49 protein-coding genes, 1 other RNA gene and 2 pseudogenes are annotated in these 44,921 nt (G+C 71.7%); 30 read left to right on the forward strand and 22 right to left on the reverse strand.

All coding sequences use genetic code 11. The annotated features are described in order from the left end of the window. Together SD626R_RS13990 and hpt are read left to right on the forward strand one after the other, a co-directional pair. Positions 1–270, forward strand: a pseudogene (locus SD626R_RS13990) (7,8-didemethyl-8-hydroxy-5-deazariboflavin synthase subunit CofH); the annotation flags it as partial. 362 nt (positions 271–632) lie between these two features. Then, positions 633–1,202 carry a hypoxanthine/guanine phosphoribosyltransferase gene (hpt, locus tag SD626R_RS13995; RefSeq protein WP_092566946.1) on the forward strand — a complete coding sequence of 190 codons (570 nt, stop codon included), beginning with the start codon at positions 633–635 and terminating at the stop codon, positions 1,200–1,202. 458 nt (positions 1,203–1,660) lie between these two features. On the opposite strand, the gene SD626R_RS14000 is transcribed toward hpt, so the two are convergent. The 5 genes from SD626R_RS14000 to SD626R_RS14015 are packed head-to-tail and all read right to left on the reverse strand — an operon-like array spanning position 1,661 to position 5,667. Continuing rightward, positions 1,661–2,215 (reverse strand): hypothetical protein, encoded by a 555-nt coding sequence (locus SD626R_RS14000; RefSeq protein ID WP_092566947.1) that lies wholly within the window; start codon positions 2,213–2,215, stop codon positions 1,661–1,663. Continuing rightward, complete coding sequence (locus SD626R_RS14005; protein WP_092566948.1) at positions 2,212–3,537, reverse strand: NRAMP family divalent metal transporter; 1,326 nt, start codon at positions 3,535–3,537, stop codon at positions 2,212–2,214. Before SD626R_RS14005 ends, SD626R_RS14000 begins: the two co-directional genes overlap by 4 nt. Beyond that, positions 3,534–3,698, reverse strand: coding sequence for a hypothetical protein (locus SD626R_RS16940; RefSeq protein ID WP_158298334.1), 165 nt, complete (start codon positions 3,696–3,698; stop codon positions 3,534–3,536). Before SD626R_RS16940 ends, SD626R_RS14005 begins: the two co-directional genes overlap by 4 nt. After that, positions 3,695–5,233 (reverse strand): sodium:solute symporter family transporter, encoded by a 1,539-nt coding sequence (locus SD626R_RS14010; RefSeq protein ID WP_092566949.1) that lies wholly within the window; start codon positions 5,231–5,233, stop codon positions 3,695–3,697. The genes SD626R_RS16940 and SD626R_RS14010 overlap by 4 nt, the downstream gene beginning before the upstream one ends. Continuing rightward, positions 5,227–5,667, reverse strand: a complete 441-nt coding sequence (locus SD626R_RS14015) for a thiaminase II/PqqC family protein (protein WP_092566950.1) — start codon at positions 5,665–5,667, stop codon at positions 5,227–5,229. Before SD626R_RS14015 ends, SD626R_RS14010 begins: the two co-directional genes overlap by 7 nt. Before the next feature lie 180 nt (positions 5,668–5,847). On the opposite strand from SD626R_RS14015, the gene SD626R_RS14020 reads away from it, so the two are divergent. Beyond that, positions 5,848–6,525: a type 1 glutamine amidotransferase domain-containing protein gene (locus SD626R_RS14020; protein ID WP_092566951.1), complete on the forward strand. Its 678-nt coding sequence runs from the start codon at positions 5,848–5,850 to the stop codon at positions 6,523–6,525. 27 nt (positions 6,526–6,552) lie between these two features. Here SD626R_RS14020 and SD626R_RS14025 read toward each other — a convergent pair whose 3' ends face one another. The 5 genes from SD626R_RS14025 to SD626R_RS14045 all read right to left on the reverse strand — a co-directional run bounded on the left by SD626R_RS14025 (position 6,553) and on the right by SD626R_RS14045 (position 9,508). Further along, positions 6,553–6,837 (reverse strand): transcriptional regulator, encoded by a 285-nt coding sequence (locus SD626R_RS14025; protein WP_092566952.1) that lies wholly within the window; start codon positions 6,835–6,837, stop codon positions 6,553–6,555. 57 nt (positions 6,838–6,894) lie between these two features. Continuing rightward, the gene (locus tag SD626R_RS14030; RefSeq protein ID WP_241996629.1) at positions 6,895–7,221 is read right to left on the reverse strand and encodes a cupin domain-containing protein; all 327 of its coding nucleotides are present in this window, start codon (positions 7,219–7,221) and stop codon (positions 6,895–6,897) included. Between the two features lie 90 nt (positions 7,222–7,311). Continuing rightward, the gene (locus SD626R_RS14035) at positions 7,312–8,025 is read right to left on the reverse strand and encodes an alpha/beta hydrolase (protein ID WP_092566954.1); all 714 of its coding nucleotides are present in this window, start codon (positions 8,023–8,025) and stop codon (positions 7,312–7,314) included. Continuing rightward, positions 8,022–9,062 (reverse strand): VOC family protein, encoded by a 1,041-nt coding sequence (locus tag SD626R_RS14040; RefSeq protein ID WP_092566955.1) that lies wholly within the window; start codon positions 9,060–9,062, stop codon positions 8,022–8,024. Before SD626R_RS14040 ends, SD626R_RS14035 begins: the two co-directional genes overlap by 4 nt. Before the next feature lie 83 nt (positions 9,063–9,145). Continuing rightward, positions 9,146–9,508, reverse strand: a complete 363-nt coding sequence (locus tag SD626R_RS14045) for a DUF5658 family protein (protein ID WP_092566956.1) — start codon at positions 9,506–9,508, stop codon at positions 9,146–9,148. A 100-nt stretch (positions 9,509–9,608) separates the two neighbouring features. Here SD626R_RS14045 and nth point away from each other — a divergent pair, with 100 nt between their 5' ends. The 6 genes from nth to SD626R_RS14075 all read left to right on the forward strand — a co-directional run bounded on the left by nth (position 9,609) and on the right by SD626R_RS14075 (position 14,426). Beyond that, a complete protein-coding gene (nth, locus tag SD626R_RS14050) occupies positions 9,609–10,292 on the forward strand; it encodes an endonuclease III (protein WP_092566957.1) in 684 nt (227 codons plus the stop codon). 155 nt (positions 10,293–10,447) lie between these two features. Then, positions 10,448–10,999 carry a DoxX family protein gene (locus SD626R_RS14055; protein WP_092566958.1) on the forward strand — a complete coding sequence of 184 codons (552 nt, stop codon included), beginning with the start codon at positions 10,448–10,450 and terminating at the stop codon, positions 10,997–10,999. Between the two features lie 516 nt (positions 11,000–11,515). Next, the gene (locus SD626R_RS14060; protein ID WP_092566959.1) at positions 11,516–12,595 is read left to right on the forward strand and encodes a glutamate--cysteine ligase; all 1,080 of its coding nucleotides are present in this window, start codon (positions 11,516–11,518) and stop codon (positions 12,593–12,595) included. A 103-nt stretch (positions 12,596–12,698) separates the two neighbouring features. Continuing rightward, positions 12,699–13,310, forward strand: a complete 612-nt coding sequence (locus SD626R_RS14065) for a winged helix-turn-helix domain-containing protein (RefSeq protein ID WP_092566960.1) — start codon at positions 12,699–12,701, stop codon at positions 13,308–13,310. A gap of 97 nt (positions 13,311–13,407) precedes the next feature. Next, complete coding sequence (locus SD626R_RS14070) at positions 13,408–13,902, forward strand: phosphopantetheine adenylyltransferase (RefSeq protein WP_092566961.1); 495 nt, start codon at positions 13,408–13,410, stop codon at positions 13,900–13,902. After that, positions 13,899–14,426, forward strand: coding sequence for a hypothetical protein (locus SD626R_RS14075; RefSeq protein WP_092566962.1), 528 nt, complete (start codon positions 13,899–13,901; stop codon positions 14,424–14,426). The genes SD626R_RS14070 and SD626R_RS14075 overlap by 4 nt, the downstream gene beginning before the upstream one ends. 30 nt (positions 14,427–14,456) lie before the next feature. On the opposite strand, the gene SD626R_RS14080 is transcribed toward SD626R_RS14075, so the two are convergent. From SD626R_RS14080 to SD626R_RS14100, 5 genes are all read right to left on the reverse strand, one after another. Further along, complete coding sequence (locus tag SD626R_RS14080) at positions 14,457–15,911, reverse strand: FAD-dependent oxidoreductase (protein WP_092566963.1); 1,455 nt, start codon at positions 15,909–15,911, stop codon at positions 14,457–14,459. Positions 15,912–15,986: 75 nt separating this feature from the next. Next, positions 15,987–16,433 carry an RNA-binding protein gene (locus tag SD626R_RS14085; protein WP_092566964.1) on the reverse strand — a complete coding sequence of 149 codons (447 nt, stop codon included), beginning with the start codon at positions 16,431–16,433 and terminating at the stop codon, positions 15,987–15,989. Between the two features lie 21 nt (positions 16,434–16,454). Next, positions 16,455–16,643 carry a DUF1918 domain-containing protein gene (locus tag SD626R_RS14090; protein ID WP_092566965.1) on the reverse strand — a complete coding sequence of 63 codons (189 nt, stop codon included), beginning with the start codon at positions 16,641–16,643 and terminating at the stop codon, positions 16,455–16,457. An 81-nt stretch (positions 16,644–16,724) separates the two neighbouring features. Further along, positions 16,725–17,306 (reverse strand): DUF7524 family protein, encoded by a 582-nt coding sequence (locus tag SD626R_RS14095; protein ID WP_092566966.1) that lies wholly within the window; start codon positions 17,304–17,306, stop codon positions 16,725–16,727. A gap of 70 nt (positions 17,307–17,376) precedes the next feature. Next, positions 17,377–17,571 (reverse strand): methytransferase partner Trm112, encoded by a 195-nt coding sequence (locus SD626R_RS14100; RefSeq protein WP_176697332.1) that lies wholly within the window; start codon positions 17,569–17,571, stop codon positions 17,377–17,379. A gap of 181 nt (positions 17,572–17,752) precedes the next feature. Between SD626R_RS14100 and SD626R_RS14105 the strand changes: the two genes are divergently transcribed. Together SD626R_RS14105 and SD626R_RS14110 are read left to right on the forward strand one after the other, a co-directional pair. Beyond that, entirely contained in the window at positions 17,753–18,031 is a 279-nt protein-coding gene (locus SD626R_RS14105) for a ribonuclease P protein component 4 (RefSeq protein ID WP_092566967.1), read from the forward strand. Between the two features lie 72 nt (positions 18,032–18,103). Beyond that, entirely contained in the window at positions 18,104–19,129 is a 1,026-nt protein-coding gene (locus SD626R_RS14110) for an aldo/keto reductase (RefSeq protein ID WP_092566968.1), read from the forward strand. A 24-nt stretch (positions 19,130–19,153) separates the two neighbouring features. Here SD626R_RS14110 and SD626R_RS14115 read toward each other — a convergent pair whose 3' ends face one another. Further along, positions 19,154–19,612: a DUF7992 family protein gene (locus SD626R_RS14115; RefSeq protein WP_092566969.1), complete on the reverse strand. Its 459-nt coding sequence runs from the start codon at positions 19,610–19,612 to the stop codon at positions 19,154–19,156. A 138-nt stretch (positions 19,613–19,750) separates the two neighbouring features. Here SD626R_RS14115 and SD626R_RS14120 point away from each other — a divergent pair, with 138 nt between their 5' ends. Further along, complete coding sequence (locus SD626R_RS14120) at positions 19,751–20,164, forward strand: DUF7548 family protein (protein WP_092566970.1); 414 nt, start codon at positions 19,751–19,753, stop codon at positions 20,162–20,164. A gap of 49 nt (positions 20,165–20,213) precedes the next feature. Further along, positions 20,214–20,525: signal recognition particle sRNA (gene ffs / locus SD626R_RS14125), an RNA gene on the forward strand. Positions 20,526–20,907: 382 nt separating this feature from the next. Here the strand turns inward: ffs and SD626R_RS14130 are convergent. Beyond that, positions 20,908–22,476: a glutamate-cysteine ligase family protein gene (locus tag SD626R_RS14130; RefSeq protein WP_092566971.1), complete on the reverse strand. Its 1,569-nt coding sequence runs from the start codon at positions 22,474–22,476 to the stop codon at positions 20,908–20,910. A gap of 148 nt (positions 22,477–22,624) precedes the next feature. Here SD626R_RS14130 and ligA point away from each other — a divergent pair, with 148 nt between their 5' ends. From ligA to SD626R_RS14145, 3 genes are all read left to right on the forward strand, one after another. Beyond that, positions 22,625–24,460 carry an ATP-dependent DNA ligase LigA gene (gene ligA, locus SD626R_RS14135; RefSeq protein WP_092566972.1) on the forward strand — a complete coding sequence of 612 codons (1,836 nt, stop codon included), beginning with the start codon at positions 22,625–22,627 and terminating at the stop codon, positions 24,458–24,460. An 81-nt stretch (positions 24,461–24,541) separates the two neighbouring features. Continuing rightward, the gene (locus tag SD626R_RS14140; RefSeq protein ID WP_092566973.1) at positions 24,542–25,447 is read left to right on the forward strand and encodes a hypothetical protein; all 906 of its coding nucleotides are present in this window, start codon (positions 24,542–24,544) and stop codon (positions 25,445–25,447) included. Positions 25,448–25,482: 35 nt separating this feature from the next. Next, positions 25,483–26,217, forward strand: coding sequence for an MBL fold metallo-hydrolase (locus SD626R_RS14145; protein WP_092566974.1), 735 nt, complete (start codon positions 25,483–25,485; stop codon positions 26,215–26,217). A gap of 21 nt (positions 26,218–26,238) precedes the next feature. Here the strand turns inward: SD626R_RS14145 and SD626R_RS14150 are convergent, their stop codons facing one another. Further along, positions 26,239–27,375 carry a PGF-CTERM-anchored ABC transporter substrate-binding protein gene (locus SD626R_RS14150; RefSeq protein WP_092566975.1) on the reverse strand — a complete coding sequence of 379 codons (1,137 nt, stop codon included), beginning with the start codon at positions 27,373–27,375 and terminating at the stop codon, positions 26,239–26,241. A gap of 63 nt (positions 27,376–27,438) precedes the next feature. Between SD626R_RS14150 and btuC the strand changes: the two genes are divergently transcribed. The 14 genes from btuC (at position 27,439) to SD626R_RS14220 (ending at position 42,475) form a co-directional block, all read left to right on the forward strand. After that, positions 27,439–28,581 (forward strand): vitamin B12 ABC transporter permease BtuC, encoded by a 1,143-nt coding sequence (gene btuC, locus SD626R_RS14155; protein ID WP_092566976.1) that lies wholly within the window; start codon positions 27,439–27,441, stop codon positions 28,579–28,581. After that, a complete protein-coding gene (locus SD626R_RS14160) occupies positions 28,578–29,912 on the forward strand; it encodes an ATP-binding cassette domain-containing protein (RefSeq protein WP_092566977.1) in 1,335 nt (444 codons plus the stop codon). The genes btuC and SD626R_RS14160 overlap by 4 nt, the downstream gene beginning before the upstream one ends. Positions 29,913–30,134: 222 nt before the next feature. Further along, complete coding sequence (locus tag SD626R_RS14165) at positions 30,135–31,130, forward strand: substrate-binding domain-containing protein (RefSeq protein WP_092566978.1); 996 nt, start codon at positions 30,135–30,137, stop codon at positions 31,128–31,130. A 1-nt stretch (position 31,131) separates the two neighbouring features. Further along, positions 31,132–31,938, forward strand: a complete 807-nt coding sequence (locus tag SD626R_RS14170) for an ABC transporter permease (protein WP_092566992.1) — start codon at positions 31,132–31,134, stop codon at positions 31,936–31,938. Positions 31,939–32,122: 184 nt separating this feature from the next. After that, positions 32,123–32,830, forward strand: coding sequence for an ABC transporter ATP-binding protein (locus tag SD626R_RS14175; RefSeq protein ID WP_092566993.1), 708 nt, complete (start codon positions 32,123–32,125; stop codon positions 32,828–32,830). A 340-nt stretch (positions 32,831–33,170) separates the two neighbouring features. After that, positions 33,171–34,331: a LeuA family protein gene (locus SD626R_RS14180; RefSeq protein ID WP_199242118.1), complete on the forward strand. Its 1,161-nt coding sequence runs from the start codon at positions 33,171–33,173 to the stop codon at positions 34,329–34,331. Positions 34,332–34,704: 373 nt separating this feature from the next. Beyond that, on the forward strand, positions 34,705–36,513 hold the full coding sequence (ilvB, locus tag SD626R_RS14185; protein WP_092566980.1) for a biosynthetic-type acetolactate synthase large subunit: 1,809 nt from the start codon (positions 34,705–34,707) through the stop codon (positions 36,511–36,513). Continuing rightward, a complete protein-coding gene (gene ilvN, locus SD626R_RS14190) occupies positions 36,510–37,229 on the forward strand; it encodes an acetolactate synthase small subunit (RefSeq protein ID WP_092566981.1) in 720 nt (239 codons plus the stop codon). Before ilvB ends, ilvN begins: the two co-directional genes overlap by 4 nt. A gap of 22 nt (positions 37,230–37,251) precedes the next feature. After that, a complete protein-coding gene (gene ilvC / locus SD626R_RS14195; RefSeq protein WP_092566982.1) occupies positions 37,252–38,301 on the forward strand; it encodes a ketol-acid reductoisomerase in 1,050 nt (349 codons plus the stop codon). Further along, positions 38,301–39,761, forward strand: coding sequence for a 3-isopropylmalate dehydratase large subunit (leuC, locus tag SD626R_RS14200; RefSeq protein ID WP_092566983.1), 1,461 nt, complete (start codon positions 38,301–38,303; stop codon positions 39,759–39,761). The genes ilvC and leuC overlap by 1 nt, the downstream gene beginning before the upstream one ends. Further along, a complete protein-coding gene (leuD, locus tag SD626R_RS14205; protein ID WP_092566984.1) occupies positions 39,761–40,384 on the forward strand; it encodes a 3-isopropylmalate dehydratase small subunit in 624 nt (207 codons plus the stop codon). The genes leuC and leuD overlap by 1 nt, the downstream gene beginning before the upstream one ends. Further along, positions 40,385–41,383, forward strand: coding sequence for an isocitrate/isopropylmalate dehydrogenase family protein (locus tag SD626R_RS14210; RefSeq protein ID WP_092566985.1), 999 nt, complete (start codon positions 40,385–40,387; stop codon positions 41,381–41,383). It begins immediately after the preceding gene. Positions 41,384–41,477: 94 nt separating this feature from the next. Then, on the forward strand, positions 41,478–41,849 hold the full coding sequence (locus SD626R_RS14215; RefSeq protein ID WP_092566986.1) for a DUF555 domain-containing protein: 372 nt from the start codon (positions 41,478–41,480) through the stop codon (positions 41,847–41,849). A gap of 86 nt (positions 41,850–41,935) precedes the next feature. Further along, complete coding sequence (locus SD626R_RS14220) at positions 41,936–42,475, forward strand: CBS domain-containing protein (RefSeq protein WP_092566987.1); 540 nt, start codon at positions 41,936–41,938, stop codon at positions 42,473–42,475. A gap of 4 nt (positions 42,476–42,479) precedes the next feature. On the opposite strand, the gene SD626R_RS14225 is transcribed toward SD626R_RS14220, so the two are convergent. The 4 genes and pseudogenes from SD626R_RS14225 to SD626R_RS14240 all read right to left on the reverse strand — a co-directional run. After that, entirely contained in the window at positions 42,480–42,695 is a 216-nt protein-coding gene (locus SD626R_RS14225) for a hypothetical protein (RefSeq protein ID WP_092566988.1), read from the reverse strand. Between the two features lie 103 nt (positions 42,696–42,798). Beyond that, positions 42,799–43,845 (reverse strand): phosphoribosylformylglycinamidine cyclo-ligase, encoded by a 1,047-nt coding sequence (purM, locus tag SD626R_RS14230; protein WP_092566989.1) that lies wholly within the window; start codon positions 43,843–43,845, stop codon positions 42,799–42,801. A 137-nt stretch (positions 43,846–43,982) separates the two neighbouring features. Further along, positions 43,983–44,651: a metalloprotease gene (locus SD626R_RS14235; protein WP_092566990.1), complete on the reverse strand. Its 669-nt coding sequence runs from the start codon at positions 44,649–44,651 to the stop codon at positions 43,983–43,985. Then, positions 44,648–44,921 (reverse strand): annotated as a pseudogene (locus tag SD626R_RS14240) (conjugal transfer protein TraB); the annotation flags it as partial. The pseudogene SD626R_RS14240 and the gene SD626R_RS14235, both read right to left, overlap by 4 nt.

Consider the following 44,921-nt stretch of genomic DNA (forward strand, 5'->3'; position numbering starts at 1 on the left):
GGGACGATCCTCTCCGAGGAGATCACGAAGCGGGCCGGCGGTGAATACGGCGAGTACCGCTCGTTCGACGACTACGTCGAGATGATCACGGCGATCGGTCGGCAGCCGGTCGAACGCTCGACCGACTACCGGACGCGTCGACGTCTCGACCCCGAGGACGGCCCGCACGGCCCGAAGCTCGGTCCGCGGGCCGACGGCACGCCGCTCCTGTCTGACCGCTCGTCTGCGGGCGGCGAACCGGGTGCGGAATCGGCCGGGGCCGACGACTGAGCGCGGGAGTGTTACGGAGCTACGCTCCGCGAAGCGAGCCTCGCCGACGACATCTTCGAACTCCGGGTAGCGACCGTACGCACGTCGGATTCGGCGGGAGGCGTCTGTCCCACGTCGGGACAGACGCATCCGTATTCGGTCGCGGTCGCGTTCCGCGACGCGGCCGTTCCCGAGCGGGCGGTCGTCCGCCACGGCGACGAGACAGTGCTCGACGAGCCGGTCGCGGCCGGCTGACCGGCGCGGACGGCCTCACCGAGGCGGGGCCGACCGGTCGAGGGCACCGTCGGGTCGAGCCCTGCCACCGCCTCCCACGAGGGCGACGCAACCGCCACGCTTTATTAATCCGCCCGAGTACCGGCGACATGGACCAGTTGCGGCAGTCGCTCCTCGACGCGCCGATCATCGAGAAAGGCGAGTACCAGTACTTCGTCCACCCGATCAGCGACGGCGTCCCCATGCTCGAACCGGAACTGCTCCGGGAGATCGTCATCCGGATCATCCGGAAGGCGGAGCTGGAGAACGTCGACAAGATCGTCACCCCCGCGGCGATGGGGATCCACATCTCCACCGCGCTCTCGCTGATGACCGACATCCCCCTCGTGGTCATCCGCAAGCGCCAGTACGGGCTCGACGGCGAGGTCCCGCTGTTCCAGGAGACGGGCTACTCCGAGTCGGAGATGTATATCAACGACGTCGAAGAGGGCGACCGCGTGCTCGTGCTCGATGACGTGCTCTCGACGGGCGGCACGATGAAGGCGATCCTCGACGCGCTGACGAACGAGGTCGGCGCGGAGGTCGTCGACGTCGTCGCCGTGATCAAGAAGGCCGGCCCCAACGAGCTCGACGACACCGACTACAACGTGAAGACGCTGATCAACGTCACCGTCGAGGACGGCGAGGTCGTGATCGTGGACGCGCAAGGCGACGAGTAGGGCGGCCCGGGAGCGTTCGTCCGCGCGGGGGCAACCCCAACTCCTCGGCTCGGCGATACGTTATCGTGCATAAATCGTCGACCGACGCGACCATCACCGACGTCCCAGGGGCTCGGCCGTGCGAAGACGGTTCGTATAAGTTCTCGAGCGGCACTGACACTCCCGGCTGCCGCTTCAATTCCCACCCCGTACCGCACGGCTACGCGCCTCACGCCTCCCCGGCCTCGTCGGAGCGGCGCTTGCGAGCGCCGCTCAGTCTCCTTCCACTCGGCTCGCGGGCGCTGTCGCGCCCGCCCACCGGAGCACGCCGACCGCACCCGCCCCGTCAAGTCGAGCCTGTAAACTGGGCGTCCGTCCGCGTAGTGTCGGATTCTTCCCACGGCTGAAGCCGTGGGCTTCCTCCTCGTTCCTCTGTGATCGGATCTGCCCGACTGCAGCCCGGCGGCAGCGCGCTGCGATCAGTCGAGTTCGACGATCCGATCGGCCCACTCCCGGAGCCGGCGGAGGACCGCGCGCTCGCGACGCGACACGGGGTCGTCGGTGCCGAACTCCTCGCCCTCGAACGCGTTCACCACGGCGAGCTCCGCGCCGTCGCAGTACGCGAGGAATTCCGCGAGGGCGCCCGACTCGTGCTGGAAGGCGATGGTGGCATCGTTGACGAAGACGGCACCGGGCTCCGGCGGCGCGGCGTCGAGGCGGCGGTTCGCCCGCTCGGCGTTTCCGCGGGCGAGCGCGAGGACGGCCGCCGCCGTGTCGCCCTGCGAGCGGGGCGCGTCGGCGTCGACGCTTCCGACCCAGACGCCCTCGGGTATCGACGCGAAGCGGTCCAGCCGCCCGCCGACGACGCGGCCGTCGCGCTCAAGCTCCGGACCGAACTCGAAGACGACCGCCTCTGACGGGTCGCGGTCGGCGAGCCAGTCCGTGAGCGCCCGCGCGGTCAGCCCCGTCTTGCCGGCTCCCGACGGCCCCACGATCAGCGTCGACCCGTTTCGGGGGAGCTCGGAGTCGGTCACGCGATCGACGCCTCCTCGCGGACGTACTTGACGAGCAGGACGAGCGTCGCGGCTCCGAGCACCAGCGCGAACGCGAGCACGGCGCCGGAGAGCGCGTCGACGCCGGCGCCGACGCGCTCGCGGATGAAATTCGCCGCGAGCGACCCGGAGACGGCGAACAGGACGACCCCGCCGACGTTCGCGAGCGCGGAGGCCGGCTCGGGGACCGCGTCGCTGTTGAGCAGGTACAACACGAGCGCGACGGCGAACGGCGTCCCGACGGTCCCCAGCGCGAGGACGAGCACGAGCTGGCCGATGACGTCGCCGCCGATGAACGCGCCGACGCCGGAGACGAGCGCGAACCCGGCGAGCAGGGCGCGGTAGCGCGCGTCGTCGACCGACGTCCCCCAGCCGAGCTTGTCGGCGACGAGGAACGGCGGCACGACCGTGTTCCCCCCGAGGGTGGAGACGGCGGCCCCACCCAACCCTAGGAGGAACAGCAGTCGGGCGTTCGCGCCGACCAGCGGGCCGAGCGCCTCCGCGGCCCCGACCGTTGTCAGCCCCGGATCCGAGAGGACGCTCGCCGCGACGAGGAAGATCGCGACGCTGTAGACGCCGAACGCCACGAGCATCGAGATGCCGACGTCGACGCTGGCGACCCCGTAGTCCCGGGCGGTCCACCCTCGGGCCCGCATCGTGTACGAGTGCATCGTGATGAGCGTGACGTGGACCGCGCCGCCGAGGATCCCCGCCGCGAGCAGCGCGCCGCCCGCCGGGAACGACGGAACGAGGCCGCTGGCGGCCGCGCCGTAGTCGACGGGAACGACGGAGAGGGAGGCGACGAACGCGAGCACGACGGCCGTCACGAGGACCTTGGCGAGGAGCTCGACGAACCGGTAGCCGCGCCCGGCGAGCCCGGCCGCGAGGACGAGGGCCCAGATCGCTCCCCACAGCCGGGCGTCCACCCCGGTCAGCGTCGCCGAGACCGACGCGACGGTGTTCATGATCACGAGCTGTGCGACGCCCGCGGCGATCACCACGTCCGCGACGAGGAGCCACGCCCACGCCCCGCCGAGGCGGTCCTCGACGACGGCCGCGATCCCCCGTTCCGTGAGCAGACCGAGCCGCATGGCGAGGTACTGCGCGAGCGCGCCCGCCGCCGCCGACAGGACGACCACCCAGAGCAGGGCGTAGTCGAAGCTCGCGCCGGCGGCGATCAGACTCGCCATCGTCGCCGGGCCGGCGGCGATCGCCCCCGCCACCCACGACGGGCCCGTCTCACCGAGCGCCTCGCGGACGGAGCCTCCGGTGACCGCCGAGACGTCGATCCGTCGGTCGCTCACCGGTCTTCACCCCGGTTCGACCGGGTCGCCCGTCGACCGCCGTGACCGGTCCAACCGGACTCGTCGGCGATCGCGTACGCCTCGTAGACGAACACCAGCGAGACCGAGAATAGCGTTCCCCAGAGGAGGACGGCGAACGCGGCCGGGCCGACGACCGTCACGACCCGCCCACCTCCTCGTCGGCGTCGACGCGCCCGCCGTCGGGGGCGGGCTCGTCCAGCCGTCGGACCTCTCGTTCGAGTCGGTCGAAGTCGTACCGGCGGGACGAGAGCCCGGAGAACAGCAGGGCGCACGCGCCGGAGGCGACGAACGCACCGGCGAAGGCGGTGAGGTAGAGCTCATCCGGCGCCGGCAGCAACGCACCGACGAGCGGCACGGAGCGGAGCGCCTCGCCGATTCCGAGCGGAAACGGGAAGAACGTCCCGCCGACCGCGAGGCCGACGGCGCCGCTCGCAAGCGCGCCGGTCCCGGTGAGCCGGTCCGAAAACAGTCCGGCAACGAACGGGACCGCGACGGCCGCGCCCAACAGATCCGCGAACAGGAAGAGCGCGAGGACGCTCTGTGCCGCTTGGCTGACGTAGACCGCCGCCACGGCGACCGCGACGGTGAGCGTCCGCGCCCCGAGCGCGAGCCGGCGGTCGTCGGGATCGTCGAGGAGCCGCGGGAGATCGGCTGTGACGACGCTCGAAAGGGCGTTGAACAGCGTGTCCACGGAACTCATCACGAGCAGGAGCGCGAGCAGCGCGACCGCGAGAACGAGCCACTCCGGGAACGCCTCGCCGAGTAGGGCGAAGAGGGCGACGGCGGGGTTCTCCACGGAGGCGTTGCCGACGGCGACCACGCCGAAGAGGGCGGCGAGCAGGACGATCGAGCCGTTCGCGACGCTCGCGGTCCGGAAGCTGCGCTCGACCGTCTCCCCGTCCGCGCCGGCGTATATCCGCTGCCACCAGGTCTGGTTGACCAGTTCGGCGCCGAGGACCGCGAGCGCGAGGGCGACGCCGAACCGGAGGCCGTCCGGAGCGACCGGGTCGAGCAGGGCGGGATCGGTCGCGACGATCCCGTCGTAGATCGCGCCGGCGCCGCCGAGCGCGAGGACCGCGCCGCCGAAGGCGACGACCAGAAGCGGCAGGACGAGCAACGCCTGGACCGTGTCGGTGACGATGCTCGCTCGCAGCCCGCCGTACCCGGTGTAAACGAGGACGAAGCCGCCGACGAGAACCGCCGTCAGCCGCTGCGGGACGTCGGCGATGAGCGAGAGGACCAACGCGATCCCCGTCAACTCGGCGGCGACGAAGACGAACATGTAGAAGACGCTCACGATCAGGACGAAGGCGTACATCCGGTCGCCGAACCGGACGTACGCGTACTCGGTGAGCGAGTGGCCGTGCGGGATCACCTCGCGAACGCGGGGGCCGATCTTCGAGTACGCGAGCATGGCGAGGCCCTCGCCGACCGCGTAGCCCGCGACCGCGGCGACACCGAACACGGCACCGGCCTCGGGCGCCGCGAGCAGGATCCAGACGCCCATCACCGAGGCGATCAGGGTGGCGGTCAACCGACCCCGACCGGCCGAGTCCCTGGCCGTGATGAACTCCTCTGTCGAGTCCACGCGGCCGCGGGCGGACCAGACCCCCACCGCGGTGAAGCCGAGGAGCACCGCGACCGTCACCGCGAGCGCCGCACCGGTCGTCACCATCGTCGATCACCCGGACCCGTCCCGGCCGCGAGGTGCGCGTCGTTCAAGAACGCCGCCTCCAGTCTGACGGTCCGCCCGAAGAGCCGGTCGAGTCGGTCTCGCCGGCGCCGCGAGGCGGCGGCGCCCTCCCGGTCGAGCTCCCGCTCCGAGACGCCGGCGTCGGCGGCGTACGCCCGGTGGAGGTCCATCTCGGTGTCGATCGTCGAGCGGGGCAGCTCCGCGAAGGCCCCCATCTGCTCGAGGTCTGGCGCCTTCGCCGGGCCGTGGGCGAACACCCGGGCGTACGCTATCAGGTAGCGGTAGTCCTGCCCGATCCAGTGGCGAAGCGGCGCCTCGTCTGAGGTCCCCTCGCCGAACGCGGCGACCATGAGGTGATCGACGATGGCCCGCCAGACCGGTTCGGCCACCTCCTCGAGACCGTCGGTGAATCCCATGAGCGAACGCTGTCGGCGGACCGTGATATAACTTGGTAATACCACCTAGTGAACGCTAGCGTCGATCCGTCGGCGACCGGTCACGGAGGCCCGGGACGCGCTTCATAATCCCTCCGTTCGCCCCCGTCGCTGCCGGGCGCGGGCGCCTTTTATATCGCGGTCGTGAATAACGGGGTACACATGAGCAGCGCGCTGTTCGTCGTGAGCGAGGAGGGGTACTGGGCCGAGGAGTGCATCGAGCCGCTGACGACGCTCGAAGCGGAGGGCGTCGACGTGACAATCGCGACGCCGTCCGGGTCGCCGCCGGTCGTCGACGAGCGGTCGCTGGACCCGGAGGCCGCGGGCGGCGAAGAGCGCGTCGCGGAGTTCCGCGAGATCGACGAGGAGCACCCGGGACTCAACGATCCGGAGCCGATCTCGACGGTCGGGGCCGACGGCTACGACGCGGTCGTCTTCCCCGGCGGCCACGGCACCGTCTGGGACGTGAACCAGGACCGGCACGCCCGGCAGCTGCTGCTCGACGCGGTCGCGGGCGACGAGAGCGTCGCCCTCGTCGTCTGCCACGCGGTCGGCATCCTCGCGTTCACCCGCGAGGCGGACGGGACGCCCCTCGTCGAGGGGCGCTCCGTCACCGGCTTCCCAAACGACTGGGAGGACGGCATCGTCGACGACCACGACGTGATGCCCGACGGCCGGAAGCTCCCGTACTGGGTGGAAGACGAGGTCGTCCTCGCGGGCGCCGACTGGGACGCCGAGCTCGACGCCGACACCAGCGTCACGGTCGACGGCGACCTGATCACCGCGCGCGGCCCGGGCTCGTCGGCCGAGGCGGCGGCGACGCTGTTAGAGGAGCTGTAGGCCGTATCTAGGTAGAGCCGGCGCCGCTCACCGGATCACGAACGCCGGCTCTCCGACCCGCTCGCTCTTGCACTCCGGGCACCGCGAGGGCTCGTTGACCGGGTCGTCGAAGCCGTCGAAGCCGCAGTCGCGGCACTCGGGCGGCGCGACGAGGAACTCCTCGTCGGCGCCGTCGTCGGCGACCGACCGCGAGACGTGTTCTAAGTGCTCGTACACGACCGGCGTCGGCAGCGACAGCGACTCGCCGAGGTCGCTCGCGGTCGCCGGCCCCTCGCGGAGCGTCTCGGCGATCCGCTGGCGCGTCGTCTCCATGGTAGGGCGTTCGCGGGCGGGGGTGAAAACGGCGACGGGAGCGTTGTCGCACGCCGTTCACTCCGCGGGCCGCGGCGCCAACACCACGAGCGCGACGGCGTCCTCGACCGGGGTCGGCCGGACCGTCGACTCGCCTTCGAACCGGAGGATCTCCCCGGCCTCGACGCGGTGCGTGTCGCCGCCGAGGGCGACGTCGATCGCGCCCTCCAACGCGTGGAACAGCACGGTCCGGTCGGGGTGCTCGTGTTCGGGCACGCGCTCGCCCGCCTCCAGCGACAGCCGGATCGTCTTCGGCTCCCGGCCGGGGAAGGCGTCCGCGTGCTGCTCGCCGTCGAGGTCGGCGACTCGGACCCGGTCGGCCGCGGCGGCGTCGAGTTCGGACATGGACGGCGGATCCGCCGCGAGCGCCATGTGCGGTGTCGCGAACACGTTCGGCTCTCGCGCGCGATTCCGGTCCCGCGCCGAGGGTTCGGCTCACTGGGGCGCCGACTCCGCGCCGTTCTCGCCGATCAACGCCGCGATCCGGTCGCCGATCCGCGCCATCGTCGCGTCCGAGAGTCCGTGGCCGTCCCCCTCGTCGATCCGGAGGTCGACCGCGGCGCCGCCGCGCTCGAACGCGTCGGCGGTCGCGCGAACGCGCTCGACCGGGACGTACGGGTCGCCCGCGCTGCTGTCGAGGGCGACGGGCGTGCCGGCGAGCGGTCGCGTCCCCTCGCCGTCGGTGTCGGTCTCGAAGACCTCGCACTCCGAGAGGTCCGCACCCGGCAGCGCCGCGGAGACGACGAACGCGCCGCCGTAGCGCCGCGGGCGCCGCCGGAGGAACTCGCTCACCACGCTCCCGCCCTGCGAGACGCCGACGAGGACGACCGACTCCGGACCGATACCGACCTCGCCGGCGACCCGGCAGGCGGCGGCGACGCAGTCGACGGCCGAGGTGAGCGCCGGCTCGTTGGCCGCGACGGGCGCGTCGTGACGGGCGGGGAACCAGTTCGACCGGACCGCGCCCGGCGCGAGAAGGGTCGCGCCCGGGCGGTAGAACTCGTCGGCGAGTCGGACGAGCCCCTCGGGGGTCCCGCCGCGGCCGTGGACGAGCACGACCGCGACCTCGGCGGCGGCGGCCGGGGCGCCCCCGGTGACGAGCGTCGCGTCCGCGTGGGGGCCCTCGACGCCCGAGAGCGGCCGGCTCATCGCTCAGGGGTCGCGTCGGAGCCCGCCTCGGGCTCGGAGCCGTCCGGCGTTTCGAACGCGGGCAGCTGCCCCTCGATCATCGCGCGGTCGTCTTCGAACCGCGGCGGGAGATACAGCTCCCGCGCGTGCCCGGTCGCGCCGGGGTCTGCGAGTCCCGGGCCGGCGGGGCCGTCCGGGGTCGGCGCCTCGGTCGCCAGTTCGACGAGGAGCCCACCCGGACCCCGCACGTACAGCGAGTGGAAGAAGTGGCGGTCCTTCACGCGGGAGACGTCGTAGCCGCGGTCGCGGAAGAGTTCGTGCCACTCCAAGAGCGCCTCGCGGTCGGGAACGCGCACCGCGGCGTGGTGGAGCGTCCCGGGTCCCTCGCGGAGGTACGCCGCGTCGCGGTCGAGCAGGTCGACGACGGCCGCGCGGTCGCCCGGCGCGCGGTACCGGACCCGGTCCTCGGTCTCCGCCTCGTACTCGAAGCCGAGCGTGTCGAGAACGCTCGCGGTCCCGTACGGATCCGCCGGGAGCGCGGTGACGCCGTACAGCCCCCGAATCGCGGCCGATTCGGGGACCGGGTCGGCGGCGGATCGGTCGCTCCCATCGGCCTCCCCGGCCGACTCGACCGAGTCGACCCAGGGATCCCCGGGCGCGTCGCTCTCGACGAGCTCGACCCGGGTGCCGGCGGGGTCGGCCACCGCGATCAGGTCGTCGCCGAACCGGTCGTCCTGGCTCTCGACGACCACGCCTCGGTCGGCGAACCGCTCGCGCCAGTAGCCGAGCGAGCCGGGCGGGACCGCGAAGGCGACCGCCTCGTAGCCGGGCGTCCCGGGCCGGCCGGGGTCGGCGTGCGGGTCCGGGAAGACGGTGAAGACGGACCCGGGCGTCCCGGTCGCGTCGCCGAAGTAGAGGTGGTACTGGAGGACGTCCTCGTAGTTCACCGTCCGGCGCAGCAGCCGGAGCCCGAGGAGGTCCCCGTAGAACCCGGCGGCCGCCCCCGCGTCGCCGACGATCCCCGTGACGTGGTGGAGCCCGGGCGTGTCGGACAGCATGTCGACACGGACGGGCGCGCGGCGCAAACCGGTGTCGGTCGAAGGCGGATCGGCGGGCGGCCTCCTGCGCCCCCCGCGACCTCTCACGCCAGCCACAGCAGGCGGACGTTGCTCGCGGTGAGCGAGGCGCCGACGAGCGTCAGGAGGACGGGCGGGAAGTAGTAGAGGAACGCGTCGCCGTCACGGGCGCCCGAAACGCTGATCCACAGCATGACGAGATAGACGGCGATCTTCAGCGCCACGAGCCCGCCGAGCCCGAAGGAGTCGAGCGCGAGCGCGACGACCGGGTTCGCCTCGCCGACCGTCGGGACGTACTCCAGGAAGGCGATCGTCGAGACGATGTCGCCGACGCCGTACGTCGCGGTCGCGGCGATCCACAGCCAGTAGAACTCCCGCGGGCGGCGGCTGTACGCCGGGCGTCGTCGCCGATCGGGGGATCGGGACACGCCGTTACCTACCGGGCCCGGGGGGTGAATCTACCGGTCCGCGGTGTTCGGGCCGCCACGCTTCCGGATCGTTCAATGTCGACCGGCCGGAGGGATCCCCATGGGCACGCCACTGGAGCCGCGGGAATCGCAGGTCGAGGAGGTCCTCGACCGGCTGTACGAGGAGTACCCCGACTCGACGATCTCGCTGAACTACTCGAACCGGCTGGAGCTGCTCATCGCCGTGATCCTCTCCGCGCAGTGCACCGACGAGCGCGTGAACAAGGTGTGTGCCGACCTCTTCGAGACGTACGAGACGCCCGAGGAGTACGCGAACGCGCCCCAGGAGGAGATGGCCGGGGCGATCGACTCCATCACCTACTACAACAACAAGGCGAAGTACATCCGGTCGGCGTGCGCGGACATCGCCGAGAAGCACGACGGCGAGGTGCCGGACACGATGTCCGAGCTGACGGACCTGGCGGGCGTCGGCCGCAAGACCGCCAACGTCGTGCTCCAGCACGGCCACGACGTCGTCGAGGGCATCGTCGTCGACACCCACGTCCAGCGGATCACCCGCCGGCTGGTGATTACCGAAGAGGAGCGTCCCGAGGCGATTGAACAGGACCTGCTAGACATCGTGCCCGAGAGCGACTGGCAGCAGTTCACGCATCTCATGATCGACCACGGCCGCGCCACCTGCACCGCGATCAACCCGGACTGCGACGACTGCGCGCTCGCCGACGTCTGCCCCTCGGAGAAGGGAGACTCAGAGGTCGACCTCGCGAGCGGCGAGGCGTGGTGAGCGCGACGAGAAGCGGTCGATGCCAATGGCGTTCGGGACGTAGTATTTAAATCACCCTCGGATGAGGGGACCCGACGGGATCCGTCCCGCCGAGGGGGAACCCGCGTTCCGGTTTATCAGTGTCTCCGGCGTACTAGTACGTGAGGAGAGACACAATGTCCACCAAAACGAACGAGTTCGGCGGGGAGTTCGGCGGTATCACGCTGCTGGGGAAGGCGCACTCGCTGTCGGCGCTGTTCATCGTCGCGCTCCGGGCGGTCATCGGCGGGATGATCCTGTTCGCGGGGCTCGGGAAGGTTTCGGAGTGGCCGTTCGACGCCGCGGGCTACCTCGCGAACGTCGACCCCGCGAGCCCGGTCAGCGGGCTGTACGCCCTGATGGCGTCGAGTCCGGCGCTGATGGAGATCGTGAACGTGGTCGTTCCGATTACGCAGCTGCTCATCGGCGCGGCGCTCATCGCGGGCGCGTTCGTCCGGCTGGCCGCGCTCGGCGGCGCGATGCAGATGACGCTGTTCTACCTCGGCGGGTGGAGCGGCGACGTCCTCGCGCTGTTCGACTCAACGCTGGTGTACGCGGTCGTGTTCCTCACGGTCGCGGCGTTCGGGGCGGGGCGCGTCCTCGGGCTCGACGCGTACATCGAGCGGATCGAGGTCGGCGGCGAGGCGCTGGTCGAGAAGTTCCCGACGCTCCGGTACGTCCTCGGCTGAAAGAGGGCAAATACGGTTCGGGAGGGAGAGTGGGCGCGTGGACGCGCACCGTCGACTCGTTTTCGGCAGATTCGGTTTCGGATTCGGTTTTTATCGGTCTCACCGTCGCAGAGAGACGACACGGCGATCCTCGATGTGTACTTCTGTGTCGAATCGGGGACTCGCCTGCGGTGAGCACTTCCAAAGCCCCAGCCGGTGAGGCGGGCGCACGCTCGCTGCGCGCTTCGGTCGCTCGCGTCGCTCGCTCCCTGTGGTGCTTGCGTCGCCTGCGCCCGCCTCACCGGCTGCCCCTTTGAGTCCCACCCCGCACCGCACAGCAACCGCACCTCACACCTCCCCAGCCTCGTCGCTGGCGCCGACGGCGCCAGCGACTCCCTCGCACGCGCTCCTTCGCGCCCTCCGGGCGCTCGGAGGCGCGCGCCACCGCGGTCGGTTATTCGAATGCAGAGCGTCGACACCGGCGCTCCGTTTCGGGTTCCATTCGATATAAGACCGCGGGGGCGAAACGACGGGGTAATGGATCTCGGTTCGCGGGACGCGTTCGCTCGGATGGGAACGCTCGGCATCGAGGAGGAGTTCTACATCGTCGATGCCGACGGTCGCCCGACCTCCGGAACCGACGACCTCGTCTACGGCCGCGACCCCCCGGCGGCGGTCCCGGAGGGGTTCGACCACGAGCTGTTTAAATGTACCATCGAGGCGCAGACGGAACTGATCGAGGACCCGGCGAACGCCGCGGACGCGCTGTCGACGGTGCGGGAGGCGCTCGTCGACCACGCCGCCGCCGACGGCTACCGTATCGCCGCCGCGGGGCTCCACCCGGCGGCGAAGTGGCGCGAGCTCGACCACGTCGAGAAGCCGCGGTACAAGGCGCAGCTCGACCGGATTCAGTACCCGCAACACCGTAACACCACGGCCGGGCTCCACGTCCACGTCGGCGTCGACGACGCGGACAAGGCGGTGTGGATCGCCAACCGGCTCCGGTGGCACTCCCCCGTGCTGCTCGCGCTCTCGGCGAACTCCCCGTTCTGGAACGGCTTCGACACCGGGCTCGCGTCGGCCCGCGCGAAGATTTTCGAGAACCTCCCGAACACCGGGATCCCCTCGGCGTTCGACGGCTTCGAGGCGTTCCAGCGCTACGAGCGCCGGATGGTCGAGACGGGCTCGATCGCCGACCGCGGCGAGCTCTGGTTCGACGTGCGCCCCCACACCGGGCACGGCACGGTCGAGGTGCGAGCGCCCGACGCCCAGCGCGACCCCGCGGTCACGCTCGCGCTGGTCGAGTACGTCCACGCCCTGGTCGTCGACTACGCCGAGCGCTACGCGGACGGCGAGTCGGCGCCGTCGCTCCGCCGCGAGCTCCTCGACGAGAACAAGTGGCGCGCGGTCCGGCACGGCCACGACGCCTCGTTCGTCGCCCGGAGCGGCGAGGAGACGGTCGCGCTCGGCGAAATCGTCGACCGCGAGTGCGACCGGCTCGGGGTCGACGGGATCCGCGAGGTGTACGACGCCGAGAGCGGGACCGAGCGCCAGCGCCGGCTCCGCGAGGAGTCCGGGCTCGACGCGCTGTGCGAGGACCTGGTCCTGTCGCCGTAACGGGCGAGCGGCGACGGCGGCGCGGGGTCGCTCGGACGCCCGCGTTCCGTCGGAACGAAAGCGACGAGAAACGCTTTTGGGCGCGCGGACCCCACTGTTCGCTATGACGAGCGACGAGTTCGACGACGAGCCTGCCGCGGACCCCGACGGCGGCGTCTCCCTCGACCCGGAGGCCGAGGGAGACGAGTCGCCGACCGAACGGACCCGAGAGGAGCTCCGCAAGACGAAAGAGCGGCTCGGCGAGGGGGCAGACAAGGCGGTCAAGGGGTTCGACGACAACGTCGTCGACCTGCTGGCGTGGCTGCTCGACACCGAGACGCGCGCTCGGATCTACGTCTACCTGCGCGACAACCCGAACAGCACGAGCGACGAGGTCGCCGACGGCACCGGCCTCTACCCGAGCACGGTCCGCGAGGCGCTCGCGGAGCTCCACGACGAGGGGACGGTCGAGCGCGACAAGCGCGAGGCCAGCGGCGCCGGCAACAACCCCTACGAGTACGAGGCCATCGCGCCGAGCGATCTGGTCCGGGGCGTCGTCGGCGACGTCCAGCGCGAGCTCAACGCCGTCTTCAACCTCGACCGCCGCCTCGGCGGCGAGTCGCCCGACGGCGACGCGGAACCGGTCCAGATCTCCGTCGGCGACGACGGGGAGGGCGGGGGACGTGAAGCGGACGAGACCGCGGCGAACGACGAGGACGGCTCCGCCGACCGATAGCGACGAGACCGCGACGCGCGCCGGACGCGGCCGACCCCGCCTCCGCGTCGGTCCCGAGTTCGGGACAATTTAAGTCCCGCCCGCGCAACCGACGGACATGAACGTCGCGCTTGGTGGAACGTTCGATCCCGTTCACGACGGCCACCGGAAGCTGTTCGAACGGGCGTTCGAGCTGGGGGACGTCACCGTCGGGCTCACGTCCGACGAACTCGCGCCGGAGACCCGACACGTCGAGCGCTACGTCCGCCCGTACGACCGCCGCAAGCGCGACCTGGAGGCCGAGCTGGAGCCCCGGGCCGAGGAGCACGGCCGCGAGTTCGCGGTCCGCGAGCTCACCGAGCCGACCGGCATCGCCGTCGAGCCGCAGTTCGACGCGCTGATCGTCTCGCCCGAGACGAGGGCGGGCGGCGAGCGGATCAACGAGATCCGCCGCGAGCGCGGCCGCGACCCCCTCGAACTGGTCGTCGTCGACCACGTGCCCGCCGAGGACGGCGAGCGCATCTCCTCGACGCGGATCGTCGCGGGCGAGATCGACGAGCACGGCAACCTCACGCCCGACCGGGACGGTCGCGGCGCGACCAGACCCGAATGACCGCGGACGACGACGGCGCCGGGCGTCTCACCCGCGTCGCGCTCGGGGAGACGGGGTTCGAGCGTGCGGCCGTCTGGAGCGCCGTCGGCTTCGCCGTCTCGTACGTCGCCTTCGACGCGGTCGGGCTCGTCGGATCGATCGCGGGCCTGAGCCCCGCCGCCGGCGTCGTCGCCCCGGTCGCCGCGCTCCTTGCGGCGCTGACCGCGGTGGGAACGGTCGCGTTCGCCGCGGTCGGCGGCGGCGCGCTTCCCGCGGTCCTGCTCGCGTACGGTCCCCTCGCGGCAGTTCTGCTGCGGACGATCGGACCGACGCCCTACGCGATCGACGTCGCCGACCCGGTCTCCTTCGGGATCGCGGTCGCCGAACCGCTCGGCGCGGCCCTCGCGGCCGCGGTCGCGGTCGGCCTCGCGGGGTACGCGGTCGGGCGGGTCGTTGCCGGGATCGGCGGCGAGGGCGGCGACGCGGAAGGAAGCGAGCCGGCCGGCTCCGCCGCGGCCGACGGGAACGCGGAGGCGAACGACTGAGTCGGACCGTTACTTCTCCTCTTCAGGCCGTTACGCCTCGTCGAGCGTCCCGTTGAGCACCTTCGCCGCGACGAGGATCGGGTCCCACACCGGGCTGAACGGGGGCGCGTACGCCAGGTCGAGCCGCTCGACCTCGGGGACGGTCATGTCGGCTTCCAGCGCGGTCGCGAGCGTGTCGATCCGGATCGCGGCGCGGTCGGGCCCGACGATGCTCCCGCCGATCAGCCGGCCCGAGTCCCGGTCGGCGACGAGCGTCACGTCCGTCTCGGCCGCGCCCGGGTAGTAGCCCGATCGGGAGCCGGCGGTGACGGTCTCGCGGACCGGGTCGAAGCCGGCCTCGCGGGCGGCGTCGTCCCCGACGAGGCCGACGCGCCCGGCCTCCATGTCGAACGCCTTCACGACCGCGGTGCCCGCGATGTCGCCCACGGGCGAGGGGTCGCCCGCGACGGTGGCGCCGATCGCCCGCCCGGCCCGGTTCGCGGTGAGCCCGAGGGGCATCCACGCCGGCTCGCCGGTGACGGCGTGGAAGGCGGTCGCGCAGTCGCCGGCGGCGTACACGTCCGGGAGACTCGTCCGGCCGTGCTCGTCGGTCAGTGCCGCGCCGCCCTCGCCGAGCTCGACGCCGGTCCCGTCGAGCAGCTCCGTGTTCGGTTGGATCCCGACGCCGACGACCGCGAGGTCGACGGGGAGCGTCTCGGCGCCCTCGTCGTCGGCGTCCCCGTCTGCGAACCTGATCGCCTCGATCCGGTCGTCGCCGACGAGCGCCTCGACCGGGGTGTCCGTGCGGACCGTCACGCCCTTCGCGTCCAGCTCGTCCGCGACGCGCTCGCCGACGGCCTCGCCGAAGTCCGAGAGGAGGTGCCCGGACCGATGGAAGAGGTGCACGTCGAGCCCGCGGCCGACGAGCGCCTCCGCCATCTCGACGCCGACGTAGCCGCCGCCGACGATCGCGGCCGTCTCGGGGGCGGGCATCGCGGCGTTGCGCTCGACGCGCTCGCGGTCGACCGCGCTCACGTCGGCGCGGGCCGGGTCGTACGCCTCCGGCTCGGCGACGTACGCGTCGATCGCGGCCGCGGCGTCCATGTCGTGGAGGGTGAACGCGCCGTCGACCCCGCGCACGTCGAAGGGGCCGGTCGTCGCGCGCCCGCCGGTCGCGACGAGGAGGTCGGAGTACGGCTGCTCGAACGAGTCGCCCTCGGCGGTCTCGACCGCGACCGTCTTCGCATCCGGGTCGACGCCGACGACCTCGTGGCCGCGCCGGAGGTCGATCCCGCGCTCGTCGACCTCGCTCGGCGACAGCGAGAGGAGGTCCGACATGCGCTCGACGCGCCCCTCGACGAAGTACGGCATCCCGCAGTAGGCGAACGAGATCCACCGACCCATCTCGAAGACGACGACCTCGCGGTCGGGCGCCTCGCGGCGGAACTTGCTGGCCGCGCTCAGCCCGGCGGCGTCGGCGCCGACGACGACGAAGGGGTCGCTCATGGACGCACTGACGGCGGGGCCGGATAAAAAGCCACGCCGGGGGTGCGGGCCGGACGCCCGGCCCGGGACCCGTCGTTATCGATCGCCTTTGTCGTCGACCAGCCGCGACAGCGTCTCGCGGGCGTTCTCGACGGCGGCCGCCTGCTTCGCCGGGTACGCCTCCACCTTCGCGCGGACGGTGATCCCCGGGCCGAGCCGGACCTCGCCGCGGAACGCGGCCTGCTTGTCGACGCGGAGGAACAGCGCGCAGTTGTCGTCGACGCGCTGATCGAGCTCGTCGATCACGCGGTCGACGTCGTCGAGGTCGGCCAGCGCGTCGAGCACGTGGCGCATCCCGTCGGCGTTCTCGATCCGCGCCGAGAGGACGACGATCCGGTCGCCGTGGTGGCCGACGTTCTCGACGCGGTCGAGCTCGGCGTCCTCGGGGAGGAACCGGCGGAGGGCGTCTTCGACCCGCTTCTCGTCCTCGGTGGCGTACGAGAACGCCCGGAGGTCGACGTAGTGGAAGGGGACTTTTGCCATGCGGGTCGAAAAGGGGGTCGGTTACGCCTCGCTCTCGACGGCGTCGAGCGCGTCCTCGGGGACGCCCGTCTCCTGGCCGTCCTCGAAGCTGACCGTGTAGGTCGCGTCGCCGAACATCGTCTCCATCACCTGCGTGATCGTGCCCGTCTCGCCGTCGTACTCGCTGTGTTTGTCGTGGAGCACGACCTCATCTTCCTTCTCGAAGCTCATGGCGTTTCGTTCCGGTGGGACGGTTAAAAGCGCGCGGATCCGGAGCGATGAGGGGCGATCGGAACGGTCGGCGACCGCCGGTCACGCGACCGCGAGCAGCACGGCCGCCAGCGACACCGTCAGGACGACGCCGACCGCGACGGAGACGAGCACGCTGTCGACGGCGAGCGCGAGCGCGACGCCGGCGGCGACCGCGAGGAGGCCGAGGACCGCGCCGGGTACCCCCCCGCGTTTCACGAGGCCGGCGACCGCGTTCCCGGCGCGCTGTCGCGGCGGGGGATCGGGCGTGCGCTCCGGGGGTTTCGTGAACGTCTCGTCGACGGTGACCTCGTCGGGGCCGGCGTCCCGCGGGGGGTCGAGCCTGACGTCGACGTACCGGGTGTTCGAGCCGTAGCCGGTGACGAGCTTCAGCTTGCCGGCGATCGGCTCCTCGACCTCGGCGGCGGTAACGTGGACCCGCCTGGTCGACTCGTCGTCGACGTAGTGGTTCGTCTCGCCGATCGAGAGGGCCCGATCGAGCTCGTCGTCGAAGTGGAGGTGGACGTGGGTCGACCGGCCGCGGTTCTCGAGGGCGATCGAGAAGGGACCGGTCGCCTCGAACCGGTCCGGCGCCCGGATCGAGTGGACGGCGTCCCCGTTCAGTTCGACGGAGAGTGTCTGCACGTACGGGTCGACGAACTCACACTAAAAAAAAGGTGCAGTACGATTCGGACCGCGCGTCGTTCGCCTCGTGTCAGGCGGTCGCCTCCTCCCGCATGTCCGGCGGGAGCAGGTTCGGGATCCCGTCCTCGATGGGGTACGTCTCCCCGCACTCGGTGCAGGTGAGCGTCCCGGCGAGGACCTCCTCCTCGTCCCGGTCCTCGACGTCGAGGTCGAGGTCGGCCTTATCGAGCGGGCAGCAGACGACGTCCATCAGGGACTCCTTCATACCACGTCGTTCGCGTGGACCGATAAAAAAGCGTGCGGGTCGGCCGCGTCTGGACCGAGCGCCACGCGGGCGGGACGCCCGGGGTCGGCCGCGTCGAGGGGATCGCTCGACCGCCCCGTCGCCGCCGTCACCGCGACCGCCGATGGCAACGACTTTGCCGGTCCGTCACGCCCGGCGAGACATGGGGATCCCGTCGGAACGGATCGAGCGCCTGCTGACGCTCGCCCGCGAGGCGGTCGTCGACGGCGAGTACGACCGCTCCCGCGAGTACGTCGCGCTCGCGCGCCGGATCGCGGAGCGGAACCGCTGCGGCCTCCCGGCCGACTTCTCCCGGCGGACCTGCGACGACTGCGACGTGTACCTCCGGCCCGGGAAGACGAGTCGCGTCCGGCTCCGGCCCGGCCGCGTCGTCGTGCGCTGCCGCGAGTGCGGGTCGACGGCGCGGTACCCGTTCGACTGACCGAGACGGCGCCCCGTCGTCCGGCCCGCCGCTGTCGCAACGCTTTATAAACCGCCGGCGGGAGATGGAGGCATGGAATACCGACGGCTCGGTAACACCGGACTCAGCGTCTCGGAGCTCTGCTTCGGGACGTGGCGCTTCGGCCGGGAGACGAACGGCGTCGTGGAGACGGGCCGCGAGGAGGCCCACGAGCTGCTCGACGCGGCCGCGGACCACGGGATCAACTTCATCGACACCGCCAACGTCTACGGAAATCCCAACGGGACGAGCGAGGAGTACGTCGGCGAGTGGCTCGCGGAGCGCGACCGCGAGGACTACGTGGTCGCCTCGAAGGTGTACTTCCCGTTCGACGGGCGCGGCGAGCCCGGCCCCAACGACTCGGGGCTCGGCCGCAAGCATATCCGGGCGCAGGTCGAGGGGACGCTCGACCGGCTCGACACCGACTACCTCGACATCTACTACATCCACCGCTGGGACGAGGAGACGCCGATCGAGGAGACGATGCGCGTCCTCGACGAGCTCGTCTCGGAGGGGAAGGTTCACTACCTCGGCGCGTCGACGATGGCGGCGTGGCAGCTGACGAAGGCGCTGTGGACCGCCGACGCTAACGACTACGCGCGGTTCGACGTGGTCCAGCCGCTCCACCACGCCGGCTACTACGAGGACGTGAGCGAGTACCTCGACGTCTGTATCGACCAGGACATCGCGGTCTGTCCGTACTCCCCGCTCGCGGGCGGGTTCCTCACCGGGAAGTACGAGCGCGCCGATCCGGACGACCCCGAGAGGGTGATCGCCCCTGACGGCTCGCGCGCGAGCTTCGACGACCGGTTCGAGCGCTTCTACCTCTCCGAGCGCGGCTGGGAGGTGCTCGACGCGGTGCGCGAGGTCGCCGACGAGCTCGACGCCACCCCGGCGCAGGTCGCGCTCGCGTGGCTGACGGAGTGGGACGAGTTCACCTGCGTCCCCATCGTCGGCGCGCGCACGACCGACCAGCTCGCCGAGAACGTCGCCGCGACCGACCTCGACCTCTCGGACGCGCAGTGGGACCGGATCATGGACGCGCGGTACGCCCCGGACGGGACACTCTGGGGGCACTGAGAAGAAGCAGCGGGAACGGCGGCGCTACTCGTCGAAGTCGGGGAGGTCGTCCGGCGCCTCGAACTCGGCCTCCCAGTCGATGTACTCCTCCTTGAGGGTCTCGCAGACGATCTGGCCGAGCTCCGTGAGCCCCGCGTTGATCGCGGAGACGGTCCCCCACGAGTCGAGGTCCGGGTGGAGGTCCCGCTCCTTCCAGTCCTCCGGGAGCCCGGGCGCGTGGTAGCCGACGCGGTCGGCGAAGTCGTCCCAGAAGAAGTCGAACCGCGAGACGAGATCGAGGTCGAGCGCGATCCGCCAGTCGTCTTCGTCCATGTCGCTGCCGGCGGCCCACTCCGTGAACGCCTCCTCCCACGCGCCCTCGCGGAGGAAGGCCTCCAGTTCCTCGCGGCGGTACTCGCCGCCGGCGACCTCCGCGTCCTCGTACTCGTTCGGGTCCACGGCAGCGAGCTCTGGCGGCTCCGGCGGGTCGACGTCGAGGCTCATACCTCCCCCTCCGCGCCGGCGACTCAAAACGGTACGGGGGTCGTCCCCGGGCCGACGAGGCGGACGGGTCGCACGGCGCGGTGCCGCGGCCGCCGCCGATCCGGTCCTTTTACCGCGGTCCCGGACCGACCGGCGCGTATGGACCTCCGCGACGCCTCGCGCCGGGTCGGGATCGCCGCCGCCGTCGCCACCGTCGTCGTGCTCGGGGCCCCGTACGCGGTCATCACGGGGCCGGAGTACGCGTCACAGCTCGCCGACTACTACGCGTCCGGGGCCGTCGGCGCCGCCGGGATCGCGCTGTTCGCGCTGCTGAGCGCGGTCGTCGTCGCCTCGGTCGAACGGGGGAACCTCGAACCCGGAACGCTCGCCGGCGCGGCGGTCGTGCTCGGGGGCGCGACCACGCTGAGCGCGGCGAGCTGGGCGCTCGCGATCGAGCCGACGCCCGTGTTCCGCGACAACCTCTGGCTGGTGTGGCACGCGCGCGCCGTCGTCGCGCTGTCCGTCCCCGTGCCGCTCTCCGCCGCGGCGTACGCTAGGGCGCTGCTGTCGTAGCGAAGGAGCCGCCGAACGAAAGGCCCTTATGCCGGACCCGAGTATCGCCGGACGGACTAGGTCGGGCGGTTAGGCCCCGCTCGTCACCCGCGAGGTAGTCTTCAGCGGGGACCGAACAGCGGGCGCGTCCGGTCAGACCGGCGCGGGCCCCGAGAGCCAACGTGGAAGCCTCGTCCGCCGGGGACAGCGGTCCGCGTCGCCCGCTCGCAGGAGCGGTCCGTCGCGGTTCGTCGGCGACATCGGGTCAGGCGCGGAAGCGAGCAGCCCATCGTCGAACGCCCGTCGCTCGTCGGGTCGCGGGGTGGAGAAGGCAACCGGGATACCCCGCGCCGGAACGCCGGGCCACCCCGCCAGTCCGTCATTCATACGCGCTTTACATCGGTGAGCGCGAGCTATACTCGATTGGCGATACGGTCGCTCGTTTATAAGGAGTTGATCGCGGATCGACGGCGAACACCTCCAAAGCCCCAGGCACGAGGAGCGCGCACGCTCGCTGCGCTCCTCAGTCGCTCGTTCCACTCGCTCCTTGCGGTGCTTACGTCGCCTCCGCGCTCCTCGTGCCTGCCCCTTTGAGTCCCACCCCGCACAGCACCGCAGCCTCACACCTCCCCAGCCTCGTCAGTCGCCCTCCGCGTCGCTCGGGCGACTGACTCCCTCGCGCCGTCCGCTCGCGGCCTGCCGGCCGCTCGCGGGGGCGCGCCAGATCGGTTGGTGCCGTGTCCCGGGGTTCGCTCCTGTAAACTCTACTCCGCCTCGCCGCTGTCCTTCCACGCGGAGAAGCCGCCCTCGACGAGCGTCTCGGACTGGCGGTCGATGTACTCCCGCTGGGTGTCGTGGACCGCGGTCTCGAAGTCGTCGCCGTCGTCTAGGCGCGCGCGGACGCGCTCGCGCTTCCAGCTCGCGGGGGTCGTTCGGTTGGCGACGCGCCACCGGAGCGGCGCGAGCCACGAGGCCGCCTCCTCCTCGGGACAGCCGGCGGTCCGGAGCCCGGCCTCGGCGTGGTCGAGGAGGTCCGCGTACACGGCGTCGGTGTCGGTTGTGTGCTCGCCGTCGTGACCGACCCACTCGACGTCCGCGTCGAGCCCGTCGGCGACGGCGGCGTAGAAGTTCTCGCGAGCGGTCTCCCAGTCGAGGCCGATCACCGGATGGTCGCGCTGCGGGAGCGACTGCATCAGCCCGGCGAACGCCGCCTGGAAGGCGATCGAGTCGCGGACGGTGGGCTGGGCCGCGATCGGGCGGAACTCGATCCTGGCGTTCGCGCTCGACCGACTGGCGCCCTCGAAGACGGGGCGAACCCACCGCCAGTAGCTGCCGTGTTTCGTCCGGAACGTCGCGAACGCGTCGTCGAAGCGGTCGGTCCCCTCGGGCTCCGGCATCGGGATGAGCGTCTCGTCGCCGGCGATCCGGTCGACCGCGGTCTCGACGTCGTGGACGTCGCGCGGGAACCGCACCTTGTCCGCGTCGGTCCGCTCGTTGAGCACCGACTCGAACACGTGGATCCGGTTCTCCGCGGCGCCCTCGCTCAGGACGCGCTCGCCGTCCCAGCCGTCGTCGTACAATTCCGGGGGAAAGAAGGGGGAGTTGACGCCGAGCGCGAGCAGGGGGCCGGCGATCCGGAGCGCGTACCGGAAGTGACGCGGGAGCGTCTCCGCGTGCGCGACCTGGTAGTGCGGCTGGATCGAGGTGATGAGGCTCTCCGGCATCACGGTGTCCGTCTCCAGCGAGACCCCCGGCGCCTCGAGGACCGTGCTCCCCCGCCCGTCGCCGTCCGCGTTCGCCATCGCGTGGTACCGGATCGCGTCGCTCATGTTGACCGCGACGGTGACGCCGTCGACGTCGACGCTGTCCGTGAGGTACCCGCGGGCCGTCTCGCCGGTCGGCGGGATGGTCCAGAGCCCGTCCGAGACGAGCCGCATCCCCTCGACGCCCGCGGTGTTCTCCGCGGCCTCCAGCCGCGCGCGCACCTCCGCGAGCTGCGCCCGGAGCCCGTGGTCGGAGAGCGGCTGCGGGCTCGTCGACATCTCGGCGTTGTGGAGGCCGAGCTCCTTCTCGAACCCCATCAGCTCCAGCAGCCGGCGGGGGACGCGCATCAGGGCGTACTCGCCCGCCCGCGACTCCTCGCTCCAGCGCCCGTCGGCGACCGCGTAGAACTCGTACTCGAAGCCGACGATCGACTGGTGGTTGTCGAAGGCGCCGTCGCGGAGCGCCTGTTTGACGATCTCCGCCTCCTCCTCGGCGCGCGCGGCGAACTCGTCGGGGTCGACGGCGAGCGTCTCGCGGACGCCGTCTGCGAGGGCGGACTCCGTGCTCATGCGACGGTCGACGTGCCGGGCTGGTAAAAAGGGCTGCGGCCGATCGGCGGCGTGGGGACGCTCGGCACGATCCGGGGACCCGACGCCGGACGGTCGACGCGGGGTGACGTATCGGCGCGCTTTTGCCCGCCGATTTCCGACCTCGCACATGGAGTTCGCCACGTTCGCCGCCCGGGCGGAGGGGCTCGCAGCCGATCCGGGAGACATCGAGACGACGCTCGCGGTCGCCGACCTGCTGGCCGAGGCCGGCGGCGGGGACGGCGCGGGCGAGAGCGAGGACGCCGGCGGCGGAGCCGACGACGACGCGGCCGACGGCGACGACATCGCGACGGTGACTCGGTTCCTGCTCGGTCGCGTCTTCCCGGCGCACGACACCCGGACGCTCGATATCGGCCCGGCGCTGTGCCGAGAGGCGATCGCCCGCGCCGCGGGGCCGAACGTGACCGCCGCCGACGTCGAGGACCGGCTCGCGGAGGCGGGCGAGATCGGCGCGGTCGCCGCCGACTTCGACTTCGGCGGCCAGCGCGGCCTCGCCGCCTTCGGCGACGGTCGCGACGCGCTCACCGTCGCCGAGCTGGACGCGGCGCTGCGGGAGCTGGCGGCCGCGTCGGGCGACGGCAGCGAGTCGCGCAAGCTCGACGCGCTGTTCGGCCTCTTCAACCGCTGCGAGCCCGCCGAGGCGAAGTTCCTCGCCCGGCTGGTGCTCGGCGAGATGCGGATCGGCGTCGGCGAGGGGACCGTCCGGGACGCGGTCGCCGAGGCGTTCCTGACCGACTCGGAGTTCGAGTCCGCCGAGAGCGACGACGCGGAACCGACCCTCCGCGCCGGCGACGGGGCGGTCGCGGCCGTCGAGCGCGCGCTGCAGGTGACGAACGACTACGGCCGCGTCGCGGCCCTCGCGCGCGACGAGGGGCTCGCCGGGCTCCGGGCGGAGGGACTCGTCGTCGGCCGGCCCGTACAGGCGATGCTCGCGCAGGCGGGCACCGCGACCGACGCGGTCGAGTCGTTCGGCGAGGTCGCCGTCGAGACGAAGTTCGACGGGGCGCGGGTACAGGTGCACTACGTGCCGGGAGCTGCGGAATCGAATCGCGAGGGCCTCGGCCCGCGGCTCTACTCCCGGAACATGGACGACGTGACCGAGGCCCTCCCCGAGGTGGTCGAATACGTCGCGGACCGCGTCGACGTCCCGGTCATCCTCGACGGCGAGGTCGTCGCGGTCGACGACGACGGCGACCCCCTCCCGTTCCAAGAGGTGTTGCGACGCTTCCGCCGGAAGCACGACGTTGACCGAATGCGCGAGGAGGTGTCGCTGCGGCTCCACGCCTTCGACTGCCTCCACGCCGACGGCGCAGACCTCCTCGACGAGTCGCTCCGAGTCCGCCACGAGCGCCTCGTCGACGTCGCTCCGGACGCGGCCGCGAGCCTCGAAACCGCGAGCGACGTGGAGTCGATCGGGGCCGCGGAGGCGGCCGCGCTCGACGCGGGCCACGAGGGAGTGATGCTGAAGGACCCGGACGCGCCCTACACGCCGGGCGACCGCGGCCGGGAGTGGCTGAAGCGCAAGCCGGACGTGGAGACGCTCGACGCGGTCGTCGTCGGCGCGGAGTGGGGAGAGGGACGCCGCGCGGACCTGTTCGGGACGTTCCTGCTCGGCGTGCGCGCCGGGCCGGAATCCGCGAACGCCGGAACGGGGTATGGCGAGTTCGCGACGATCGGCAAGGTCGCGACCGGACTTACCGACGAGGAGCTCGCCGACCTCACCGAGCGGCTGGAGCCTCACGTCGTGAGCGAGGACGGGACCGAACTCTCGATCCGGCCCGCGGTCGTCTTGGAAGTCGGCTACGAGGAGATCCAGACGTCGCCGACGTACTCGTCGGGGTACGCGCTGCGGTTCCCCCGGTTCGTCGGGGTCCGCGAGGACAAGTCGGTCGCGGACGCCGACTCGCTGGAGCGGGTCGCGCGGCTCGCGGGCGACGGGGCGTGATCGGTCGAACCTCCCACCCCCGGACCGAGGGTGACTCGCACCACGCGAAACTCCTTGGGCCTCGGGCCCGTACTCCCGTCCATGCCAGGCCCGCTCGGGGACGCGACGCGACGGCGGCTGACGGACGCGGCCGCGGCGCGGCTCGCGGACGACGGCTACGAGGTCGCGCACCCGGAGACGCGGGCCGAGCCGCCGGCGGTGGCGACCCGGCGGGACGGCGAGGCGCCCGTCGCGGTCGAGCCGCTCACGGCGGACGACGCGACGCCGACGGTGGTCGCCTCGCGGCTCGCGCACGCGCTCGACCGCGACCGCCGCGCCTGCTTCGTTGTCGCCGACGACGCGACCGCCGAGCGGGTGCGGTCGCTGCTCGCTGATCCCCCGCTGCTCGCCGCGGAGCGCGACGGCCGACGGACGTTCCACGCGGGTCCGGACCGGATCCCCGTCGCGGGCGGCGGGTACGCCTGCGTCCGGTTCGAGGGGCTCGGCGAGCCGACGTTCGCGTGGCGCGAGACCGACACGCCGGTCGGCCCGGTCCCCGCGGGGCCGGAGGTCGACGCCGCCGCCGTCGACGAGGCGGGACGCCCCGCGGTTCCGCGGCTGTTCTGCGAGGTCGACGGGCGTGTCGTCGCGGTCCTCGGCGGCGTCGAGAGCCTCCGGGAGCCGCCGGCCGAGGCGTTCCCGTACGCGTACAGCCGCCACCCCGACGACAAGCGGTTCCGGGTGCGGCGCGGGAGCGACGGCGCGGTCGTCGAGAGCGCCAGCGGCTTCGCGCCGATGCGGGCCGCGGGCTACGTCCCGATCCCGATGCCCATCGTCCCGGAACACGTGCTCGGTCCGGCGTACGCACCCGAGCGGGGCGCCGAGGGCGGTGGGGTCGACGGCGAGAGCGGTGACGGAGCGAAGGGCCGAACCGACCTCGACGACGCGTGGGACCTTATCCGCGTCGACGAGGGGAGCGAGCCGTCCGACGGCGTCGACCGTCCATAGCCACCCTCAAGACGCCCGCGGCCGCAGGCGAGGACGTGACTGTCCGCTACGACGGCTTGACGGTGGAGTGGCTCGGCTACGCGACGGCGCGGCTCGCCCCGGATGACGGCCCGGTCGCCTACACCGATCCGGGGCGGTACGGCGTCCTCGACGACTACTGGGCGCGCGACGGCGACCTCGTCGTCGTCACCCACGACCACCACTACGACTCCGACGGGATCCGGTCGGTCGCGAGCGACGACGCGACGCTCGTGATCTACGAGGCGGTCGACCCCGCCGGCATCGACCGCGACGTGGAGTCGATCGACTCGCTCGACGACGACTACGACGTGGTCCGCGTCGGCGACGAGGCGCGCGTCGATGTCGACACGCCCGCCGGCGAGGCGACCGTGTGGTCCGTCGCCGCCTACAACGACCCCGAGGGCCCGAACGCCGGCCCCGACGGCTCGGTGACGCACCCGCCCGGGCTCGGCTGCGGGTTCCTCGTCGGCCTCGGCGACCGCACCGTCTTCTGGCCGGGCGACTCGGACGCGCTCGACGCGTTCGCGGAGCTCGACGTCTCGGTGTTCCTCGCGAACATCGGGGGCGGCGGTATCGTCTCCGACCGGCGCGCGAGCGCCGAGCTGGCCGAGGCGATGGACCCGGACCTGGTCGTCCCGATCCACTACGACACCTTCGCGCAGCTGGAGGCGGACGGCGAGGCGTTCGCGGGCGACGTGGCCGCCCGGTCCATCCCCGTCGCGCTCGACGTCCGGTCGGCGAATCAGTAGGGGCCGGGCCCCGGGGACAGCCTACGACCGCCGCGCGATCAGCGCCGCCGCGACCGCGGCGACCAGCGCCGCGGCGACGCCGAAGCCGGGCGCCGAGTCGCCGGTGGCGCCGTCCGCGTCCCCGTCACTTCCGCCCTCGATCGAGCCGTCGTCGCCGTCCTCGCCGTCGGTCGCGTCTGTCTCCCCGTCACCGTCCGCCTGGAGCTCCGCGACCGCGGTCGAGAGCGTCGTCGTCGACTCGATCACGCTGCGCGGGGCGGGCTGGTTGAGGTAGTTGACGTTCATCACGACGTAGTTGCCCTCGGTCCCGGCGGTCGTGCTGGCGTACGGCTCCTCCCCCAGGATCGCCGCGTCGGGGGTGGTCACCAGGATGAGCTCGGGGTCGGTCTGGAGGATGACCTCGTTCGAGAGCTGCGGGTAGCCGTCGCCCTCCGCGGCCGCGACGTTGTCCACGCCGCCGGCCGCCATGATCGAGTTGATGAACGTGTTGTTCGCGGCCACGAACCCGCTGCCGAGCGGGTAGAGCGCGTTCGGACGGTCGAGGCCGGCGGTCCGGTTCTCGGCGGCTTCGACCGCGGCGTTCATCTCCGCGTTCGTCTCGGCGGCCGCCTCGCAGTTGCCGACGAGGCGGCCGACGGTCTCGGTCTTCTCGGCGATGGCCTCGATGGAGGTCGCCTCGGGGAAGTGGTAGACGGTGAGCCCCTGATCGCGGAGCGCCTCGACCTGCCCCGCCGACGCGTTCGGCGCGAGCACGAGGTCCGGCTCGGTGGCCACGACGCGCTCGACGCTCACGCCGAGCCCCTCGGCGGAGACGTTCTCCCGCTCGTTCGCCCCGTCGAGGTAGGCGGCGTACTGGGTCACGCCGACGACGCGATCCTGCTCGCCGAGCTCCCAGAGCGTCTGGGCGGCCGACGGGTTCGTCGTCGTGATCCGTTCTGGCGCCTCGTCGAGCGCTATCGTCGTCCCCGTCGCGTCCGTGACCTCCAGCGGGAACCCGCACGTCTCGCCCGCCTGGTGAACGCTCGGCCCGTCGGTCGGAGACTCGATCGTCGGCGACGGCGCCGTCGCCGGCTGTGCGCCCGCGGCCGGGCCCGCGACGCCGCCGACGAGGGCGGTCGTCACGAGCAGGGCCGCCGCGATGACGTGTCCGGTTCGCATTGGGTCCACGACGCGCCCCGCCCAATAAGTACTTACCTACTACAACTCCTCTTGTAAAACTGAATGAACGCGTGGACGCGGGCGTCCGTCTGGTCGGCGGGGTTAGCGGTCGCGCTCGTCGCCGCGATCGTGGTGAGCGCCGCGATCGGCCCCGTCCGGATACCGCCCGCGGAGGTCGTGAAGGCGGTGTTGAACGCGGTGTCGGTGCCGACCGGGATCCGGACGACCCCGGCCGGGACGGGGACGCTGATGCTGCCGGAGATCGGTCTCGTCTACGCCTCGCCGTTCGCGTACCCGGTCGACGGCGTCCACGCGCAGATCGTCGTGGGCGTCCGGCTCCCCCGGATCCTGATGGCCGCGCTGGTCGGCGCCGCGCTCGCGTCGGCCGGCACGGTGATGCAGGGGTTCTTCCGGAACCCCATGGCCGACCCCTCGATCATCGGCGTCTCCTCGGGCGCGGCGGTCGGCGCCGTCGCCTTCATCGTCTTCCCCGCGGCGCTGTCGGCGACCGTGACGCTCCCCCTGATCGGCTCGGTCGACCTGGGGCTCTCGCACGGCGCGGGCGTCAGCCTCTTCGCATTCGCCGGGGCGCTCGCGGCCGCCTTCGGCGTCTACGCGATCGCGACGCGACACGGCCGGACGCCGGTGGCGACCCTGTTACTCGCGGGCGTCGCGGTCCAGACGTTCCTCGGCGCGGTCATCTCGTACCTCCAGCTGCAGGCCGGCGAGTCGCTCCGGCGGGTCGTCGCGTGGCTGATGGGCCACCTCTCGGGCGCCTCGTGGAGCGAGGTCGCCGCGACGGCGGTCGTCGTGCCGCCGCTGTTCCTCCTCCTCCTCGTGTACGCCCGCGACCTCAACGTCCTCCTGCTCGGCGAGGAGGAGGCGCGCGGGCTCGGGGTCGCGGTCGAGCGCACCAAGCGGATCCTGCTCGGCGCGTCCGCGCTGATCACGGCCGCTGGCGTCGCCTTCGCCGGCGTCATCGGGTTCGTGGGACTGATCGTCCCGCACATCCTCCGGCTGGTCGTCGGCCCCGACCACCGCGTGCTGCTGCCGACCGCGGCGCTCGCGGGCGGGTCGTTCCTCGTCGCCGCCGACACGGTCGCCCGCGCCGGGAGCACGGAGCTGCCGGTCGGCATCGTCACCGCCGCGGTCGGCGCGCCCTTCTTCGTCTACCTGCTGATGAACCGGGAGGTGCACGAGCTGTGAGCGCGGGACCGACCGCGGAGGGGGACGGGAGCGACGGAGGCGAGGTCGGCGACGGCGACGAGGTCGGCGACGGCCCGGAGACGGACGCCGACGCCGACGCCCTCGTCGGGGTCCGCGATCTGACGGTGTCGTTCGGCGACGTGCCGGTCGTCGCCGGCGTCGACCTCCGGGTCGGCCGCGGCGAGCTGGTCGGGCTCGTCGGCCCGAACGGCGCGGGCAAGACGACGGTGATCCGGGCGATCAAGGGGACGCTCGCGCCCGACTCGGGGGCGGTCCGGCTCGACGGCGACGGCGCTGCCGACCTCTCCGCGCGGGAAGCCGGCCGCCGAGTCGCCAGCGTCCCGCAGGAGACGAGCCTCGCGTTCGATTTCCGGGTGCGCCACGTGGTCGAGATGGGCCGAACCCCGCACCTCGGCCGGTTCGACGGCCACGGCGCCGACGACGACCGGGCGGTCGAGGAGGCGATGGACGCGGCGGGCGTCGCGCGCTTCGCCGACCGCTCGATCACCGAGGTCTCGGGCGGGGAGCGCCAGCGCGTCCTGCTCGCGCGGGCGCTGGCGCAGGGGACCCCGGCGCTGCTGCTCGACGAGCCGACCGCGAGCCTCGACGCGAACCACGCCGTGCGCACCCTCGAACTCGTCCGCGACCTCGTCGACGACGGGCGGGGCGCGCTCGCGGCGATCCACGACCTCGACATGGCGGCCCGGTACTGCGACCGGATCGTCGTCCTCGCGAACGGGGGCGTCCAGGCGGCCGGTCCGCCCGGTGAGGTGCTGACCGCGGAGGCGCTGCGAACCGCGTTCGACGCCGAGGCGTTCGTCGGGCGCAACCCGGCGACCGGGACACCTACGGTCACCGCCTTCGGCGCGGGCGGCGCGGCCGGCGAGAGCGACTCGCGCGACGCGGCCCGCGATGAGGCCGACCGCCGGCGCCTCCACGTCGTCGGCCGGGGGCTGGCGGCATCGCGGGTCGTCGCCCGCCTCGCGGCCGCGGGCCACGAGCTCTCGGTCGGGGTGGTCCCCGAGGGCGACGCGGCCGCCGAGACCGCCCGCGACGCCGGCGCCGCGGTCGTCGCCGCCCCCGCGTTCGAGCCGGTCGACGCCGAGACGCGGGAGGCCGCGGCGGCGCTCGCGCGCGAGACCGACGCGACCGTCGTCGTCGACGGCGTCGGCAGGGACGCCGAACGGGGCGAGGCCGGCCGAGCTACTCCCGACGCGGAGACGCTCGCGGCCGCCGATCGGATCGTCGAGATCGACGCCGCGACCGACGACGACGCCCTCCTCGACGCGGTTCGCGACCTCGGCGACGGGGCTCGCCGGCGTGACGCGTGACGGCAATCGGTTCCGGTATCACACACGTCGGATAACCGACGCCTCGCGGCTCACGGACCGATCGAATCACACGGACGGCCGTCAGGGCGCCCGAGACGACGGATGCGTCCCTGCGTTCGTCTCTCATACTGCCGGATAAATTACCTCAGAGCATCATAGCTGCAGATAAATATTCTCGATGAGCATATGCCTTTATTGGTGGCACCGGTACGAGGTGGTACGATGGAACGAAGACAGTTCCTGCGCGGCACCGGCGCGGCGATCGGCGGCTCGCTGCTCGCCGGCTGCGCCGGGAGCGACGGACGGACGGTGACGGTCGACTACGCCTACTACAACCCGGTCAGCCTCGTGTTACGCGAGAAGGGCTGGCTGTCGGCGGCGTTCGCAGAGACGGACGTCGACGTCGAGTGGGTGCTGAGTCTCGGCAGCAACCAAGCCAACGAGTACTCGCAGGGCGGGGAGGCGGAGGTCGCCTCGACGGCCGGGATCGCGGCGCTGATGGCGCGGTCGAACGGCGTCCCGATCACGACGCCGTACGTCTACTCGGAGCCGGAGTGGACCGCGCTCGTCACGTTCGCCGAGACGGGGATCGAGTCGGTCGCCGACCTGGAGGGCAAGCGGGTGGCCGCGACGCGCGGCACCGATCCCTACTTCTTCCTGCTTCAGGCGCTCGACGACGCCGGGCTGAGCGAGGAGGACGTCGAGATCGTTCACCTCCAACACCCCGAGGGGCAGTCGGCGCTGGTGGGGGGCGACGTGGACGCGTGGGCCGGGCTCGACCCCCACATGGCCGAGCTGGAGCTGGAACGCGACGGCGCGGAGCTGTTCTTCCGCGAGCCCGCGTACAACACCTACGGCTTCCTCAACTTCCTCGACGGGTTCCTCGCGGACCGCCCGGAGGACGCCCGGCGAGTCCTGGAGACCTACGAGCGCGGCCGCAGGTGGGCGATCGACAACCCGACCGAGACCGCGTCGATCCTCGCGAGCGAGTCGGAGATGTCCCAGCCGGTCGCCGAGCGCGTGTTCACGCGCCGCACCGACCTCTCCGAGCCGCTCCCGGGCGGCGCCCACCGGGACCTGCTCTCCGATCTCGCGCCGATCCTGGAGCGCGAGGGGCTCGTCACCGACGACGCCGACCCGGCGGGGAGCATCGACGACCTGCTCGACCCGGAGTTCGCGGCCGAGATCGTCGGCGACGCCGAGAGTGGGGGCGAGTGAGATGGCCACGACGCGCGAGACGGAGCGCACGGGGATCGAGGCCGCCGCCGGCGTCCTCCCCGACGCCGACCGGTTCCGGTGGCTGCTCGGCCTCGTCGTGCCCGCGGCGATCGTCGTCGCGTGGCACCTGCTGGTCGCGACCGGCGTCTTCGCCGCCCACCAGCTCCCGGCGCCGCTGCGGGTGGTCGAGACCCTCTACGGGCTGGGCGCCTCCGGCGAGCTCTGGGGACACGTCGCGATCACGGTCCAGCGCGTGTTCCTCGGCGCCCTCCTCGGGACGAGCGTCGGGGTCCTCCTCGGCACGCTCACCGGGCTGTACGGCCTCGCCGACGACCTGCTCGACCCCCTCCTCCAGAGCCTGAAGAACATCCCCTCGCTGGCGTGGGTGCCGCTGTTCCTGCTGTGGTTCGGGATCGGCGAGGGCGCGAAGGTGCTGCTGATCGCGGTCGGCGCCTTCTTCCCGGTCTACCTCAACCTCTCGACCGGGATCGGGAACGTGAGCGAGGAGCTGTTGGAGGTGGCCGAGGTGTACGAGCTCGGTCGGTTCGAGTCGCTCCGGCGGGTCGTGTTCCCGGCGGCGGTGCCGAGCCTGCTCGTCGGGATCCGGGGCGGCGTCGGGCTGGCGTGGATGTTCGTCGTGGCCGCGGAGCTGATCGCGGCCAGCGAGGGGATCGGGTTCCTGCTGAGCGACGGGCGCGTGCTCGCGCGCCCCGACATCATCGTGGGCTCGATCCTGCTGTTCGCCTTCTTCGGAAACCTCTCGGATCTGGCGGTCAAGGAGGTGAAGAACCGTGTCGTCGCTCGGTGAGGGCGCGCTCGCGGACGAGGAGGTCGAAACGGCCGGCGACGCGACTGACGGCGGCGAGGGGGGGCCGGACGGTGACGCTCGCGGGGTCGACGACGGCGCGGGTTCGACCGACGGCGACGCGAGCGAGCCGGGACGGGACTCCGGACCGACGGCGGACCCGACGCTCGCCGTCCGCGGTCTCGCGGTGCGCTACGGCGAGACGGTCGCGCTTGACGGCGTCGACCTCGCGGTCGGCCACGGGGAGTTCGTCGCGGTCGTCGGCCCCTCCGGCTGCGGGAAGTCGACCCTGCTGCGCGTGCTCTCCGGGCTGGAGGAGGGGTTCGAGGGCGACGCGGCGGTCGACGGGACCGACGTGCGCGAGGGCGGCAGCGACGACGTCGGGATGGTGTTCCAGGAGCCGCGGCTCCTCCCGTGGGACGACGTCCGAGGGAACGTCGCGGTCGGGCTCCCGGTGGGCGTCGACCGCGACGACCCCGCCGCGCGCGATCGCGTCGACGACCTGATCGAGACGGTCGGGCTCGACGGGTTCGCGGAGAGCCGTCCGGGCGAGCTCTCCGGCGGGATGGCCCAGCGCGTCGCGCTGGCGCGCGGGCTCGCCTACGACCCGGCGGTGCTGCTGCTCGACGAGCCGTTCTCCGCGCTCGACCGGCTGACGAAACACGAGCAGCAGGACCACCTGCTCGACGTGTGGGCGGACCGGGGAACGACGGTCGCGCTGGTGACGCACGACGTCGAGGAGGCCGCCTACCTCGCGGACTGCGTCGTCGTCCTCGGCGGACAGCCAGGGACGGTCGAGGCGGTGGTCGACGTCGACGCCGACCGCCCCCGCGACCGGACCGACGAGGAGCTACTGGCGGCCCGCCGCGAGATCACCGACGCCCTCGGCCTCTGAGCCGGGCGAAACGCGACGCGGTCCGTCCAGAGCCGCGGCTTCGCGACCGCGCGGGCCGAGCGCGGCCGAAACGAAACGAACGTCGATCGAGCTTATTACTCCGGTTTCGAAACCACATCCTCGGCCGCGTCCTGTCCGAGTATAAAGAATTTAAGGAATAGGTACACCGCTCTAGTCGGGCGGTTTCTCGACGACGCCGGCCTGTACGTCGCCGTCGGCGGGGCGCCGTTCTTGCGAACGGCACAAGCGTTAAGTTCTCGACCGTCTTGTCGTCAGTCGATGACAGACATCACGGAGGCTTCGTCGGACACCCCGGCGGATCGAGTTCTTCCAGGGCACGATAGCTTCTAACATCGAAATCGGTCCTGTACGGATCTTCGACACGACGTTACGAGACGGCGAACAGTCACCACGTACTTCGTTCAGCTACGACGAGAAACGCCGCATAGCGGCGACGCTGGACGACATGAACACCCACGTCATCGAGGCGGGGTTCCCGGTGAACTCGGACGCGGAGTTCGAGGCCGTGAGCGACATCGCCGCCGCGACGGACACCACCGTCTGCGGGCTGGCTCGGGTCGTCGAGGGCGACATCGACGCCGCCATCGACTCCGGCGTCGAGATGGTCCACGTGTTCGTCTCCACCAGCGACGTGCAGCTGGAGGACTCGATGCACGCGACCAGGGCCGAGGCGAAGGAGCGCGCGATCGACGCCGTCGAGCAGGTGAAAGACGCCGGCGTCGAGTGCATGTTCTCGCCGATGGACGCCACGCGGACGGATCCCGACTACCTGCGGGAGATCGTCGAGGCGGTGTCGGACGCCGGCACGGACTGGATCAACATCCCGGACACGTGCGGCGTGGCGATGCCGACGAGCTTCGGGAAGACGGTGAAGGCCGTCGTCGAGGCGACCGACGCCCGCGTCGACGTGCACACCCACGACGACTTCGGGATGGCCGCGGCGAACGCGGTCACCGGGTTCGAGAACGGCGCGGAGCAGGCGCAGGTGTCGGTCAACGGGATCGGCGAACGCGCCGGCAACGCCGCCTACGAGGAGGTCGTGATGGCCGTCGAGTCGGTGTACGGCGTCGATACCGGCATCGACACGACCCAGATCACCAAGCTGGCCCGGATCGTCGAGGAGGCGTCGGACATCCCCGTCCCCGCGAACAAACCCGTCACCGGACGGAACGCGTTCGCGCACGAGTCGGGCATCCACGCCGCCGGCGTCATCGAGAACGCCGACACGTTCGAGACCGGCGTGATGACCCCGGAGATGGTGGGAGCCGAGCGCGAGTTCGTGCTCGGGAAACACACCGGCACCCACAGCGTGCGCAAGCACCTGGTGGAGGCCGGCTTCGACCCGAGCGACGGCGAGGTCCGGCACATCACCAAGCGCGTCAAGGAGTACGGCTCCGGCAAGCGGCAGGTGACCGCCGGCGACGTCGAGCGCTTCGCCGAGGAGGCCGACGTCGACCGCGAGGAGGAGGTCCGGGTCTGATGGCCGTCCCCCTGACCGGGGAGCCCGCCGAGCGACCGCCGTCCGCGTCGGTGCGGGCCTGTGCGAGCCCGCTCGCAGCGAACCGGCGCGGGATCGCGAGTCGGTTCACCGAACCGGCGCCCCGACAGGGATTTATACCTCGGCTTCGTTGGTCAGGGCGAGATGCGACGGCACGCCTCGATCCCGACGACAGCCGGCATCACCGGAGCCGTCGCGCCGATCATCGTAGGGGTCTGATCCCCTACACTACCCTTTCCTCACCGACTCGACGCACCGACGAACGCCGACGCGCGGGCCGCCGTCCGCCCGCACGCCCGGCGTTCGGACCGAACTTTCACGCGCGATAGACCCACCACCGAACACCACCACGACAATGAGCGACACAGCAGCACACCCACGAGAGGACGACCCGGAGGGCTCCGAGGAGCCGCCGGCGGGAGCCGAGGAGGCGCCCGACGCCGAACCCGACCACGCCGCGGGGGCGGTCTCGACCGGCGCGGAGTCGGTCGTCGCCGCGCTCGAAACCGCCGGCGCGGAGACCGCCTTCGGCGTTCAGGGCGGCGCGATCATGCCCGTCTACGACGCGTTGTACAGTTCGTCGATCGACCACGTCACGATGGCCCACGAGCAGGGCGCCGCCCACGCGGCCGACGCGTACGGCGTCGTTTCCGGGGAGCCCGGGCTCTGCCTGGCTACGTCCGGTCCGGGGGCGACGAACCTCGTCACCGGGATCGCCGACGCCGACATGGACTCCGACGCGATGCTCGCGCTGACGGGGCAGGTCCCGACCGAGTTCGTCGGCAACGACGCGTTCCAAGAGACCGACACCATCGGGGTCACGCGCCCGATCACGAAGCACAACTACTTCGCGGACGGGGCCGACTCCGTCGGCGACACGGTCGGCGAGGCGTTCGAGCTGTCGCGGGCCGGCCGTCCGGGCCCGACGCTCGTCGACCTCCCGAAGGACGTCACGCAGGACGAGACCGACGAGACGCCGGGGCCGGCGGCGCCGCCGGCCGGGACCGACCCGGACCCGAACGCCGACGCCGACGCGGTCGAGGCGGCCGCTCGGACCATCGAGGAGGCCGAGCGCCCCCTCTGTCTGTTCGGCGGCGGCGTGATCAAGGCCGAGGCGAGCGACGCCGCGCGGACGTTCGCGCGGACCTACGGGATCCCGGTGACGACGACGATGCCCGGCATCGGCTCGTTCCCCGAGGACGACGATCTCAGCCTCTCGTGGGCCGGGATGCACGGCACCGGCTACGCCAACATGGCGATCACTCACACCGACTGCCTGATCGCGGTCGGCACCCGGTTCGACGACCGGCTCACCGGCGGGATCGACACGTTCGCGCCGGAGGCCGAGGTCGTCCACGTCGACATCGACCCCGCCGAGATCAGCAAGAACGTCTACGCCGACCACCCCCTGATCGGCGACGCGGGACGCGTCCTCGACCAGCTCACCGCGGCGGTCCGCGAGGCGCCGGACGCCGAGGCGTGGCGCGACCGCTGCGCCGACTGGAAGGAGACGTACCCGCTCACGTACACGACGCCGGAGGACGAGCCGCTGAAGCCGCAGTTCGTCGTCGAGGCGTTCGACGAGGCGACCGACGACGACACCATCGTGACGACGGGCGTCGGGCAACACCAGATGTGGGCCTCCCAGTTCTGGACGTACACGGAGCCCCGGACGTGGGTCTCCTCGCACGGGCTGGGGACGATGGGGTACGGCGTGCCGGCCGCGGTCGGTGCGCGCGTCGCCGCGGACAACATGGGCGAGACGGACCGCGACGTCGTCTGTTTCGACGGCGACGGCTCCTTCCTGATGACGATGCAGGAGCTGTCGGTGGCGGTCCGCGAGGACCTCGACGTCACGATCGCCGTCCTCAACAACGAGTACATCGGGATGGTGCGCCAGTGGCAGGACGCCTTCTACGAGGGGCGCCACATGGCCTCCGACTACACGTGGATGCCCGAGTTCGACAAGCTCGCGGAGGCGTTCGGCGCGTTAGGCCTCCGGGTCGACGACTACGACGAGGTCGCGCCCGCGGTCGAGGAGGCGCTCGACTACGACGGGCCGGCCGTCGTCGACTTCCACGTCGACCCCGAGGAGAACGTGCTGCCGATGGTGCCGAGCGGCGGCGCGAACGGGAAGTTCGCGGCCGCGGAGGACCAGCTATGAGCGACGACTCGCCCGACTCCCGACCCGCGACCGACGGCGGCTCCGCCTCCGATTCCGGCGTGCCCGAGCCGGACCTGCGGTCCGCGCCGGGCGAGCAGCCGGGGCCCGCGGAGCGGGACCATCCGGAGGGGCGCCGGAACCTCGAAGGGATCCGGATCGACCCCGTCGTCGAGGCGGAACACGAGTCGCGGCGCGCCGTCATCTCGGCGCTCGTGGAGGACGAGCCCGGCGTGCTCGCGCGCGTCTCCGGGCTCGTCTCCCGCCGCCAGTTCAACATCGAGAGCCTCACCGTCGGCCCGACGACCGTCGAGGGCCACTCGCGGATCACCATGGTCGTCGAGGAGACGGACCCCGGCATCGACCAGATCGAGAAGCAGATGGCGAAGCTGAAGCCGGTGATCTCGGTCGGCGAGGTGTCCGGCAACGCGGTGACGGCCGAGCTCGTCCTGCTGAAGGTCGAGGCCGACGACCCCGCGGCGGTCCACGCCGTGGCCGAGATGTACGACGGCCGGACGCTCGACGCCGGGCCGCGGACGATCACCGTCCAGCTCACCGGCGACGAGGCGCGGATCGACGACGCGCTCGACGCGTTCCGTCAGTTCGGCATCATCGAGATCGCCCGGACGGGCCAGACGGCGCTCGCACGCGGCGACACCCCGACGGCGCCCGGAGAGAAACCCGGAACGGCCGGCGAACCGACCACCCACGACGACTGATACGCGGACCCACACGATACACATGACCGAAGACACGAAGACGTTCGATTCGACAGTATACTACGACGACGACGCCGACGAGGAGGCGATCGCACACAAGACCGTGGCCGTGCTCGGCTACGGCTCGCAGGGCCACGCGCACGCGCAGAACCTCTCCGAGAGCGGGGTCGACGTGATCGTCGGCCTCCGCGAGGGCAGCTCCTCTCGGGCGGCCGCCGAGGGCGACGGGCTCCGCGTCGAGACTCCCGCGGACGCCGCCGCCGAGGCCGACATCGTGAGCGTGCTCGTGCCCGACACGGTCCAGCCGGACGTGTACGAGAACGCGATCGAGCCGAACCTGGAGGCGGGCGACACGCTGCAGTTCGCCCACGGGTTCAACATCCACTACAACCAGATCCAGCCGCCCGAGGACGTCGACGTGACGATGGTCGCGCCGAAGTCGCCGGGCCACCTCGTCCGCCGGAACTACGAGAACGACGAGGGGACCCCCGGGCTCCTGGCGGTGTATCAGGACGCCACCGGCGACGCCCACGACCAGGGGCTCGCGTACGCGGCCGCCATCGGCTGCACCCGCGCCGGCGTCGTCGAGACGTCGTTCCGCGAGGAGACCGAGACCGACCTGTTCGGCGAGCAGGCCGTCCTCTGTGGCGGCGTCACCTCGCTCGTGAAACAGGGGTACGAGACGCTCGTCGACGCCGGCTACTCCCCCGAGATGGCGTACTTCGAGTGTCTCAACGAGCTGAAGCTCATCGTCGACCTGATGTACGAGGGCGGGCTCGGCGAGATGTGGGACTCCGTGTCCGACACCGCCGAGTACGGCGGGCTCACCAAGGGCGACGTCGTCGTCGACGAGCACGCCCGCGAGAACATGGAGGAGGTCTTAGAGAAGGTCCAGAACGGGCAGTTCGCCCGCGAGTGGATCGCCGAGAATCAGGCCGGGCGACCCTCCTACACGCAGCTCCGGACGGCCGAGAAGAACCACGAGATCGAGGCCGTCGGCGAGGAGCTCCGCGGCCTGTTCGCGTGGCAGGAGGCCGACGATGAGGAGGAGTCGGCCGAGGTGACGGCCTGATGAGCGAGGGAACGCTGTACGACAAGGTGTGGGAGCGTCACAAGGTCACCGAGCTCCCGAACGGGCAGGACCAGCTGTTCGTCGGGCTCCACCTCGTCCACGAGGTGACGAGCCCGCAGGCGTTCGGCATGCTGCGCGAGCGCGAGCTCGACGTCGCCTATCCGGACCGGACGTTCGCGACGACGGACCACATCGCGCCCACGGAGGCCGAGAAGCGAGAGCGCCCGCTGGCCGACGACCAGGCCGAGGAGATGCTCTCCGCGCTCGAACGCAACGTGAGCGAGAGCGGGATCACCTTCTTCGGCTTCGAGTCGGGCAAACAGGGGATCACCCACGTCGTCGCCCCCGAGCTGGGGCTCTCCCAGCCCGGAATGACGGTCGCCTGCGGCGACAGCCACACGGCGACGCACGGCGCGTTCGGCTCCATCGGCGTCGGCATCGGGACGAGCCAGATCCGCGACGTGCTCGCGACGGGCTGTATCGCGGCGGACAAACAGAAGGTCCGCCGGGTCAACGTCGAGGGCGAGCTCGGCGAGGGCGTCTACGCGAAGGACGTCATCCTGAAGGTGATCCAGGAGCTCGGCGTCGACGGCGGCGTCGGCCACGTGTACGAGTACGGCGGCCCCGCGATCGAGGCGCTCGACATGGAGGGCCGGCTCGCGGTGTGTAACATGTCCATCGAGGGCGGCGCCCGCGCCGGCTACATCAACCCGGACGAGACGACCTACGAGTACCTGAAGGGCCGCGAGTACGTCCCCGAGGGCGAGGCGTTCGAGGAGCGGAAGGCGTACTGGGAGTCGGTCGCGTCGGACGACGACGCGGAGTACGACGACGTGGTCACGGTCGACGCCGACGGGATCGACCCCTTGGTCACCTGGGGGATCAACCCCGGGCAGGTGATCGAGATCTCCGAGCCGGTCCCGCACCCGGACGACTTCGAGGCCCGGACGGACCGCGAGGCCGCCGAGCAGGCGCTCGATCACATGGAGATCGAGCCCGGCGGGTCGATGCTCGGCTACGACGTCGACGTGGCCTTCCTGGGCACCTGCACGAACGGCCGGCTCTCCGACTTCGCGGAGGCCGCGAAGATCCTGGAGGGCGAGACGGTGGACGAGGGCGTCCGCGCGCTGGCCGTCCCCGGCTCCGAGACCGTGCGCCAGCAGTGCGAGGAGCGCGGCATCGACGAGACGTTCATCAACGCCGGCTTCCAGTGGCGCCGCGCCGGCTGTTCGATGTGTCTCGCCATGAACGACGACGCGCTGGAGGGGGACGAGGTCTGCGCCTCCTCCTCGAACCGCAACTTCATCGGACGGCAGGGGTCGAAGGACGGCCGCACCGTCCTGATGAGCCCCGCGATGGTCGCGGCCGCGGCCGTCGAGGGCGAGGTCGCCGACGCGCGCGACTACCTCGACGACGGGCCGACCGGCGGCGCCGGCGGCGTCGAGGAGGTGGCGGACTGATGGCCCCCGACGCGGATCCGGGCGCGGACCAGCACATCACCGACGTCTCCGGCACCGGCGTGCCGATCCCCGGCGACGACGTCGACACTGACCAGATCCTGCCGGCGAAGTTCATGAAGGAGGTCACGTTCGACAACATGGCGGACTACCTCTTCTACGACGCCCGGCGGGACGACGACGGCGGGTTCAACGACCACCCGCTCAACCGCTTCGAGGGCGCGTCGATCGCGGTCGTCAACTCCAACTTCGGCTGCGGCTCCTCCCGGGAGCACGCGCCGCAGGCGATGATGCGGTGGGGGATCGACGGCGTCGTCGGCGAGTCGTACGCCGAGATCTTCCGCGACAACTGCAAGTCGCTCGGGATCCCGGCGGTCACCGCCGACCACGAAACGGTCACGCAACTCCAGGAGTGGATCGAGGCGAATCCGGACGGTGACATCGAGATCGACGTCGAGGAGACGACCGTCACCTACGGCGATACCGTCATCGACGTCGACATCGACGACGCGATGCGGGAGGCGCTGGTCGACGGCATCTGGGACACGACCGCGCTGATGTACTCGAACCGGAGCAAGGTCGACGCGACCGTCGACGGGCTCCCCTACGTCGAGGGGGACGACTGAATGGGCGAGGAGATCGCCGTCATCGAGGGCGACGGGATCGGCCGCGAGGTCGTCCCCGCCGCGGTCGAGGTGTTGGAGGCGTTCGGTCTTGACTTCGAGTTCACCCAGGGAGACGCCGGCGACGCGACGAAGGAGGCGACCGGCGAGGCGCTCCCGGCCGAGACGTACGAGCTCGCCGCCGGCGCGGACGCGACGCTGTTCGGCGCGGCCGGCGAGACCGCCGCCGACGTCATCCTCCCCCTGCGCGAGGCGGTCGACTCGTTCGTCAACGTCCGCCCCGCGAAGGCGTATCCGGGCGTCGACGCGGTCCGCCCGGAGACGGACGTGGTCTTCCTGCGGGAGAACACCGAGGGCGTCTACGCGGGCCACGAGGACCGCCTCTCCGACGACCTCTCGACGCTGACCCGCGTCGTCACCTCCTCGGCCTCGCGGGAGCTGGCGGAGTTCGCCTGCGAGTTCGTCGCGGACGGGCGGGGTCCGGCCGGCGACCCCGAAGAGGGGTTCACCGTCGCGCACAAGGCGAACGTAATGCGCGAGACGGACGGCCGGTTCCGCGAGGAAGTCATGGCGGTCGCCGAGGAGCGCGGCGTCGACGTCGACGAAGAACTGATGGACGCGTTCGCGACGAAGCTCCCGCTCGACCCGGCGCAGTACGGCGTGGTCGTCTGCCCGAACCTCGCGGGCGACGTGCTCTCCGACCTGGCGGCCGGGCTCGTCGGCGGACTCGGCCTGCTGCCGTCGGCGAACGTCGGCCACGACAACGCGCTGTTCGAGCCGGTCCACGGCACCGCGCCCGACATCGCCGGTCAGGGGGTCGCGAACCCGACCGCGGCGGTACTGTCGGCGGCGATGCTCCTGGAATACCTCGGATACGTCGAGGAGGGACAGCGCGTGCGCGACGCCGTGGAGGGCGTGCTCTCCGACGGGCCCCGCACCGGGGATCTCGGCGGCGACGCGACGACCGACGAGGTCACGGCCGCGATCGTCGACCGGCTGTAGCGGCGGCCCCCCGAATTCGCCCCCGGAGAGGCGCCTCGCGGGGCGACCGCGAGCGAACCACAAGAAAGGAAACCCTGCGGCCCGTCGGTCGGGTATGAGCAACTACGAAGTCGCGATGGAAGCCGCCTGGTTGGTCCGCGACGTCGAGGAGACCGACGACGCCATCGGCGTCGCGGTCAGCGAAGCCGGCAAGCGACTCAACGAGACGGACAAGCAGTACGTCGAGGTCGAGCCCGGCGTCACCGGCTGTCCGGCCTGCGGCGAGCCGTTCGACGCCGCGTTCCTCGCCGCGAACACGGCTCTGGTCGGGCTCCTGCTAGAGATCGACATCTTCAACGCCGACAGCGAGGAGCACGCGGAGCGGATCGCGAAGAGCGAGGTCGGCGGCGCGCTGCGGGACGTTCCCCTCGAAGTCATCGAGATCGTCGAGACGGAGGGCGACGAAGACGACGACGGCGACGAGTAGGCGCTCGGCCCCCTCACCGCGCTCGCGGCCGCCGCGCTATCGGTCGCCGCCGAAACCTTTTCTAATAACCCGGAGTTATTCGTTCCATGGAACTCCCGACACCACAGGACCTCCGCGAGCGGCGGACCACCCTGGAGCTGACCCAGAGCGAGCTGGCGGACGCGGCGGACGTCTCACAGCCCCTGATCGCCCGGATCGAGGGCGGCGACGTCGACCCGCGGCTCTCGACGCTCCGGCGGATCGTCAACGCGCTCCAGGAGGCGGAGGGCGAGGTCGTCCGCGCGAGCGACCTGATGAACGAGACGGTGATAAGCGTCGCGCCCGACGACGCGGTGCGCGAGGCGGTCGACCTGATGGAGGAGGAGGCGTACTCGCAGCTCCCGGTGCTCCAGAACGGGGTCCCGGTCGGCTCGATCAGCCAGGGCGACGTGGTTCACGCGGGCGAGAACGTCGGGGACCATCCCGTCAGCGAGGTGATGAGCGAGTCGTTCCCCACGGTCGCGCCGAGTGCGACCGTCGACGAGGTCCGGAACCTGCTGGACCACTACAAGGCCGTGATGGTCACCGACGGCGGCGAGACGGTCGGGATCATCACCGAGGCGGACATCGCCGCACACCTCTCCTAGCGGGTCAACCGCTCCGCTCCGCCTCCTCCCGCGCCGCCTCCCGCCGCTCGGAGAGCCGCTCCCAGATCTCCGCGCAGCCCGCGCCGTCCTCGATGTCGTCGAGGTGCTCCGAGTCGTCGGGGCGGTCGCGCTCGGTCCCGTCCTCCTCGGGACCGGCCGCGTCGCTCGCGTCACCTCCCTCGGCGGCATCCCCCTCCGGCGACTCGGGTCGATCACTCATTATCGGACGCTACGCCCCTCGCGATCATAAGCTGGCGTACACGAGTAAATCGGGCCGCTACTCGTGGTTGTCGGCAACAATCGCTGGTTGTTCGCGGAACCGCCTACAGCTCCATTCCCCGGATGGAAACGGTTCCCGCCTCGTCGTCGGCCGCCGTCGCGTCGGTCTCCGCCACCCGGCCGATCACGCGCCCGTCGGTCGCGGCCGCCAGCGACTCGGCGGCCTCGGGGTCGAGCGCGGCGACGAAGCCGGTCCCCATGTTGAACGTGCGGTGCATCTCCTCGTCGGAGACGCTCCCCTCGCTCTGGACGAACTCGAAGACGGGCTGGGGGTCGAACGCGTCGTCGACGACGTATCGGCGGTCTCCGAGCCGCGTCAGGTTCGTCCACCCGCCGCCGGTGACGTGGGCCGCGCCGCGGGCGCCGTGGGAGCGCAACGGGTCGAGCAGGTCCGCGTAGATCCGGGTCGGCTCCAGCAGCGCCTCGCCGACCGTCCCGTACCCCTCGAACGGGCACGGGTCGGTGTACGCGTGCTCACGGGTGGCCGCCTCGCGGGCGAGCGTGAGCCCGTTGGAGTGGATCCCCGACGACTCCCACCCAACCAGCGCGTCGCCCGGCCGCGCCGCGCCGTCGAAGACCGCGTCCTTGGCGGCGAGCCCGGCGCAGGTGCCCGCCAGGTCGAGGCCCGAGATCACGTCCGGCATCACCGCGGTCTCGCCGCCGACGAGCTCCATGTCGGCGAGCTCGGCGCCGCGGGCGAGCCCCTCGCCGACCTGCTCGGCGAACCGCTCGTCGGGCTCGTCGACGGCGAGGTAGTCGACGAACGCGACGGGGCGCACCCCGGCTGCGACCAGGTCGTTGACGTTCATCGCGATACAGTCGATCCCGACGGTCGAGTAGTCGCCGAGCGCCTCGGCGACGAGCAGTTTCGTCCCGACGCCGTCGGTCGCGAGCGCGAGGTACCGGTCGCCGATGTCGAGGAGGCCGGCGTAGTCGCTGTCGGTTCCTTCGCCTTCCACGTCGCCGCCGACCGCGCCGATGAGCGCCGCGGTCGCGGCCTCGCTCGCGTCGATATCGACGCCGGCGTCGGCGTATGTGAGCTCGTCGTCGGCCGCGGTGCCGTCCCGGTCCGTGTCGTCGCCCTCGGTCATGTGTGTGGAGGGACGGCCGCGGAGCAAAAGCGCACCGTTCCCGACGGGAGCGGCCGTGGACGCCTCCGCTCACGACGCGGACGCCGCTCACGACACGCGGGTCGAACCCGCCGGGAGCGGAACCGAGATCGGAGGACTCAGAACGGCCCGCCGAATCCGAGTCCGCCGACGAACACGAGGCCGACGGCGAGAAGCACTGAGGGGACGAACGCGACGGCCCACACCGGCTTGCTCCACCCCATGACGGTCTTCCCGTCGAGGGGGCCGTAGGGGATCAGGTTGAACGCGGCGAGGAAGACGTTGATAGCCACCCCGCGTGCGCCGACGAGCGAGAGGATCGGACTCCCGACGAGACCCCCCGCCACCATCGCCGGAAGGAAGACGACCGCCAGCACGAGGTTCACGACCGGGCCCGCGAGCGCGATGTGGCCGTGCTCTCGGGGCGTCAGCCGTCCCCGGTGGTGGACCGCGCCGGGGGCGGCGAAGATGAACCCCAAGAGCGAGCTCATCACGGCGAGAAACAGCATGCTCGTGTCGGCGCGGAACTCGGCTACCTGATCGTAGCGGACCGCGACGACCTTGTGTGCCAGCTCGTGGAGGAGGAACGCCACCCCCGCGGTCGAGAGCGCGACCGCCAGCGGCGGGACCACGCCCGCGTCCACGATTCGACCGATCCCCGCCGATCCGCCCACGAAGAAGAACATGAACGCGACGCCGAGCGCGAGCCACGCCACGAGCAGGTCGCGAAGCTCGGTTCCGCTGAAGTACAGGCCGGCGATCCGCCGCCCCTGCGGCGTCGTGCTCATCGTCCCCCCGCGACCGCGTTCCCGATCAGCTCGGCACCGCGTCTGGCACCCTCGATCATCAGCCGGCTCACCTCGTCGACGCCCCCCACTTCCGCGCCGAACATCGCGGGGATGACGTAGACGGCGAAGAGGAAGCTCGCGACGATGCTGCCGACGTTCGTCATCGCGACGACGACGATGAGTCGGAACAGCGGGACGTCGAGCATCGCCGAGACGAGGTCGCCGGGCGAGAGCGTCTCGTCCGTGAGCAGGTCGTTGAGCGTCCCGATG

The sequence above is a fragment of the Halorubrum sp. SD626R genome, from assembly GCF_001261915.1.
In the GTDB taxonomy this organism is placed as follows: Archaea; Halobacteriota; Halobacteria; order Halobacteriales; family Haloferacaceae; genus Halorubrum.

Bases quoted from the DNA above. Each gene is read 5' to 3' on its own strand.
- hpt (WP_092566946.1), top strand. From the start codon at position 633: ATGGACCAGTTGCGGCAGTCGCTCCTCGACGCGCCGATCATCGAGAAA.
- SD626R_RS14010 (WP_092566949.1), bottom strand. From the start codon at position 5,233: ATGGTGACGACCGGTGCGGCGCTCGCGGTGACGGTCGCGGTGCTCCTC.
- SD626R_RS14015 (WP_092566950.1), bottom strand. From the start codon at position 5,667: ATGGGATTCACCGACGGTCTCGAGGAGGTGGCCGAACCGGTCTGGCGG.
- SD626R_RS14020 (WP_092566951.1), top strand. From the start codon at position 5,848: ATGAGCAGCGCGCTGTTCGTCGTGAGCGAGGAGGGGTACTGGGCCGAG.
- SD626R_RS14025 (WP_092566952.1), bottom strand. From the start codon at position 6,837: ATGGAGACGACGCGCCAGCGGATCGCCGAGACGCTCCGCGAGGGGCCG.
- SD626R_RS14030 (WP_241996629.1), bottom strand. From the start codon at position 7,221: ATGTCCGAACTCGACGCCGCCGCGGCCGACCGGGTCCGAGTCGCCGAC.
- SD626R_RS14035 (WP_092566954.1), bottom strand. From the start codon at position 8,025: ATGAGCCGGCCGCTCTCGGGCGTCGAGGGCCCCCACGCGGACGCGACG.
- SD626R_RS14040 (WP_092566955.1), bottom strand. From the start codon at position 9,062: ATGCTGTCCGACACGCCCGGGCTCCACCACGTCACGGGGATCGTCGGC.
- nth (WP_092566957.1), top strand. From the start codon at position 9,609: ATGGGCACGCCACTGGAGCCGCGGGAATCGCAGGTCGAGGAGGTCCTC.
- SD626R_RS14055 (WP_092566958.1), top strand. From the start codon at position 10,448: ATGTCCACCAAAACGAACGAGTTCGGCGGGGAGTTCGGCGGTATCACG.
- SD626R_RS14060 (WP_092566959.1), top strand. From the start codon at position 11,516: ATGGATCTCGGTTCGCGGGACGCGTTCGCTCGGATGGGAACGCTCGGC.
- SD626R_RS14065 (WP_092566960.1), top strand. From the start codon at position 12,699: ATGACGAGCGACGAGTTCGACGACGAGCCTGCCGCGGACCCCGACGGC.
- SD626R_RS14070 (WP_092566961.1), top strand. From the start codon at position 13,408: ATGAACGTCGCGCTTGGTGGAACGTTCGATCCCGTTCACGACGGCCAC.
- SD626R_RS14075 (WP_092566962.1), top strand. From the start codon at position 13,899: ATGACCGCGGACGACGACGGCGCCGGGCGTCTCACCCGCGTCGCGCTC.
- SD626R_RS14080 (WP_092566963.1), bottom strand. From the start codon at position 15,911: ATGAGCGACCCCTTCGTCGTCGTCGGCGCCGACGCCGCCGGGCTGAGC.
- SD626R_RS14085 (WP_092566964.1), bottom strand. From the start codon at position 16,433: ATGGCAAAAGTCCCCTTCCACTACGTCGACCTCCGGGCGTTCTCGTAC.
- SD626R_RS14090 (WP_092566965.1), bottom strand. From the start codon at position 16,643: ATGAGCTTCGAGAAGGAAGATGAGGTCGTGCTCCACGACAAACACAGC.
- SD626R_RS14100 (WP_176697332.1), bottom strand. From the start codon at position 17,571: ATGAAGGAGTCCCTGATGGACGTCGTCTGCTGCCCGCTCGATAAGGCC.
- SD626R_RS14105 (WP_092566967.1), top strand. From the start codon at position 17,753: ATGGGGATCCCGTCGGAACGGATCGAGCGCCTGCTGACGCTCGCCCGC.
- SD626R_RS14110 (WP_092566968.1), top strand. From the start codon at position 18,104: ATGGAATACCGACGGCTCGGTAACACCGGACTCAGCGTCTCGGAGCTC.
- SD626R_RS14115 (WP_092566969.1), bottom strand. From the start codon at position 19,612: ATGAGCCTCGACGTCGACCCGCCGGAGCCGCCAGAGCTCGCTGCCGTG.
- SD626R_RS14120 (WP_092566970.1), top strand. From the start codon at position 19,751: ATGGACCTCCGCGACGCCTCGCGCCGGGTCGGGATCGCCGCCGCCGTC.
- SD626R_RS14130 (WP_092566971.1), bottom strand. From the start codon at position 22,476: ATGAGCACGGAGTCCGCCCTCGCAGACGGCGTCCGCGAGACGCTCGCC.
- ligA (WP_092566972.1), top strand. From the start codon at position 22,625: ATGGAGTTCGCCACGTTCGCCGCCCGGGCGGAGGGGCTCGCAGCCGAT.
- SD626R_RS14140 (WP_092566973.1), top strand. From the start codon at position 24,542: ATGCCAGGCCCGCTCGGGGACGCGACGCGACGGCGGCTGACGGACGCG.
- SD626R_RS14150 (WP_092566975.1), bottom strand. From the start codon at position 27,375: ATGCGAACCGGACACGTCATCGCGGCGGCCCTGCTCGTGACGACCGCC.
- btuC (WP_092566976.1), top strand. From the start codon at position 27,439: ATGAACGCGTGGACGCGGGCGTCCGTCTGGTCGGCGGGGTTAGCGGTC.
- SD626R_RS14165 (WP_092566978.1), top strand. From the start codon at position 30,135: ATGGAACGAAGACAGTTCCTGCGCGGCACCGGCGCGGCGATCGGCGGC.
- SD626R_RS14170 (WP_092566992.1), top strand. From the start codon at position 31,132: ATGGCCACGACGCGCGAGACGGAGCGCACGGGGATCGAGGCCGCCGCC.
- ilvB (WP_092566980.1), top strand. From the start codon at position 34,705: ATGAGCGACACAGCAGCACACCCACGAGAGGACGACCCGGAGGGCTCC.
- ilvN (WP_092566981.1), top strand. From the start codon at position 36,510: ATGAGCGACGACTCGCCCGACTCCCGACCCGCGACCGACGGCGGCTCC.
- ilvC (WP_092566982.1), top strand. From the start codon at position 37,252: ATGACCGAAGACACGAAGACGTTCGATTCGACAGTATACTACGACGAC.
- leuC (WP_092566983.1), top strand. From the start codon at position 38,301: ATGAGCGAGGGAACGCTGTACGACAAGGTGTGGGAGCGTCACAAGGTC.
- leuD (WP_092566984.1), top strand. From the start codon at position 39,761: ATGGCCCCCGACGCGGATCCGGGCGCGGACCAGCACATCACCGACGTC.
- SD626R_RS14210 (WP_092566985.1), top strand. From the start codon at position 40,385: ATGGGCGAGGAGATCGCCGTCATCGAGGGCGACGGGATCGGCCGCGAG.
- SD626R_RS14215 (WP_092566986.1), top strand. From the start codon at position 41,478: ATGAGCAACTACGAAGTCGCGATGGAAGCCGCCTGGTTGGTCCGCGAC.
- SD626R_RS14220 (WP_092566987.1), top strand. From the start codon at position 41,936: ATGGAACTCCCGACACCACAGGACCTCCGCGAGCGGCGGACCACCCTG.
- SD626R_RS14225 (WP_092566988.1), bottom strand. From the start codon at position 42,695: ATGAGTGATCGACCCGAGTCGCCGGAGGGGGATGCCGCCGAGGGAGGT.
- purM (WP_092566989.1), bottom strand. From the start codon at position 43,845: ATGACCGAGGGCGACGACACGGACCGGGACGGCACCGCGGCCGACGAC.
- SD626R_RS14235 (WP_092566990.1), bottom strand. From the start codon at position 44,651: ATGAGCACGACGCCGCAGGGGCGGCGGATCGCCGGCCTGTACTTCAGC.